This window comes from Actinomyces marseillensis (assembly GCF_900155605.1).
GTDB lineage: Bacteria > Actinomycetota > Actinomycetes > Actinomycetales > Actinomycetaceae > Pauljensenia > Pauljensenia marseillensis.
This window is the reverse complement of record NZ_LT707420.1, coordinates 205,540-263,210: the sequence shown is the minus strand read 5'-3', so window position 1 is coordinate 263,210 and position 57,671 is coordinate 205,540. Positions and strand designations below refer to the sequence as shown.

Here is a 57,671-nt window from a genome sequence, read left to right as displayed (position 1 = left end):
GGCCACTTCCGCGTCCTTCTGCGATATTTTGCTCGCTGGACTTGCGCCTGACGGCGGCCTGTACCTGCCCGAAAGCTACCCATCGCTCAGCAGTAATCAGTTGAGCGAGTGGCAGACACTGCTCAAAGAACGCGGTTACGCCGCCCTTGCAGCTCGAGTTCTTGAGCTGTTTATCGACGATATTCCCCGCTCAGATATTGAAGCCATCTGCGCTCGTGCCTACCGCACCCCGGTCTTTTCCGACCCCGAAATTGTCCCCGTAACCTGCCTGAACCAGGAAGAAAACCTCTGGCTTGCGCACCTGTCCAACGGCCCCACAGCCGCATTCAAGGACATGGCCATGCAGCTGCTCGGCGAGCTTTTCGAGTATGAACTTGAACGCCGCGGAGATTGGCTCACCATCGTCGGTGCGACCTCGGGTGATACGGGAAGCGCCGCCGAGTATGCCCTCCGCGGGCGCAAGGGACTGAGCGTTGTCATGTTGACGCCCGCCGGTCGCATGACGCCTTTCCAACGCGCACAAATGTTCTCTCTCCTCGATGAGAACATCGTTAACGTGGCTGTTGATGGAGTTTTCGACGACTGCCAAGACCTGGTCAAAGCCGTCAACATCGATGCCGACTTCAAACAGCAGTGGCACATCGGTGCCGTCAACTCCATCAACTGGGCACGCCTGTTAGCCCAGGTTGTCTACTACATTGCGACATGGTTGCGCCTGAGTGAGCGCCTTGGTGAAGACGCGCGCGTGAACGTGTGCGTTCCCTCCGGCAACTTCGGCAATATCTGCGCTGCGCACATTGCCCGCCAAATGGGACTTCCCCTGGAATCTCTGGTCGTTGCGACAAACGAAAATAACGTTCTTGAGGAGTTCTTCCGAACGGGCGTCTACCGGGTTCGAAGCAGTGAAGATACTCTTGCGACTTCCTCGCCTTCGATGGATATCTCGAAGGCTTCGAACTTTGAACGATTCATCTTCGATCTTGTGGGCCGAGATGCCGCGCGCACGCGCGATCTTTTCAACCAAGTTGCCGCGCAGGGTTATTTCGACCTTTCTGGAACCGAAGAATTCGCAAAACTTCAGCAGAACTTCGGCTTCTGCGCGGCCTCGTCCACGCACGCAGATCGTCTCGCCCAAATCCGCCGCACCTGGGAGGAATCGCACTACCTCCTCGATCCCCACACTGCCGATGGCGTGCAGGTTGCCCGTCAGGTCGCTGGGCAGCTGGAGGGCCCAGTCGTGGTGATGGAGACTGCGCTTCCCGTGAAGTTTGAGGAAACGATTGCCGAGGCCGTGGGCTTTGTTCCTCCGGTTCCGTTGCGTTTTGCGGATATTGAGGGGCATGAACAGAAGGTCGCTGCGTTGCCTCGCGATGTTGATGCTCTTAAGGAACTGATTCGCACGCGCGTGCAGCCGGGAAGGTAATTTCTCTGCGTTTACACGGTCCCGGGAACTGAACTGGTCTCCAGATGCAGGTAGCACCGTTTACCATGAGAGCATGAGCCTTCATCTGTACGATTCGAAAACTGCACGTCTGAAGCCGCTGGAACCGGTGATTCCTGGACACGTGGGAATCTACCTGTGTGGTGCGACTGTTCAGGGGTCCCCTCACGTCGGTCATTTGCGCTCGGCGGTTGCTTTCGATTCACTGATCCGCTGGCTCAAGCGCGCAGGTCTGGAAGTGACCTACATTCGCAATGTCACTGATATCGACGACAAGATCCTGAATAAGTCTGCCCAGGCTGGGGTTCCGTGGTGGGCGTGGGCGCAGCGCTATGAGCGCGAATTTACTGAGGCTTATCACAAGCTCGGTGTGCTTGACCCCACCTATGAACCGCGTGCGACCGGGCACGTCCCAGAACAGATTGCTCTGATCCAACGCTTGGTCGATCGTGGTCACGCATACAGCGATGGCGCGGGAAACGTGTACTTCAGTGTGAGTTCTCAGAAAGACTACGGTTCCCTCACTCACCAGCGCCTGGAAGATATGCGAACGACGGAAGATGAATCGCAGATCGATTCGGCAACCGAGGCTGGGAAGAAGGACCCACGCGACTTCGCGCTTTGGAAGGCTGCAAAGCCCGAAGAACCAGCCACGGCCTCGTGGGATTCCCCTTGGGGGAAGGGACGTCCGGGCTGGCACCTCGAATGCTCGGCTATGTCGTACCGCTACTTGGGTGAGGCTTTCGATATTCACGGCGGCGGAATCGACCTGCGCTTCCCTCACCACGAAAACGAGCAGGCACAGTCTCACGGAGCCGGCTGGGACTTCGCGCGCCTGTGGGTCCACAACGCATGGGTGACCACCAAGGGCGAAAAAATGTCGAAATCCTTGGGAAATGTGCTCTCGATCGACACCCTCACGGAGGATTTCCCAGCAGCTGCGGTGCGTTGGGCTCTCTCGACCGTGCACTACCGCAGCGCTATCGAGTGGGGGCCGGATACCCTCCCGGATGCGAACGCAGCATGGGAAAAGTTCTCGACTTTTGTCACTCGCTCGATCGAGGCCGTCGGTGAAGCAAGCCCGGAGGAGCTGTTCTTGAGCCCCGAAGAACTCCCCGAAGCCTTCACTCAGGCAATGAATGACGACCTCAATGTTGCAGGCGCCCTTGCCGCAGTCCACGAACAGCTCAAGCTGGGCAATATTGCCCTGGCAGATGGTGATTCCCAGGCCATTAAACGCCAGCAAATCCTGGTTCGCTCCATGCTTGATGTGCTCGGTTTAGACCCGGCCTCGCCGCAGTGGGCACACGCAGGCGCGGGTGCGTCGGCCTCGGGAAACACCGGGGATGACCCGCAAAAGCATGCGCTTGACGTGCTGGTTGGTGCTCTCCTCGAGCAGCGTGCCCAGGCGCGCGCCGACAAAGACTGGGCAACAGCTGACCAGATTCGTGATCGCCTCGCAGAAGCGGGAGTCCAGGTCGCCGACGGGAAAGAGGGAGCAACCTGGAGCATCGGATAGACCAGGTAGTGTGCAGACGGGTAGGAATGATGGAGTATGTAGCGTTACTGCGCGGCATCAACGTCGGTGGTAAGAACAAGGTCGTCATGAGCGAACTGCGTGAGCAAATCGCGTGTGAAGGCTTTGTGGAAGTACGCTCATACATCAACAGCGGGAACCTTGTTTTTATAGCCGATGCTACGCATGAAGAAGTGGCTCGTAGCGTCGAGTCTGTCCTAGATCGATACTATTCCTTCCCGATTCGCTTGGCTCTCCTGTCTGGGCAGGAATACCTTATGGAATTGTCTGATCTACCCCACTGGTGGCATGGGGACGCCGCTCGACGCGACGTTCTTTTCTACACACGCGGGTTAGAGCAGGACCACGTACGCGAGCGCATCGAAGCAATGGTGCTGGGAGATGAATCCGTCCACTTTGGCAAGCATGCCGTGTTCTGGGCAAAATTCGACGAGGCCTCGTTCCTCAAGACCGCCTACCACAAGTACCTGATGCGCGAGGACTTTTATCGCCAGGTGACAATCCGCAGCGGTGCGACGGTTGAACGGATCGCTGCAATGCTCTCGCGGGACTGATCCCTCTAGTGTGATATTTGCCCACACGCGCCCTTGAGGCCCCTACGCGACTTGAACGCCGTATGCTTGTGTCAGTTCACGACAAAACAAGGAGACACGATGGCTGGAAATGATGGACGTCGCGGTGCCGTAAGAAAACCGGGCTCGAAGAAAGGCCCGAAGGTCGGCACTGGCGGTCACTCGCGCCGTCGCCTCGAAGGTAAAGGCCCGACGCCCAAGGCCGAGGACCGCACCTACCATCCCGCATTTAAGCGCAAGAAAGCCCGCGAAGCCCGGGAGGCTCAGGAAGCCGCCATCGCGCGTGCCCGCGCCAAGTCCTCGATCAAGATCGCTGAGGGCCACGAGCTGATTGCCGGCCGCAATCCCGTTGCCGAGGCCGCACGCGCGGGAGTGCCCATCGAACGTGTCTTTGTCCTTGACAACGTGAAGGACGACCGCGTTGAAGAAGTTGTCCGCCTGGCCTCGGGAATGGGAGCGCCGGTCTACGAGGTCACGCGCCGCGACCTAGACGTCGCAACTGACGGTGCGGTCCACCAGGGCGTTGCCATTGAAGTGCGCGGATACGAATACCGCGACGTTGAGGATCTTATTGCGGAGTCTTTGCAGCAGCTGGATATCCCGCTTTTAGTCGCCCTTGATCAGGTCACTGACCCGCATAACCTTGGCGCTGTCTTGCGTAGTTCTGGTGCTTTTGGCGCGGACGGGGTGATTATCCCCGAGCGCCGCAGTGCAGGCGTGAACACCACTGCATGGAAGGTTTCAGCTGGAGCGGCGGCACGCGTGCCTGTTGCGCGTGCGACAAACCTTGTGCGAGCGCTCGAAGACTGCAAGAAGGCCGGTTTCTTCGTTGTCGGCCTCGATGGGGGCGGCGACACCGAATTGCGCGATCTCAAGCTTGCCGACGGCCCGCTGGTCGTCGTCACTGGAGCTGAAGGAAGTGGCCTGTCTCGTTTGGTTCGTCAGACCTGCGATCAGATCGTGTCGATCCCGATCGCCTCGGCGGTGGAATCGCTCAACGCGGCAGTTGCCACGGGAATTGCCCTCTACGAGGTTGACTCGCTTCGTCGCGCTCGCGCAGAAAAGTAGCGAAAGTAGCGCTCAGCGACAACAATGCCCCCTGCCTGCGCAGGGGGCATTTCCTTAAATCTTGCCTTTGCGGCGGCGCTTGACGTCTCTGCGGATGCAGTAGATGTTTTGCGTCTCTAAGAAGTGGTCTTTCGGCAGGTCGGCGGCGTAGAAATACGTTGCACCCCCGCGCAAGAGACCAGTGTTTCGGTATTCCTCTTCGAACTGGTGCAGTGTCTCGTATAAAACATCGTTCAGAATCGAGTCGTTATTCGCGATGATGTCGCTTGGAGTGCAGTAAAGCTCAGTAAAGAACTCTCCTCCTGCGGACGCGCGGCGCGCGGCAACCAGCACCCGGTTCCTCCCGAGCATCGAACGCTTGAGCTTTTGCGGGAATAAACGCGGCGCAAAGTTCACCCAATCATCAGAAATTCCCGACCATAGCAACTCTTTGAGGTCTGAGCCGATAATGATCTCGGTGCCCGTCCACCCGTGAAGGGCAAGCTCCTCCCTGTATCCGGGAGTTTCGCCGCGTGCGCCGAAACGATTCCAAAAATCAAGGCAGCGTCCCACAGCGTGCTCGGGCGATTCATTGACCGGGTACATCGCTGAATAGCGAGCGACCGACGTTGTAAGGATACCGGGATGTTTATTGGGATCTCGGTGTTTAATGAAACCCATCGTTCACTCCTTCGCTCGGGGACGTGCTTCGGCACCTTATTGTGTCTTCTATTGTGGGTGCAAATCAAAGCCGAATAAGGCCGAAATCATGACTGAGTAGCGTCATAATTACTCACTGAAAAATTTCAGATTCAAGAATGCTATGATCCGCTCATGAGTTCAATTGGTCTAATCATCATCGGCTTGGTCATTCTTGTCGGCGTCATCGGTGCAGTCGTTCAAGTTTGGCCATCTTCGCCTTTCATTGGCGGAGCAATCTTTGTCTGGGCGTGGATGACGGGAACGGGAATCGCCTGGACTGTTTTCGCGATCGCTGCGGTCCTTCTGGGAATCGCTGCGATTCTCAAATATGTGATCCCCGCGCGGCAGATCGCCAAAGCAGGAATCCCCAAATCGACACTGGTGTGGGGTGGTTTCGGTGGCCTCGTGGGATGGTTCCTCTCTGCTCTCACGGGACTTGTGGCGGCTTTCCCCTTCGGATTGCTCATCGGAATGGTCGCGGCTACCTACATTGCTGAGTACCTTCGTGCCACGGACAAGCAGACAGCAACGGCCTCGACACTCCAAGTTCTGAAAGCTTTCGGGTGGTCTGTTGCCATCGAACTCTTCGCAGCGCTCTCTTCTGCAACGGCGTGGCTTGCCATTGTCATCGTCGGAGCCAAGTGAAATATCGCGACTGATCTTATGCCTGCGCGTGGGTGTTCTTCCTGCGCGCAGGCCTTTTTATTGTGGAATCAGCGGACATGCGGAATGCTGCCTCCCGACCGCTAACGATCCACAACGCGGCGACGCAAAGGTCAGTAGCACCTGCTTTGCGACAAGAAAGCCCGCTCAACCCGGCCTCGGCAATCCTCGGCTAAACTATGCCTGTTGCGCCTTCGCTGACGCGATCACTTCATATACCCGCTCAACGCATTGAATAACGGAGAAAACATGCCCGCCGTCATCGTTCTCGGCGCCCAATGGGGCGACGAAGGCAAGGGAAAAGCTACCGACCAGCTGGGACAACACACTGACTACGTCGTTAAATTCAACGGCGGCAACAACGCGGGACACACGGTCGTCATCGATGGCGAGAAGTACGCCCTCCACCTCCTGCCCGCGGGAATCCTCTCCGAAGGCGTCACTCCGATCATCGGTAACGGCGTCGTCGTTGACCTCGATGTTCTTTTCGATGAAATCGAGGCCATCACAGCACGAGGCGTGGACTGCTCGCGCCTGCTGATCTCGGCAAACGCGCACATTATCCCCGTCTACAACCGCCTCATGGACCAAGCCAACGAGCGCGCGCGCGGCAATAACCAGATCGGCACGACCGGACGCGGCATTGGCCCGACCTACGCGGACAAGATGAACCGCATCGGTATCCGCATCCAGGACCTCTTCCACCCCGAGACACTGCGCGCCAAGGTCGAGGCCGCGCTCGCCCCCAAGAACACGATTTTCGAGGCCGTGGGTCTGCCTACCCTGAACCCCGCTGAAGTCACCGACCACCTCCTGTCCTTCGCCGATCGCATTGAGCCGATGATGTGCGATGTGTCCTTGGTCGTCAATGATGCTCTTGACCGCGGCGATACCGTTCTTTTTGAGGGTGGTCAGGCAACCATGCTTGATATCGATCACGGAACCTATCCCTTCGTGACCTCATCGAATCCGACGGCCGGTGGCGCACTCGCGGGCGCGGGCGTTGGCCCGACTCGAATCAATTGCGTTGTCGGTGTTGCAAAGGCCTACACGACTCGCGTGGGGGAGGGCCCCTTCCCGACCGAACTTACCGACGAGGTCGGTGACGACCTGCGCACGCGCGGCGGAGAATTTGGCGTCACCACTGGGCGCCCGCGTCGTACCGGCTGGTTCGATGCCGTTGTTGTTCGCTATGCGACGCGTGTCAACGGATTGACCGACTTGTGCCTGACCAAGCTCGACGTTCTCACCGGTTACAAGGAAATTCCCGTCTGCGTCGGCTACGAGCTTGATGGCGTTGTCGTTGATGAAATGCCCCCGGATCAGGTTGATTTCGCGCGCGCGACCCCCGTCTACGAGATGCTCGAGGGCTGGAGCGAGGACATCACCGGCTGCCGGAGCTTCGATGAGTTCCCCGAGGCCGCACAGAAGTACATCCTTCGCCTCGAAGAGCTTGTGAACTGCAGGATTTCTTCGATTGGTGTTGGTCCCGGTCGCGAGGCAACGGTGATTCGTTTCCCGCTGCTTGGGGAGTAATCCTCCGACACGACGTGATTTTTAAGGCCGGCGCCGCGTTTCCTTGTTGAGGGGGAGCGCGGCGTCGGTGCGTGTGGGCGTCATTTGCGCATAAAAAAGCGCGCACCGAGCCGAAAGCGCCTGTCGGCGCGAAGGCCGCTCGTAGCGGCAGAAGTTGGAGCCCGGGGCTTAACAACTCGGTGCGCATGCATGAGCATAGAACACGAGCGTGCCATGCGCATGATGGGGCTCCGCGCTGGGATTAAGACCCCGGAGGCATCCATGTGGGACTATAGAGGAATGGAGAACCTCGAGTCATCCCCTCCGAAACTACCCTCGCGCCGCGAACGCCAGCGTGAACTCGCTGCTCAACGCGCGGTGGAAGAACCCGTGCAAGAAAGCCCAACCCAGCTTTCGCGTAGTGTTCTCGAGTATGACGACACGATTGAACCCGTGACACTGAGCACAGGCATTATTCGTGTTCGCCACGGTATTCGAGCGAGAGAACTCGCGCTTGCAGCCGAAGGCCGCCACTCGAGCACGCACTCTCACGAGCATCGGTCGATTAAACCCGAGCTTCGTCGCGGCCTCCATACATCTGCTCTTACGGTGCTGCTTCTCTCCGTCGCGACCTGTGCCCTCTGGTTCTCACCATGGGAATCCTGGGCGTGCGCGGTTGTCGTCGCCTTGGCCTCGTGCCTGCTGGCGGCGGGCTGGCCATCGCTGACGAACACGAAGGTCACGGTCCCAGCCCAGGTCGCGGTCGGCCTCGCAGGTTGTGTTTCCGCGGGCGTCGTAACTTTCACCGCGGACCTTATGGCGGCCACTGCCGTCATGGGGTTGGGGACGGTTGGCCTTGTGATTGTCGAGGTTTTTACGGCCTCAACGCCGCGTGATTATTCGAAGAGCGGGCGGGTCGTGTGGGCGGCGCGCTCGACGACTTCTTCGCTCATGAGTTCGATGACCGCGCTGCTCCTGGTTGTTTCCGCGTCTTCATGGGTGACCCTTGCCTCCTCACAGGGGTGGAGGATCGCGGTTCCGATCGCTTGCGTGATTGTCTCGTGCACGGTGTGGGGCGATCAGATTGGTGCGAGTTTCCGTTCACAGTCTTTTGGCGCGCTTGGTGCGGCGCTCCTGTCGGGCGTTCTTGCCTCCGTCGCCGTGTGGAAGCTCGGCCAAAGTGCGGACCTGAGTCCAATTGTTCTGCCCGGCCTGGCGGCCTATTCGGGGCTGACGACGGCTGTCGTGATTTTGGGCGTGTTTACGGGAATCGCGGTTGCTCTGGTTGTCATCGTTTTGGATGGTTTCATGGGGGACACCGAGTGGGCGCGGCCGACAATGGGCGCGATTGCGCGTGGGAGCGCGAAGTTCCTGCTCGCCGCCTTGCCCGTGTATATCATGTTCCGGATCGGCGGGATTTAGCCGATTTCCGAGGCCGTGGCTGGGTGGTAGTGTCCGGGGGACTTGCGTGGAGTGTTTGGTCGCGTAATCCCTGTGTGAGACTCGGTTGACGTGCGGCGTTCGCTTAGGGAGCCATTGCCTCGAAACCCCAGTCCATGTGGGCGTTCGCGCAGGGATGGGCGGTGGCAGTCAATTTCGGTTCGCAGATGAAGGTGGGGCCGCTTAGGCTGGATGCATGATGGTCATTCCAGAAAATCTGCCCACTGAAATCGCTCCCTTGGCTTGGATGCTCGGCCAATGGAAAGGCTGGGGGATGCTCAGCGTTGATGAAGGCGAAGATCAGCCGATCTATGAAGAGGTTGAGGGCCTGATTAGTGGCGTTCAGATGAAGCTCGTGACAAGGATTTACTCTGCGAGCGCGCGTGAGTCGATCGATCCCGTCTGGGATGCCGCCACGGGCGTAGCGGCCCTCGAAATTGGCGATCTGATGCGCGAAGAGACGCTCTATGTTTCTCTGCTTCCCGGGTCCGGAGTGCTGCCCGAACCCGGCCAGTTTGAGACTCGTGAAATGGTCGCACAGGGTGCGCAAAGTGACGGTTATAGCGCTCGCTGGGTGGGGCGCTCCATGGGGCCACGTGTTCAGATGGAAACAGATGCCCTGATTTGTGATCCTGCGGCAACTGTCTACCAACGTCTTTCGCGAATGTACGGCCTCGTTGCCGGCGAAATGCTGTGGGCGAACGAAAAGCAGCTTGACGGCGAAGAAGACCAGGTTGAATTGTCGGGACGTCTCATGCGCGTTAATGAAGAGGCTGGTGAAGAGTAAGTGACGCTGGTCGGAGAAGGTTTCTCTTCGGAGAATGGGGGAACCGGCCTCGGTGATGGCGGAAGGGGTGGTGACGCGCAGTGGGTGTCTCCGCTGGCGGAACTTCCCGGCGCGGTTGTGCTCGATGATCTTGACGCTGATCAGACAGGGGAAGGGAACTTCGAAGAAGCGCCTGGTGGCGCGGAAAACACCGCGCCGGAGCCTGCGGCGGTAGGCTATGGCGCTATCGCGCACTACGGGGATCCTTCCGGAGAACAGTGGGCTTTAGAAGCTGGCCGCGCGCTGGTTGATCGTCCCGATCTTGCCATCGTCGAAGTTCGTGGACCAGATCGCTTGACGTGGCTCACCTCGATTTCCAGTCAAGTCCTCACCGGAATCGAAGCGGGGGAATCGCGGGAGCTCTTGATCCTCGATCCGCAGGGCCACATTGAATACGCGGCCGGCGCGATCGACGACGGCGAAGCCCTCTACTTGATGACGGAACGTAGCAGCGCACAGGGCCTTGCGGATTGGCTGAACTCCATGCGTTTCGCGCTCCGCGTTGAAGTCACTCTCTCCCAAGGCTGGTGGATCCTTGGAAGCGTTGGAAATAGTGGTGTTTCCAACTATGAACAGGTCGCGATGACCTGGAATGACCCGTGGCCAGGCGTGGTCGATGGGGGAGCGGAGTACTTCCGTGGCTCGCACCCGGGAAAGAACGTCTCCTTCCATATTCACCTGATTCCCAAGGAAAGAGCGCGCGAGTTCTGGCAGGCCTGGAGCAATGACCAGCTCAAGCGCCGCGCAGCGGGAATAAACGCGTGGGAAGCGGTGCGCATCGCGGCGTGGCGGCCTCGTCTGGGATACGAAACCGACGGACGTTCCATGCCCGCGGAACTGGACTGGCTGCGAACCGCAGTGCACACGAACAAGGGCTGCTACCGAGGGCAAGAAGCCGTCGCGCGAATCTTGAATCTGGGGAGGCCCGCACGCCGATTGGTTTTCCTCCAACTGGACGGATCCAGGGGCGACATCCCCCAGCGGGGACAATTCATTGAACTCAGCGGTCGTCGCGTGGGAATGGTGACCTCGGTTGCGCGTCATGCAGATATGGGGCCGATCGCGCTGGCACTGGTTTCGCGCGCCCTTCCGCCCCAGGTCGTGCTGGATTTGGACGGAATTGCAGCTGCGCAAGAGTTGATCGTGCCGGTCGACGGGAAATCTTCGGTATCGCCGAAGGAACGTCCGGGGGCTGGGCTGCATAATCCCGAATTGCGCCGTCCGGATATTCCCGCGCTTGGTGGGAAGTCAATAGGCAGCCGGTAAAGCCTCAGTCTTGCCCGGATGCTTGTCTCGCTGGTAACTATGGGATGCACAGCTACAAGCGGATGATGAACTTAGGAGCCAAGGAGCACTCCCATGCGTGGAATTTTGCAGCGCGTTACTCGCGCATCAGTGTCGGTCGATGGCCAGGTTGTTGGAGCCTTTGACGGTCCGGGAGCCGTTGTCCTTGTTGGAGTGACTCATGACGACACGGTCGAGAATGCGAAGACCTTGGCCCGCAAGATCGCTGAGCTGCGCATTTTCGAGGATGAGACCTCGATTCAGGACAGCGGGGCATCCGTACTGATCGTTTCTCAATTCACTCTCTATGGCGATGTGCGCAAGGGTCGGCGCCCATCGTGGTCGAAGGCTGCGCCTGGGCCTGTGGCAGAGCCGCTGGTTGATTCCGTTGTCGATGAGCTGCGTGCGCGCGGAATCCATGTTGAAACGGGACGTTTCGGTGCAATGATGTCGGTCGATCTGGTCAATGACGGGCCCTACACCTTGGTCATTGAGGTCTAGACACAAGTCGTAGGAGGGGGCCGGAGCTGGTGACAGCTCCGGCCTTTGTCAGTTTTCGGTGGTTTTGCTGCGCCGGGGCTGTCTCCTCTTCCCGGACACAATACATCCCCACCTCCAGCCCTGTTCTCTATTCCCTCTGCCCACTTCCAGCCCCCTTCCCCGCCAGCACTCAGGCCCTTGCCTCGTTCCTCCCAGCCCGCACTCAGGCCCTTGCCCCCTTCCTCGCCGCCCCCGGACAAAGTGCGTCATAACGGAGGCGTTTAGTTCAGCTCGTGTTCTTTCCTCGCGCACTCTGACGCACTTTGTCCGAAGGTGGACACGGGATCGGGCTCTAAATACTCTCCGAGCCTCCGTAAAACCCATCTGCCCTCGGTGAACAAACGCGCGCGCGGCCTGAGTTCCCCGTAGTGTGGGAGTCAGTGAAAACCAGGTCGCCCGCGCCTCGCTGCGATCTGAACAAAAGGGAGAAACGATGTTTGAACGCTTTACGGACCGGGCCCGACGGGTTGTGGTCCTCGCGCAGGACGAAGCGCGCAGCCTCAATCACAATTACATCGGGACAGAGCACCTGCTGCTCGGTCTAATCACCGAAGGTGAAGGCGTGGCAGCCAAGGCGCTCGAAAGCCTCGATATCAACAAAGATGCCGTTCGCACAGCTGTCATCGACATCATTGGCGAAGGCGAAAAGCCCGTCGAAGGCCACATCCCCTTCACCCCCCGCGCCAAGCGCGTCTTCGAGCTGAGCTTGCGTGAGGCGCTGCAGCTTGGCCACAACTACATTGGCACCGAGCATCTCCTCCTCGGCCTGCTCAAGGAAGGCGAAGGCGTTGCCTCGCAGGTCCTCATTAAGCTCGGCGCAGACCTTGGCAAGGTCCGCCAGACCGTGATCGAGCTCCTCTCCGGCTACCAGCGCAACGGCGACGACGGCCGCGAAAGCGTCGGCGTCGGCGCCTCCTCAAGCGGAAGCGGCCAGACAAACTCGGCGATTCTCGAGCAATTCGGCCGCAACCTCACCCAGGCTGCCCGCGAAAACAAGCTCGACCCGGTGATTGGCCGCCGCACTGAAATGCAGCGCGTCATGCAGATCCTCTCGCGCCGCACGAAGAACAACCCCGTTCTGGTCGGCGAGCCGGGCGTCGGAAAGACCGCAGTTGTCGAAGGCCTCGCCCAGGCAATCGTTGCCGGTGACGTGCCCGAAACCATCAAGGACAAGCAGATCTACAGCCTCGATATGGGCGCGCTGGTCGCCGGTTCACGCTACCGCGGTGATTTCGAAGAACGCCTCAAGAAGATCCTCAAGGAGATCCGCACTCGCGGCGACATCATCCTCTTCATCGACGAGATCCACACCCTGGTTGGAGCGGGCGCAGCGGAAGGCTCCATCGACGCCTCGCAGATGCTCAAGCCCATGCTTGCACGCGGCGAACTTCAGACGATCGGCGCAACCACCAACGACGAATACCGCAAGTACATCGAAAAGGACGCGGCTCTTGAGCGCCGTTTCCAGCCGGTGAAGGTTGATGAGCCCACCGTCGAAGAGACAGTGGGCATCCTCAAGGGCCTGCGTGATCGCTACGAGGCCCACCACCGCGTCATCATTACCGACGCTGCGATCCAGGCCGCCGCCGAGCTGGCCGACCGCTACGTCTCGGATCGTTTCCTGCCCGATAAGGCCATTGACCTGATGGACGAGGCCGGTGCCCGCCTGCGTATTTCCCGCATGACCGCACCGCCGGAGTTGCGTGAGCTGGACGAGAAGATCGCCGAAGTGAAGCGCAACAAGGAGTCCGCTATCGACGATCAGGACTTCGAGAAGGCCGCTGCTCTTCGCGATGAAGAGCAGAAGCTGACCGAAGAACGCAAGCAGAAGGAATCCAGCTGGCGCGATGGCTCGCGCGACTCAATCGCCGAGGTCGGTGAGGACGATATCGCCGAGGTTCTGGCTATGTCGACGGGTATTCCGGTCTTCAAGCTCACTCAGACTGAGTCCGCGAAGCTGCTCAAGATGGAAGACGAGCTGCACAAGCGCGTCATCGGTCAGGATGCCGCGGTTAAGGCTCTGGCTCAGTCGATTCGTCGAACTCGAAGTGGCCTGAAGGACCCGAAGCGTCCCGGTGGCTCGTTCATCTTCGCCGGCCCGACCGGTGTGGGTAAGACGGAGCTTGCGAAGGCCCTGGCCGAATTCCTCTTCGGTGATGAGGATGCGCTGATCCAGCTCGATATGTCCGAGTTCTCTGAGAAGCACACCTCCTCGCGTCTCTTCGGTGCTCCTCCCGGCTACGTTGGCTACGACGAGGGTGGCGAGCTCACCGAAAAGGTCCGTCGTCGTCCCTTCTCTGTCGTCCTCTTCGATGAGGTCGAGAAGGCTCACCCGGATATCTTCAACTCGCTGTTGCAGATTCTGGAAGAAGGTCGCCTGACCGATTCGCAGGGCCGCAAGGTTGACTTCAAGAACACGGTGATCATCATGACCACCAACCTTGGAACGCGAGACATCAACAAGGGCGTGCTCACGGGCTTCCAGTCCACTGAGAACATCACTCACGATTACTCGCGCATGAAGGCAAAGGTGAACGAAGAGCTCAAGCAGCACTTCCGTCCCGAGTTCCTCAACCGCGTGGACGAGGTCGTGGTCTTCCCGCCGCTCGACAAGGAACAGATCAAGCAGATCGTGGATCTGATGATCGCCAACCTTGCCAAGCGTATGGAGGCTCAGGATATGAAGCTCCAGATCACCGACGAGGCGCGCGAGCTGCTTGCGGACCGCGGTTTCGATCCGGTTCTGGGTGCTCGTCCGCTGCGTCGCGCGATTCAGCGCGATATCGAGGACGCGCTTTCCGAGCGCATTCTCTTCGGAGATATCCTTCCGGGGCAGGTTGTCACTGTCGGCGTGAAGGGAGAAGGAGAAGACCGAGAGTTCACCTTCAACGGTCAGTGAGGCCGTAAGCGGTGGACGTCCTTGGGTGGTCCCCCTTGAGTTCGCCGTGACTTGTTGTACGAGGCGGGGCGGGGGTCTGCGAGAATTGTTGCGCAGGCCCCCGCCCGGCTTGTGCGTCACTTGTCCACAGCGCTCAATACGTACATGAATGTAATTTCTTCGAAATTTTCCGCGAGATTCCGGGAAAAAGCTCGAAGGAGCCTGTGTGAAGTTGGACTTCAGTTCCTCAAATGAGGGCAGTGCGTGGGACACTAAAAGAGGTCAACTTTAAGAATCGACACCTCTATCCTGTCCAAGAGTGGTGAGAAGTAAATGAAGCAGAAGAAAAGTGTTCAGCGCAAGCGCATGAACCGACGCCGGATTCCGGCTGCGTTGGTTGCGGCTTTCACTGTCACTGTTTCGACTCTTGCCATTCTTCACCAGGGCGTGACGACCGCTGAAGTCGACGTCGATGACGGCGGCATTTGGGTGACGAATTCTTCGAAGAAACTCGTTGGCCACCTGAACTATGATTCCCGAATTCTCGATGGCGCTTTCCGAGCAAATACCACGGAATTTGATATCGGGCAGTCCGGAAACGATGTGACTTTTACCGATAAGACCGCTCACTCGGTTGCCCCGGTTGATGTTGCCCAGGTGTCACTGGGTGCTGCAACGTCTCTGCCCGAAAACGCGCGCGTTGTTCAGGGCGGCTCACGCTTGGCAGTCATGGATGCTTCAGGGGGACAGGTCTGGCTCTCCCAGGTATCGAGCCCTTCATCAACCGCCTACACAGATGAGGGCGCAGTTGCTACCGACATGGATCAAGGCGTTGCGACTGTTTCCCAAAAAGGCACTCTTTTTGCAATCTCCCCGCGCGCTGGACGACGAATCAGTGTGACTCGCGAGGGACAGCTTGACCGTCTCAAGTCCACCGACATTAAGGGACTATCGGCTAACGCCGAATTGGTGATGACCGCTGTTGGCGAGCAGCCGGTCGCCTTGGATACTCGCAACAGGGTTCTGGTTCTTCCCGATGGTTCCCTGCGCAATCTTGCAGATGATGGGATTAGCGCTTCCGTTACCCTCCAAGACGTCGGCCCTGATTCTTCTTCGGTCCTTCTTGCAACCGATCGTGAACTGATCTCGGTTCCCCTCAAGGGCGGTGCGGTCACGAAGATCCCGGCATCAAGTGACGGTTCTTCAGGAACTCCCGCACGTCCCGTTTTTCATAAGGGATGCGCGTATGGGGCGTGGGCAAAATCAGGCGCATATGTCCGTAACTGCACGGATCCCAGCCTGAATAGTCAGATGATCGTTGACTCCTTGAAGAAGGCAACGACGATCGTCTTTAGAACAAATCGCACTCGAATCGTCCTGAATGACACCACCTCGGGATCCGTATGGCTACCCGAACACAACATGGTCCTGATGGATGATTGGGATAAGCAGGATCCCAATCTCGATAAGAAGGAGAAGGAAGAAGATTCTCCTCAGATCACCGACCAGATTGCTGATCCCCAAAGACAAGATCACAACACTCCTCCCGACGCGGTCGATGATGAGTTTGGTATTCGCCCGGGACGCACAACTACTCTTCCCGTTCTGAACAACGACTCAGACGCAGATGGCGATGTTCTGACTGCTCGTCCAGTGACCGATCCCCAATTTGGTAAGGTCACGCGCACTCGTGGCGGCCGGGCGCTGCAGATTACGGATATTAGTGATACTCAAACAGGAAGTACCTCCTTCACCTACGAGGCCTCCGACGGTCAGGCAGTCGCTACCGCGAAGGTGACGGTGACCGTCCACCCGTGGGATATGAATTCTGGTCCCAAGCAGCTGCGCGATCCCGGTATCGCCCTGGGACACCGCGCGCAGATTGAATACAACGTTTTGACGGATTGGCAGGATCCGGACGGCGACCCGATCTTCTTGTCCAATGCGCGTGCCCCTGAAGGAATCGAACTGCAGTTCCGTGAAGAAGGAACCCTGCAGATCCGTGACCTGGGCGCCAGCGTTGGAGTCCACACGATCGCTTTGGAAGTTTCTGACGGTCGCGCAACCACTTCGGGGACCTTGACCGTCAATGTCCAAAATCCCGGTAACCTTCCCCCGGTCGCCAACGCGGACTTCTATGTCGCGCGTGCCGGCGAAATCACAACGATTTCTCCTTTGGCGAATGACACCGATCCCAACGGTGACAACCTCTCATTGGTTGCACTTTCTGTTGCTCCTGCAGGTAGCCAGATCACTCCGGATCTTGAACTGGGAACCGTCAACTTTGTCGCACAGGCCCCTGGCTCTTACCAGTTCACCTACACGGTGAGTGATGGCCCCGCGACCGCTTTGGGCGTGGTCCGAGTCGATGTTGTCCAAGTCGATGAACAGGCAGTTCCCGTCGCCGAAGACGACTTGGCAGTTCTACCAGCGGGCGGTTCTGCCCTTGTTGCCCCGCTGAACAATGACTCCGATCCTGCCGGTGGCGTGCTGGTCGTTCAGCAGGTTGAGGTTCCTGATGGCCTCGGACTGGAAGTCACCCTGGTAGATCGACACCTCTTGCGCATCACTGCGCCCGCAGGTCTGGATTCGTCAGTTTCTTTTGACTACGTGGTTTCCAACGGAACGAATACGGCTCGTGCACGTGTGACCGTTGTTCCCACGACTGCGGAAGATACGAAACTCCCGCCCGATCTCCAGCCTGACCGCACTCGCGTGCGCGTGGGAGATATCGCCTCGGTACCGGTGCTTGCCAATGACCGTTCTCCTTCAGGATTGAGCCTGAAGGTTGACCCGAGTCTTCAGTACACCCCGAACGAGGCCGTGGGCACGCCTTTCGTAACCGGTAACTTGGTCCGCCTCGAAGCCGGTAACACCCCCGGTGTCATGCACGTGGCCTACACGGTTCGCGATAGCGCCGGAAACATGGCAACGTCAACGGTTACTTTCGAGGTTCTGGAGAAGAATGGAACGAATGCTCAGCCTCAGCCGAAGGCATTGACTGCGTGGGCAGTCAGCGGTGAAACAACGCGAATTTCCGTGCCTTTGAACGGTATCGATCCCGACGGTGACTCGGTGACTCTTGTTGGAATCGAGCAATCCCCGACCAAGGGTACCGTCGAGCTCGGCGTCGATTGGCTGGAGTACACTCCTGCCCCGAATACCATTGGAACCGATATCTTCACCTACATCGTTGAAGACCGTCAGGGCAAGCAGGCCTCGGCGCGAGTCCGCGTTGGTATCGCGCCTCCGGCTACCTTGAATCAGCCGCCAACGGCAGTACCGGACACGGTTCTTACCCGTCCTAATAGGCAGCTCGGCGTCGCTGTCCTTACCAATGACATCGATCCCGATGGCGATACGATTTCGCTCGTTCCGGGTTCTTTGCAGACCTCGACGGAAGAGCTCAAGCCCGAAATTCACGGTAACTCCATCTTCCTGACGACTCCTGCCGCGGACGGCTCCTACTTGGTGTCCTACCAGGTTACGGATAATCGCGGCGGTGTTTCACGTGGCACATTGACCATTAACGTCGCCAGTGATGCTCAACTTCAACCGCCCATCGCGCGCGATGACGTCGTCTCGACCTCGCAGCTTCCCGCCAAGGGCGGAACTGTAAAGGTTTCGGTTTTGGCCAACGACGAGGATCCCGATGGGGATGTCAATAACCTCCGCGTCACGACGAAGGCTGAAGGTGTCGAGGTTTCTGGCTCTGACCTGGTGATTACTCCGAAGGAAGAGCGCATGCTGATCGTCTACACGATCACTGACGCTGATGGTTTAAGTTCCTCGGCGGTTGTGTCCGTCCCTGGACTGGAACGCAATCACCCGGCTATTGACACCACTAAGGTTCCCGTCAAGGTACGAGCCGGCGAAGATGTCTCCTTGGATATCGCCGACTACGTCATTGTTCGTGATGGTCGCAGCCCACGCATTACCAATGCCGCAACACTGCGTCCCTCCGCCGGCATCGATGAGGGAATGACGCTCAGCGATGACCGCCACGTTCACTTCCACGTGAATTCCGAGTGGTCTGGTAAGTCCTCCTTCTCCTTCGAAGTCTCCGATGGAGCGGCAGGGGACGACTCGGCGTTGACCTCGACACTGACTCTTCCCCTGAAGGTCGAGGCGACCCAAAACCAGCCTGTCACTTTCGTTCCGACCGGGGTCAGGGTCGCTGCAGGTGAAGAAGCTACCGCAGTCGATCTGGCACAGATGGTGCGTGACCCGGAAGGCGCGGATCCTGCGGGCTTCAAGTACGAGATTTCGAACCTCCCCGAGGGCGTGGCAATTAGCCTTGACGGACACACCTTGCTGGTGCGCGCCGATGTCGACCGTGCCAAGGGTCCGGTTGGCATGGTGACTGTCAGCGTTGATGATGGCGCCGGTGCGGTCAGCGGTCAGCTGCCCATCACGGTTGTCGCATCGACCCGCCCCCTCATCCAGGTTTCCGACGCGCTCTTGGAGACAGCGCGATCGGGCGGCCTCGAAGTCGTTGATCTGACTCGTTACACGATCAACCCCTTCCCGGGAACGCCCATTCGCGTTGTCGGTGCCTCAATCCAAATTGGTGAAGGGACCGTCGATCCTCAGGGCACCAACCTGAATATCACCCCCGCTGTTGGATTCCGTGGGCAGATGACGGTTAGGTACCGTTTGATGGATGCGACCGGTGACCCGGACCGTATCGTCGAAGGCAAGGTACGCCTCGTTGTCCGTGACCGTCCCGATGCTCCGACGAACGTCTCGGTCACGGCGACCGGCCCCGGTTCTGCTCTGGTCACCTTCCAGGCGGGAGCAGATAACGGTGCGACCATTACGGGATTCACGGCGACGGACCGTGCAACCGGCCGCAGCTATTCCTGCGAGTCTGGCTCATGTCAGTTGAATGGCCTTGAGAACGGTGTTCGCCACTCCTTCACGGTTGTCGCACACAACGCGGTCGGTACCTCCGATCCTTCGGCTGCTTCGGCTGAAGTTCTCATTGATATGCGTCCTGAAGCGCCACTTCCTCCGACCGTCGAGCCTGAAAACGGTGCAATTATCGTGCGTTGGAGGCCCCCGACGAACCAGGGATCGGCAATCAAGAGCTACACGCTTTACGTCTACGAGAACGGTGGTGCGCGCCAGATTGAGGTCCCCGGAAATGTGACCGAATACCGAGTCGATGGTCTGCGCAACGGTCAGACCTACTCGGTTGCGATCTCGGCGCGTAACGGTGCAGAAGAGCCTTCGCCGACGTCACAGAACTCGCAGAAGGTCATTCCCTTCGGACCGCCTGAGCGTACCGACGGTATTCGCGTCGAGAACCTCGGTGGTTCAGGTGACCGCGGACGTGTCCGCTTCACGTGGCCGACCCCCAACGCGAATGGTGCGGAAATCACCCGCTACACCATCGAGGTGAACGGTCGCTCCGTTGGTGAAGTTGGTGGAGATAAGAACGAGTACACTGCGGAACTCGCCACCGGTGAGAACTACCATGTGAAGATCCGGGCCTACAACTGGCGCGATCAAAGCTCGGATTCATCTGAGGTTGCCTTCCAGGTCTACACCTCGCCTCTGAACCCGAATGTGTCGTCCTTCTCTTCAACCGCAACGGGCGAGCACGGAATGACCAAGGTGAACGGCCTCGCTGTCGTACCCGGTCAGGGCTTCAATAACCGCAACCTGCACTTGGAGTGGTCGCGAAGCTCTGGCGGAAATGGGCAGTGGAATTCTGTGACCAGCGGCGAAACCATCAACGTCGGAGCTGATGGCGACATTCAGATTTTCATCCGCCAGGTTGGAAATGTGAACGGCCAAGATGTGCCCGGTAACGCTGTGCCCGTCACGGTAAAGGCAAACTCGAAGCCGGCACCTCCCACGTACAGCATGGTTCTGAACGGTACCTCAGTCGTCGTTAGCTGGGATGCAACCCCGCCTGCTGGCTACCTTGCCCCAGATGAAGTCATCCTCTGGTACAAGGACTCGTCAGGCCCTGCCAGCCCCACGCAGGGCAAGGTCCTGCAGGGAAGCGCAACTTTGAACCCAAGTGGTGGGCAGGTCCTCGAGGTTTCTGTCGGTTCTCAAAACTCTTTGGGAACGACTTGGGGTCGTCTCTCGGGAACCAACATTGAGACCGCAAAGATTAACATTCCCGGTACATTCAGCGGTTCAACATCTCAATGCACCGCCGCGAATGCTCGTGGGGCAGAGCTAGCGGAATGCCAGATGGTCAGCATTACATTGCCCTCGACATGGGCAAGTGACGCGGTGCCACTGCGATGCTCGATGTGGGATGACTTCTCGCAGAGCTACGCGACCTTCACTCCTCGAGGAGGACCAAATTCCACCTTCGAAACGGGCGTTCGACTCAGTAAGGCAAATTCGGGTAATCTTCCGATTTTGCTCAGCCGAGTCACATGCGCAGTTGCGAGGTAGCCGTGACGCCACCTCTCTCCGCCCCGCGCGGGGCACCGAGTCCCGCCACCCACAATCAATATGCACATCACTCGAAACTGAAAGATGAATGGAGTCCCTCCCATGGCGCTTAGCACGCAAGATGCCCAGCGTTTCGCAGAAACCTTCGCTGGCCTCGTCGGCGGTATTTCTCAGGCGCTTCTGGATAAAGAACCAGTGATCCGCCTGGCACTGACAACCATGTTCGCCGGGGGACACCTCCTTCTGGAAGATGCGCCGGGTACAGGAAAGACCGCTCTTGCTCGCGCGATTGCTGCGACCATTGCGGGTACTCATTCGCGTATTCAGTTCACGCCCGACATGCTCCCCAGTGACATCACCGGCGTGAATGTCTACGACCAGAAGAACAACGAGTGGCATTTCCGCTCGGGCCCGATCTTCGCTTCCATCGTCTTGGCTGACGAAATCAACCGTGCCTCGCCCAAGACTCAGTCCGCTCTCCTGGAAGTCATGGAAGAAGCGCAGGTCACCGTCGATGGCGTGACTCACGCTGCGCCTCGCCCCTTCATGGTGATTGCAACGCAGAACCCTGTGGAGCAGGCGGGAACGTATCCGCTCCCCGAAGCTCAGCTTGACCGTTTCTTGATGAAGGCCTCGGTTGGCTATCCCTCGCGTGCAGCCATGGCGGAAATCCTCGACGGTTCGGCAGCCCCGGACCGCTCCAAGCGCCTTAAGCCCCTGTTGGATAGTGGTCAGGTTGTGCGCTTGGCGGATTTGGCCGCGCAGACCTACACCGAGCGCGCCGTGCTCGAGTACGTTGCTGCCCTTGCCGAGGCCACGCGCGAAGATGACAGCGCAACCTTGGGTGTGTCGACCCGTGGCGCCATCGGCATGGTCCGGTGCGCGCGCGTGTGGGCAGCCGCTCAGGGCCGCCACTTCGTCCTCCCCGATGACATCAAGGCGCTCGCTGCACCTGTGTGGGCACACCGTATCGTTGTTGACCCGGATGCGGCCTTCTCGGGAGCGACCGCGCAGGGCGTGATTGCTCGCGCACTGTCTTCGGTTCCCGCCCCGGCGGTGAGCGCCTGACAATGCGCGTATCGCTGCAGTATCGAGTAAAGGTGGGTGATCGTGGGTAAGCACTCTTCTGGTAAGCGTGCTGAGAAGCGCTCATCCTTGGCCTCGGCGCGCGCAAATCTGCGTGAATCTCTGAGCGGGCTCCGCCAGGGCATTGCTCGTTTTGCGCACTCCGTTGCCTCGGCTCCAGGCATGAAGTACTTGCGCCATGGCGCGCGCTCGGTGACTTCTGTCGGTTGGGCTGTTGGTGCCTCGGTACTCCTTGCTGCACTCGTCTCATACCTGTGGGGTTGGGTCGAAGCATTCTTCATCGGCTGCGCAGGTGCGGGTGCTCTCCTTATTGCCATCATCTGGGTGATTGTTCCTTCCCCTCACAAGGTCTCGATTCGTCTTCCGCGTCAGCGCATTGTTGCCGGGCAGACGGCCGTCGGCGAAATTACCGCAGAAAACACCTCGGATCGCCGTGCGCGCAGCGGTCTGATCGAGCTTCCTATTGCGTCCTCGGCTTTGCAGTTCTTGGTCCCGCCTTTGGGTGGTCGTGAGGTATGGAGTGAGGTTTTCTCGGTCGTTACTCACCGCCGTGGCGTTGTCACCGTCGGTCCCGCTCGCGCGCTTCGAGCCGATCCCTTGGGTTTGATTCGTCGTATCGGCACCTGGTCTAAGCCTGTGATTTTGTACGTTCACCCCAAGACGATCCGTATTCCTTTCGATGCCACGGGTATTCACGCGGACGTCGAAGGCGTGACGACCGCGAAACTATCCTCGTCGGATGTGTCTTTCCATGCCTTGCGCGATTACGTTCCCGGTGATGACCGGCGTAATGTGCACTGGCCGATGAGTGCACACACGGGCCGCTTGGTTGTTCGCCAATTCGAGGAAACGCGTCGTTCTCACCACCTGATCATTTTGGATACCCGTCTTGGACAGTGGAGTGACCGAGATTCCTTCGAAAATGCGGTGTCGGTTGCGGCTTCGCTTGCTGTTGCAGATATGGCTGCCTCTCGAAATGTGTCACTATCGACCGTCACCGATTGGGTGACAACGACTGCCGCGACGCGCATGTTGGATGCCCTGTGTGCGATTCAGGATTCTGGGGAGGAAGACCTGATAGCTCGCCTGCGCGAGGCCATCGCGAAGCGCCCGGGACTTTCCGTCGTCACCGTCGTTGTCGCCCCGACTGTCGATGACAATCAGGCGTCGCAGTTACTCAATGCGATTCCGATCGATGTGCGCAGTGCGGTTGTCCGAGTTCGCCCGGGACACCCGAAGATGCGTCGTTTGAGTCATGGAACTTTGGCGGATTGTCCTACGCTTGAGGATCTGCCTCGACTGGTAGCAGCGGGGGGTCTGTCCTGATGACAACATCGACACAAGGCCTTCATCTTGATGCGCGCGCGGGTTTCCAAGTATCGCGCGCCGGTTTGCCCGCCTGGTTCCTCATCGGCCTGGTTGCGCTTTTCCTTCCAACAATCTGGATTCACGAGGCCGTCTTCGGATCGTGGGCTGGCTTGCGTGCCGCCGGCGCTGGCGTTGCTGCGGGACTTTTCGTTGCGTGGGTCTCGTCCTTCTGGCGTTGGGATACGATCTCTTCGATTGCGGGGCTCATTGCGACCCACTTCCTTGTTGGTGGAGTGGCTGCTTATCCCTCGACGACTTTCTATGGCCTTCCGACCGCCCGGACCCTGCAGCTCTTGGTTTTACAGGTCGTGTATTCGTGGAAAGACCTGTTAACTGTTACCCCTCCGGCCTCGGCGTACATCGGTCCCACGATGGTTCCGTGGCTGACGGGACTCCTGTGTTCTTTCATCGCAGCTCTCCTCGTTCTGCGGTCAGGACGCGCGATCGCGGCGGTTCTTCCTGTTGCGATCATGGGCATTGTTGGCATCGCGTGGGGTAAAGGTGGAACTTTCCCGAATATCTACCTGGTCGCTGTGTGGTGGGCGCTTGCCTTGGGCTGGTGCGCGTGGGCAGGACAGTATCGTCGCCTCGAGGCCGGTCTAGACGTTCGCGTCGGAGGAGCGATCGATGCCGATGCGGCAACGACCCTGGGTGAAACAACTCGGGGAAGGTCGCAGGGCACGATCCACGTGGGACGCCAAATTGCGGGCGGGCTCTTGGTAATTGCCCTGGTTGCGGGCGCAGCTGTCCCACTGACGAACCTTTATGGCCCGTGGTATTCGCGCATCGTTCTGCGTGATGTCGTTCAACCCCCGTTGGATGCTCGCCAGTATCCTTCGCCTCTGTCTGCTTTCCGTCACTACAATGTGGACCTCAAAGAAGACACATTGATTCACGTGGATGGTTTGCCCGAGGGTGCGCGCGTGCGTATCGGTGTCATGGATAGCTACGACGGCACCACGATGACCATGTTGTCTCCGGGTAGGGGACCGTCAAACGGCTATATTCACGTGGGATCGACCTTGCCCCAGCACAAGCCTGTTGAGGGTAGCTCAAGTGCCCAGATGTCCTTGAAGACCTCGCAGCTTTTGGGGCCGTGGGTTCCCATCGTGGGAACCCCCTCGACTATCGTCTTCAACCAGGACACATCGGCCTCAGGTACTCAAGCAACCGCGCAAGCGACGACTCTTCAGGACGGTCTTTACTACGATGCGTGGGCTAATGCCGCGCTGTCGACCACGAAGAATGTCCAGGGCGGGAACATGGAGTACTCCACGGAGTCGATGATCGTTCCGATCTGGTCTGATGGTCAGCTTTCCGGAACTCACGCCGTGCCCTATACCGGTGGAGACACCAGTGTCCCAGACGAAATTCGTGAGTTTGCGACGCAGAAGTCTGCTGCCGAGCAGGGTGACCTCGCTAAAGCTCGAGCGATCGAACGTCACCTGAAGGAAAAGGGCTTCTACGAGAACGCCGATGATCCCAAGTCCCGCCCGGGTAGCCGTGCGGACCGTTTGACTCGCATGCTCGAGAGCGAGCAGATGGTCGGTGACGATGAGCAGTACTCCGTGCTCATGGCCCTCATGCTGCACAGCTTGGGCATGAACGCTCGCGTTGTCATGGGCGCCTACCCGAATGACTCGAAGGGTGGAGACATTGACCTGCGCGGTTCGGATGTGCACGCGTGGGTTGAGGTTGAATTCCAGGGTGTTGGCTGGGCGATTTTTGACCCGACTCCGCCCAGGGATCAGAAGCCGATTACAGAGGAAACTCGTCCTCGCTCGGTCCCGCGTCCCCAGGTGCTCCAACCCCCGGAGCCTCCCGAAGAACCGGCAGATCTTCCGCCTTCGACGTCGGACCGCGGTTCGGATTCGAATGATGATTCTCGTTTGAAGATCCCGTGGGGAGCTATTGCAACCGGTGGCGGTGTTCTTGCCTTGCTGACGGTTCCGTTGCTTGCCATTCTTGTGGCGAAGAGTCGTCGCCGTAAGAAGCGTCGCGGGGCTGTGCCTTCGCGTGCGCTTACGGGTTCGTGGGATGAGGTTGTTGATCTTGCGCGCGATGCGGGCGTTGTCGTTCCAACCGATATGACTCGCCAGGAGGCCGCGTGGATGCTCACCTCTTCGCCTTTGTGGCCGGCGAGTGCCGCGAAGCCAGGATCGATGTCGAACGCGCAGTGGTACCAGTTTGGTGAGGAATTGCCCAGACCAGTACGCGTTGCGCGTGCGGCCGATACCGCGGACTTCTCCGGTGACGAGGCCCTTGCGCAGCAGGCCGATGAATCGTGGCAGATCGTTGATGAACTCAGCAGTGAGCTGAAATCGAATGCGTCGCGTTGGACCAGGATTCGTCGCGCCCTATCTGTGACCTCCTTGAGCGCACGCTACCGCCAAAAGCATGGAGCATCTCCGCTTGGGGTGCTTCGTCGACGCCTCCGCCATCCTTTTAGAGGACACCAGTCATGACGCCTTCGGTTCCAGCACGTCGTCTTCCGCCCCCGGAACTGCCCGGTCACACCTGGCTGCGTTCGCTTGGTTCGGGTGGTTTCGCGGACGTGCACCTGTATCGTCAAGAACAGCCTGCGCGCGAAGTTGCCGTGAAGGTTGCGCGCTCGGTGGGCGATCAGGTGGAGTATGCGCAGATTCGCCACGAGGCCGATGTGATGACCTCCATCGCCGGCCATCCCGCCGTGGTGGAGTTGTATTCCATTGGAACCTCTCCAGATGGTCGCCCCTACCTGGAGATGGAGTTTTGCCCAGTAGCGAATGTGGCCGAGCAGGTACGGCGAATGCCCTTGGCCGTGGATCGCGCGCTTGACGTCGTGATCAGGCTGTGCGGCGGCGTCGAAATGCTGCACCGCAATGGCTATGTTCATCGCGATATTAAGCCCGCGAACGTCATGTTCGATTCCTACTCCTACCCGGTGTTGGGTGACTTTGGTGTTGCTGCTCGCATCGGCGCTCTGGAGAAGGGGAGCTTGGATGGTTTTTCTGTTCTTTGGGCGCCTCCGGAACAGCACAATCGTTCGACTCATGCGCATCCGACCCAGGACGTCTGGGCGCTCGCAACGACGCTGTGGACCTTCCTGAGTGGTCGTAGTCCTTTCGAGGACCCGGTTGGTGACAATAGCGCAGCTTCTGTTGCTGCCCGTGTGTACGAGGGGCGAATTCGTGGTCTTTCGCGCCCCGACGCCCCCAAGGAACTCGAGCGGGTCCTGCGCCACGCGATGCAATTGGATCCTCGAAAGCGAACCTCTTCTGCCGCCGAGTTAGGCCGTCAGCTCCAGGAAATCCAGACGCTCATGGGACGTCCTGTGACGAAGATGGAGTTGCGCGATGGAAATGCGCTCTCCAGTTTTGGTGGGCAGGCTGCATCGGGGTCTTCGTCGGACTCTTCTGCGTCATGGAATGCGGACCAGTCGGATCAATTTTCTGGGGGAGCCGTTCAAGACGAGGCAACGCGTCTTCGTGCGATGCCATCGATTGACGCGGAGCGTACGCGCCTGCGTCCATCTTCTGTGGATCTTCGCCCCTCCTCGGCTCCCGATTATTCCTTTACTTCGCCCGCACCTACCGGGGGCGGGGCTGGCGGCGATGTTCCTGCCAGCCCGGCCTCGGCCTCGGGGATCAATGCAGCTCAGGAGGGTGCTTCAGGTGCAGCGCCAACGCAAGCCGGCGCTACCGAACTTGGGGATCCCTCCGCAGCTAATCCGCAGATGGGCCAGGCGCCTGCAGCTGAGGGAGGGGCGAGTGAGGCGTTTGGGGCGGGCTATGCGCCTGCGCCGGACTCGTGGCGAGCTCCAGGGCATACGACCGAGAACACTTTCGATACCTCGCATCCCTTGGGATATCTGCCAGATGGTCGATCTTCGGGCCCGAAGAGAATTATCGCGATCGTTGCGCTTGTCATCTTGGGAATGGTTGTTTTAGGCGCTGTTATTGTCGCAATGCTGACGGGCGGCGGGAAGATCGTCGGTGTCGGCGATACGACCCCGACTCCCTCCACAAGCGTCACGACAAGCGCGCAAGGAGAAGACCCCGTTTCCGTTCCTCCGCCGGCGGTCGAGCAGCTCGTTGCCCGCGTAAACGGGGACAACATTCAGTGGAGTTGGACGGATCCCGCGGCTGCTTCCTCTTCGGCTGGCCGCAGGCGCTACGTTTACACGGTGAGTAAGCCCGGCCAAGATGATGTTGTTGCGGATACTCGTCAGAATGCGGTTTCCGTGAAGACCGTTCCCGGTGACGTGTGCATCGAGGTTGTTTCGGTGGCTGAAAATGGCCGTTCTTCGCAGCCGACGAAGGCTTGCGTGAAGATTGGAGACGATGGGCAGCTGATCGAGCAGCCCACTCCGAGCCAAAGTGCACAGAAGAGCGCTCAACCGAGCACTCCGTCAACGACTCAATCCAGCGCTCACTAGGCGGCGGGAAGAACGACCGAGAGTGCGAAGAACGGCCGGGACTCCGCAGAAGAGAACCCCGGGTGCTTCACTCGTTGCGCGCTCCGACCGCTCGCGGCGCTCCCGACCCGCTCGCCCTACTCGTCTTTCGCGCGGAGCCGGCGGATCAGCAGGACTGCGATGACAATGGTTAGTCCCGCACCGGAAATTCCGAGTGCCCACAGTCTGCGCGGAGTCGTCGTATCAACGGGGAGATCCGGTTTAACTATGACCGGGTTCGCGGTTTTTTGGATCGGCGGGTAGATCGGGTTTTGGGGCCCGGGCATGGTCCCGTCGTTGACAAAATTGAGCGCATTGAAGGGGGCGACGATTCCCCACCCTTCCTCGGCGGTGCGCTGCGAAGGCGAGCTGCGCAAGGCGGTTGCGAGGAGCCGGTACTTCCACTGGTCTGGTGTTTCATCGGGATAGCGCGCTGCGATCAGTGCAGTGATTGCGCCCATGTATCCCGTTGCGTACGAGGTCGATGCACCTTGAGCGGCGAACATACAGTCACCGTTGGCGAAGAAGGTGGTTGCGATCTGTGCACCGGGAGCCGCGATTTCAACGTGCGTTCCGTGGACGACAGACTGACTGGGGTTACCTTGCGCATCAACGGCGGTCACGGACAGGGCCTCGGGGTATCCCGCGGGGAAGCGGACCGCTGTGTCTTGCGAACCCGAGTTCGCATTCTGTTCGACGTTTCCAGCCGAGGCGACCACCAGCGCTCCCTTGGAGTGCGCGTATTGGGTTGCTGTGCGCAGGGCGACATCATCAGAGGTCAAGGATTGCGGGACAACGATCACGCGAATTCCCTGATCTGCAGCCCAACGAATACCGTCGGCTGTTCGCGCAGCTGTCGGCCCCTTGCCCGCGCGCTTGGCGTCGTCGCTCGAGTCGACGTAGACGCGCACGGGGACGATCGTGGATTGCGGGGCAAAACCAACGACGCCTGAACCTGAGACTTCTCGCGCGGCAATTTGTCCGGCGATCGCGGTGCCGTGCCCGAAGGAGTCCTTTCGCCCGTCGCCGGATTCGACGAGGTCAACGCCGGGTTCTACCACATCCTTAAAGTGTGCGTTGCCCGCGGCGACTCCGGAATCAACCAGTGCAACGCGAACGTTTCCACGCGAGAGTTCCAGTGCCTCTTTCATTCCGAGGAAGGAATACGCGGAGGGAGCTTGGGCGAGCCACTTGTCGACGCCGATTTGGCAGGGTTCTTCCGGCGCCTTCGAGGGCCCGTTTCCTGCCTTGGGCTGTGAGTGCTCGTTTTCGGAGGCACTCTGAGTGCTTTCCGGTGTCGGCGTGTCAGCGTTGGCAGCGGGGATTGCTGCGCCTGCAAAGAGGGCAAGCACAGCACAGGATCCGAAGAGAGCCTTTTTGACGCGTGTCACTGAGCACCCACCGTTTCCCATGCGGCACTCGAGGTGAGTTCTTGCCCTTCGGGGATCAGTGCGAGCCACGCTGCGGGTAGGGGAGAGACCGCGTTTTCGGGCAGGCCGAGTCGCGCTAGCGAATCTGCCGGGTTTGATCCCAGCCCGTGTGCCTTGCCGAGGTCGGAGACGAAGATGACCGGTCCTGCCGCGCCGCCAGATGAGGCTCGAACCAGGGCGCCGGAACCACCGCGAACGTTGATATCGCGCGGCTTAAGTTGGGCCATTTGGGTGGTCGAGAGGGACATGAGCTTCGTCGAGGCCTGGGAATGGTTGATGGTCAACTGCGCGCAGGGCAGCTCATCGCCGCCGAGGACCTCGCCAACTTGAGTGGGCCAGTCGGCGGGAATGATTCCCTGGGTGGAGACGTTCAGCGATGCGAGCTCTGAGAGGTCAATCATGAGGTTTTGCGGGCTTCCGCGATCTGCCCACGAGGCCTGGTAGAGCTTGTAGGAGAAGTCCGTGAGCGGGGTGATCGTTCCGTCGCCGGTGATGACGTAGCGCCTGGGCGTGCCTGATTCATCAACTTCGATCAGTGTTCCGACCTGTGCGGCCGTGATTCGTGATGACATTCCCGACACGGGGCGGCCCAAGTTGGGGATGTTGAGCGGGGCCAATGTTGACCCTTCGGTGAACAAACTCAGCCAGCTTGCACTGACCGGGGTGACGTTACGTCCCGATAGATCCAGGACGTTAATAATGGCTTGAGACCGCGCAGGATCGATGGGGTAGCGGACGCCGCCTGAGACCAGGTAGAGACGGCCTTCGTTTGATACCAGTGCGGTGTTGGCGTTTTGGAGCCCATCGGGGTTACCAGCGACCCAAGTTTTCATACCTGAGGACGAGGCGCAGGACGTCCACTCGTAGGAATGAAGCTGGGAGGCTGCAGGGATATCGTCGGGGACATCGCTCAGTCCGATCGCACTTCCTCGCGGAATACCTTCAAGTGAGGAGGTCGCGACCGACGAGGTCACCATCTTGCCGTTCTCACTGAGAAGCTTCGCGGAAGTGACATTGGAAATCGGGCGCAGGGTTCCTTCGATGGAGTAGTAGCGTGCGCCTTCGCCCTTGGTGATGATCAGGTGTGAGTTTTCCCAGCCTGATGGCAATGTCGGCAAGAAGCGTCCAATTGCCACTGCGATCAAGACGACAACAGCGGCTATGGATGCTCCAACGATGAGCGGGCGAGTGGTCGATTTTGATTCGAGTTCCTTGCCTCCCGGAGTGCCCGAAGTGAAGGCGGTGACCAGTCTGCGGCGGTTGAATCGCTGGGCTTCGAGGATGTCCTTATTAGATGGCATTAGAGCACTCCCCACACCAAAGTTGCGATCGGCACTAGTGCAAGCATGCTGACAAGAGAAAGTGCGTCAGCGATTCGAGTGACCCATGGGCGCATCTTGGGATCAATAACGGTCAGTGCCAGGACCAAGCCGGTTGCGACGAAGAGAAGCAAAACGACGGGAATGAGTGCCTGAGGCATCAAGACTGCGCTTCCGATTGCGCCGCTGAGAATCAGGATGATTCCCAGAAGTGCACCGATAAGAACTTCGGTGCGTGAGCGCAGTGAGCGCGTTGAGAGCAAGAGCGCAACACCGGCACAGATCAGGAGGAGCAGTGAGTAGCGCGTATCGAGGAGGAGTGGGATACAGATCAGGCTTCCCAGTGAAGCACCAGTTTTGAGGGAAACGGTCAGAATATAACCCTCGTGAACCTTGTGGACGACCTCGTAGGGATCGATGGTTTCTTGGATTCCTGTCACGCGCACAGGAATTCTGGCCATGGCAAACCAGGGTGCGATCAAAATAAGCACTATTAATAAGGTATAGACCGCACTTGCTGCGCGTTGCGTGGAAAGGTGTGCGAAGCCAGTCAATAGGCCAATTGCTGTGGCCGAGAAACCGTAGGTGAGCGGTGCCGTGACGGATCCGCGCAGGGCTTTCGGGAGGACGACAAGGAGTACCGAGGCGCTCAGCATCGCTGCAATTCCAAAGCCTGCAAGGGGAAGACCTGACCAAGAGCCGGGAATTGCGCTCATGACAGCTGCGCCCGCGAGGATCGGAATTGAGTGGGCAAGAGATAGGGGTGCGAGGCGTGAGGAGTTGCGTGCGATGACTGCGCAGGCGAGGGAAGCGAGGACTGCGCCGGATAATCCGACGATGAGTCCCATGGTGCTTCCGCGGCCGCCTGTGAAGATGAGGACGGCTGCTGTGAGGACTAAAAGCGCAGAAGCATGTGTGCTAAGATCGACCGAATTGTCAGAATTCCACGGAGCCTGATCATTTTCGACCGCGGTTCCCACCGCTTCCACCAGGTCGTCATAGCGCAAATCCTGTGTGCTGTCGCCAATTTTCGACAGAATCAGAACGGATCCTGCTTGGATTCCCTGATTGATCAGAGTCTGGCTTTGGTCGAGGACCTTGCCCTGAGAATTCGTAATTCGGTAGCCCTGAGAGGCAGAACTCGCAGATAATTGTGTGATTTGCGACACAATATTTGGGGCAAATTCTGCCAGTGCAACGTTGGTCGGCACCGACATGTCGACGGTGTTCTCACCCATGCGAATGCTAACGGGCATAAGGGCTGGAGGCCTGGATGCGGTAGTGCTTGCCATGAGGTTCCTTTGCTCAATAGTGCTGTCTTAAGCCTAGCTGGTTTCATGAAACCTGTATTTGCATTCCCAGATCGCTTCGATAATGTAATACCTGACATCGAGATTGTGCCCTCCGTTACAGGGTCTCAATCGCATAGAGAACTTCGGGGAAACCCGAACAACAATTAGGAGGGTGAACTGTGAGCGGTGCAAATATTTCTGCTGAACAAGCGAACTATAATGCAATCCGTAAGGCGGTGAGCAGTCTGCAGGCGGATATCAATGCTCTGAACGGTCAGGTCCGCAATGAAGTAGAGACCGTGGCTGCAAGCTGGCAAGGTGGAACATCGCAGGCATTCCGTTCGATTATGAATGACTGGAACGAAGGTTCGAATAGGGCAACGACGGCACTCACTGAGTTTGACCAATCGCTTGCCTCTGTCAGCGCCCAAACTATTCAGAACGAACAAGATGCCCAGCAGGCTGTTGCCAAGACCGGCGTAACCATGCTGAACATGTGAGTAGATCGGAAAAGAAATGAACGGTGGGGATTTCAAGGTAACCCCTGGTCAGCTTATGTCAACTTCTGCGGCTCTGAAACTTCAGGCTGACACTCTGAAAGCTCATCTCGAGCAGTTCAACAATGATGTCGCGGCTCGTAGCGCCACATGGGAAGGTGCTGCTAAGGAGTCCTACACTCAGAAGCAGGGTGAGTGGAGCGCTGGTATGGAGCAGATGCACGCTGCACTTCTTGCTTTTGCGGAATTGGTGGATCGAATCGCTGGCAACTATGTTGCGACAGACAGGCAGGGTGAAGCGACCTTCAATGGTATGGGAATTGGTCGCTGAGTCTTCTTCGACGCATTGCGCATAAGAAGCATGCATATGACTGTGGGTGAGCATTTCACATGCTCACCCACAGTCATACACTCAACAACTTGATCAGTCGAAGTGGACTGATCGTTCTATTCGCTTCCTTCTTCGAAGGGTTCACGATGACCGTCATCAACGTTGTCGCCGGGGAATACGGATCAACAGCGGTCACTCTGTCGCAGGTCTCGGCTGAGCTACAGGGTGCAAAGATCGACGACCTATCCGAGACTGTCCAAGAATCGATGAATGGCGCTCAGTCGATTTCGACAGCGGGCACCGTGGAAGCTCGCTACACGTCTCTCCTCCAGACTCATTCCACGGCCCTAAGCGAACTAGCCAGCGCTGCGCGCAGCGCTGGAGTGAATCTCGATCTGACCGAAGCGCAGAATACGGCGGCTGTCAATAGTCAGGGGCAGGCGGTGCCTGGCGGTGCGAATGTGGGCTCTGCGGCCTCGTCAGTGGCGGCGCAAAAGGCAACCGCGCTCAATGGCCCAGCCCGCGGTCCTCTGCGCTCGGGATACGCCATGCCGACGCTGCCGACGACTACCGGAGGGGCGCAGGTGGATACGCCCGTCTACCGGCCAGGCCAGGGGATGCCTCCCTATGCGCCGAGTCCAACCGACTATCCGGAGGGGGACGGCTTCGTTTCGCTCCCCACACCACCCAAGACTCCCGTCATGGCGTAATTCAGGCGTAGTGAAGGACTAACAATGTCGTTAACGTGGGGCCAGATTCAGACCTGGAGTTCAGCCGGTTTGTCCACCTATGCGGGGACGGTTGGCGCAAGGCGAGATACTGTCGTGAAGCAGGCTGATGCTCTTCAGGCACGTATGACTTCCTTTAAGGGCGAGGGAGCGACTGCAGATGCGCTGCGTGCGAAGATGGGCGTTGCTCACAAGGAACTGACGACGCTTGCCGATGACCTTCTAGAAATCCAAGAGGCCGTCAAAGTTGCAATGGGTGATGTTTCCCAGGTCGAGAACGCGGTGAAGGTGGCGCTGCAACAGGCGTCCTCGACGCACTGCACGATTTCCGCGGCGGGAATAGCGACATGTACTTCTCCTGGGAACTCGATGAGCCAGTACACGCGGCAGAGCATCGAATTTTCGGTTAATCGATTGGTGGGTCAGGCGGTCGACTTGGCCAATACTGCCGACACGACGTTGAACGCTCGTCTTCAAACCGTCGGGACGCCGGGGAGTACCGCGAAATCGACTTCGACGCAGACGCATGATCTCTCGGATGCTGAACAGAAGAAGTTCAAGAAGATGACGCCGGAGGAGCGCGCGAAGTATTGGTCGCAGCAATCTGAGGCGCAGAAGCAGCATCTGTGTGACAAGTACCCGGATCTGATCGGTAACGCTGACGGCGTTGAGGGCTGGGCACGGGACCGAGCGAACAGAAATCGTCTCCCGAAACTGAAGCAGGAAGCAAAGGACAATGTCTCCACGTACACGGAGCTCCTGAAAAGCCCGTGGATTGATAGCAATACCCGTGCGTACTATCTGAGTGAGCTGGATAAGGCAGAGAAGGCAGTGAAAGCCTATGACGCCGTGCAAGAACAGCTCGACAAGGGCATAAGCCTTGAGGACTACCAGCACGGGAAGAAGGGGGATCCTGTATCGCTCCTGACTCTTCAAAACGATGGTGCGCGAGTCAAGGCCGCGATGGGTCAAGGCGACGTTGATCATGCGAAGAACGTGGCGACTTTTGTCCCCGGTATCGGCACGACAGTCGAAGGCAGCATGGGTGACTACATGCGACAAACCAAAAACCTCCGTAGCGCTGCGATGGCTCAGGGGAACCTGTCTGCGCGTGATGTCGCGACTGTTGCCTGGCTGGGCTATGACGCCCCGGGTAAGGCTGATTGGAAGCAGCCTCAGAATATTCCGGGGATTGTTTCCCCCTTCCTCGCTCAAGCGGGTTCAGACCGTTTGGCTGGTTTCATGAACGGTATGCAGGCGTCGCGTGACTATGGCGCGGGCGATGCGCACATGACCCTCGTCGGCCATTCCTATGGCTCGAGTACCTCTGGCATGGCAGCAACAAAGGTCAAGTACGGCGTGATCGATGACCTGGTGCTGTGTGGTTCTCCCGGTATGGGGACCTACGATGCGAAAAACTACCACGTTGACCAAAATCATCTGTGGGTCTCGGGCGTCCCGAAGGGCGATAGTGTCCAGGGTATGGGGGCAATCAGAGGCGGAATCGTCGGTAGCTTGGGCAAGAATCCCATGGACTCTGATTCAGGGTTTACTCACCTCTCGGACGATGCGACAGGCTCGCCGAAATACAACAAGGACGCCCCCGCAAGTAAGCCGTTTAATTTCAACTTTGATAACCACAGCATCTATTTGGAAGATGGCACCGAAACGCTACAGGATATCGGTCGCGTCGCTGCGGGGGTGAAGCGCTGATGCGCGCTGTGTGGCCGCCTGTGCTGGGGGCAATGTGTGCGCTGGCCCTAGTCGCATGTTCGCCCTTCCTTAAGGGCCCCCAGAGTACGACTACGCAATCGGCGTCACCATCTAAGAGCGGAAAGGCAACAAGCATGGTCTATTGGGATGGAAGCCTCCCCCTGGAGCAGCGTCAGTCCATTCAGGCGTTCCAGCGTGATGAGGAACCGAAGATTCTTGAGTTCCGTCGTCGCCTTACCGAGGCCGGTGGCGGAGGCGCGTGGGAAGCGCGTAGTTTTGGGTCGGCGATCAACAAAGAAACTGACCAATCGTCAGGCCACGAGCAGCCAGCGTGGGAGCTTGTGGGGCAAGATGTTGCTGGTCCTTATGTTCCCGTCCCCGAGGTTGAGAGGATCGGGCGCGAGGTCTTGTCTGAAACCTACTCTGATTATGAGTTGGGGTCAGACAAGGGCGGTGTGCGCCAGTTGTCGTGGAGTGACCCGGTCAATGGGGGCTTCTTGTATGTGACCGTTCACGAGGGGAAAGCGGCCTTGATGCGCTATCAGACGGGTTTGCGTCCCTCGGATGGGACGACGGAGAACCCGCGCGATTTCATTGTGGGGCGCGTCGATATCGACATCCCGGAAGAGTGATCAAAATCCTTGGCAATGTTGAACCATCTGTTCAGCAATGCTAGTGTGATCGGTGCAACAAATGTGTTGTGCTGGTAAAGAGAATCCAGTCGATACATAAATGAATTCAATATTTTCAGTCAAGGCTGACTGGTTTTTTACTAGTGCTGTTTGTTATGGGAGGTTGCGCGATGGCTGTTATCAATTGCGTCTCGGCGGAGTATGACTCCGCGTCACAGGATCTCAGTAATGTGGCGTCTGAGCTTCAGGGCGCACAGATTAATGATTTTTCGGAGGTTGTTCAATCTGCGATGCCGGGTGCTTCCCGATCGGTCGCGGCAGCTTCATCCGCTGAATCGCGTTTTCAATCTCTGCTTGTTACCCATTCGAAAGCTCTCTACGAACTTGCCAGCGCAGCGAAGGCTGCAGGAGTGAACTTGCAACTCACCGAGCAGCAGAACACCCAGGCAGTGGGGAATAGCCGAAGCATGGTTGTTAGTGGTAGCTCAAGTCGTCGAACCGCCCAAGTTCTTGCGGTCGCCTGAGGTTTGGGGAGAAGAGACGAAATGCCTACGTGGTCAGAAATTCAACTCTGGAAAGCTGCGACACTCTCGAGTTATGTCGACACTGTGAGTTCGAAGAAGCAGACAATTGATCAGCAGATCGCGACACTCCAGGCGCGTCGCACCAGTTTTCAGGGCGAGGGGCAAACCGCAGATGCACTGCGTAATGCGATGAGTACAGCACATAAAGAGTTGAGTAACCTTGCAGAAGAGTTGCGTCATGTACACATTGCGATTACGCAGGCAACTGGTCGGGTGCAGCAAGTTGAGTCATTAGTTGCGAATACGCTGTCAAGTGCTTCTGCGAGGCACTGTACTATCAGTGACAGTGGAACAGTCACGTGCACCTTCGGCCATGACTTCTCGGTGAGGCACAAGCTCGAGTCTGAGGTCCAATCTATGGTCCGTAATGCAATTCGGGCGGCAGAGCAGGTTGATAATGACTTCCGTGCGCTTTTGACGAATGTCGGGACTGCGCGGACGGCTCCGGCATATCGAGCGCGGGGGACTCATGCTTTATCAAAAGCCGAGGAAGCTGCTTTTGCGAAGATGACGCCACAACAACGTGCGGATTACTGGTCTCAGCAGTCTGACGAACAAAAGAAATTTCTTTGTGATAACTACCCTGACCTTATCGGTAATGCGGACGGTGTTGAGGCATGGGCGCGAGACCGCGCGAATCGCCGTAGGCTACCAAAACTCAAGCAAGCAGCACAGAATGAAGTCAATCAAATCACTTCTGAATTGAAAAAGTGTGTTGGACACCCCTCTGTCCGTTATGTGGAGCTCCAAGAACGTCTAACGAAAGCTCAGGCTCGATTGGACGCCTACAAAAGTATTGAAACAGCACTTAACCTTCAAGATGGCGCAACGCAGTGTCAGGAGTATCGCTCGCTCCTTACCCTCGATGTAGAGAATGGACGCGTGCTGGCCGCCGTGGCCCAAGGCGACGTCGACCATGCAAAGAACGTTGCTACCGTCGTACCGGGCATCGGAACGACGGTAGAGAATAGTCTTCAAAACGAAATTAAGCGGGGTGCGAACCTGCGCAGTGCGGCAGTCGCAGAGGGCAATATTGATCCAAAAGATGTGGCAGTAGTCTCATGGCTGGGATACGAGGCACCTCCGGGACCTTCCTTTGACATGGAAGGAAATGCAGAGATTGCGACAATTGATTTAGCTGATAAGGGATCAAATAAACTGGCCGGTTTCTTAACGGGAGTGAATGCGTCTCGCATGTACGGCGCAGGGGACGCAAATATGACCTTGTTGGGCCACTCCTATGGCTCAGTCGTTTCTGGAAGAGCAACGACAAAGATTGCAGACGGCGTCGTTGACAATGAAATATTGTTCGGCTCTCCTGGAATGGGAACCTATGACCCCTCAGAGATACACGTTCCTGAAGAGCGTCGTTTCGTTTCTGGCGTACCAGGGGGCGACTTTGTCCAGGGAGCTGGTGGCAAGAGATACTATGCGTATAGTTTATTAGCTGGCCTTATTCCGGGGGGCGGTCTCGCTTTAGCGCTCGGGTTAGAAGCGAATGGAGTCGGACAGCTTGGGATGAATCCTATGGCTCCGGGATCTGGTTTTACGCATATTTCAGACGATGCGACCGGCAGCGCAGAATATAATCCTTGGGGTGTTCCCAGCTTGTCGGAAATTCCGGATACGAGTAATCACAGCGTCTACATGGATCCAGGTACTGAAACGCTCCGCGACATGGGTCGCATTGTTGCGGGTGGAAACCCGAAGCCGTAAGGCCGTTATCGACTAACCGACAGCCTGCGCTCACCCAGCAAGAGCACGGTCCCAACCGGGACCTTGACGCGCTGCCCACGGGGCAGCGGCTGGGTTGAGCCGTCGGGCGCCTGCAGTCGCGTGCCATTCGCCGAGAATGTGTCCTCGATCCACAAGGCCTCACCGTCGGCGGGCGCAACGCGCAGGTGCGTGCGCGAAAGCGAACGCGTCGAGTCCGCAATCGCAATGGCCTGCGCGTCCGCAGGAGTCTGCTCGGGTGCGCGCCCCAGAACAATCTGAGCATTCACCTCAATGCGCTGCCCGTCATCAACAATGATTGCCAGCGTCGGAGCCGACGCGAAAGAAGGCCTCGGCGCGGCCTGCCGCGGTGCGCTTGCCTGCGGGGTTGGCGCTTGGGGAACCTTCGGCATTGCCGAGGCCCCGCCATGACGTGCGGGAACAGCGGGCCCCGCCGGTGGAACCGGCTGCTGAACGGGCGCCGAAACAGCAGGAGCAGCCATCGAAACAGGAGCACCCGTAGGCGCGGGAGCGACAATCGGTGCTTCCACCGGCGCCCCGGTAGGAGCCGGAGCAGACATAACCACCGGATCGGGCGCAGCCACAGGCGCTACGGGTGGAGCAACCTGGACCGGAGCAGTCGTAGGCGGAGCCATCGAAGCGGGCGAAGGCGCAGCAACTGAGCTAGGCACGGCCTCGGGAGAAGCAGNTTGGGGAGAAGAGACGAAATGCCTACGTGGTCAGAAATTCAACTCTGGAAAGCTGCGACACTCTCGAGTTATGTCGACACTGTGAGTTCGAAGAAGCAGACAATTGATCAGCAGATCGCGACACTCCAGGCGCGTCGCACCAGTTTTCAGGGCGAGGGGCAAACCGCAGATGCACTGCGTAATGCGATGAGTACAGCACATAAAGAGTTGAGTAACCTTGCAGAAGAGTTGCGTCATGTACACATTGCGATTACGCAGGCAACTGGTCGGGTGCAGCAAGTTGAGTCATTAGTTGCGAATACGCTGTCAAGTGCTTCTGCGAGGCACTGTACTATCAGTGACAGTGGAACAGTCACGTGCACCTTCGGCCATGACTTCTCGGTGAGGCACAAGCTCGAGTCTGAGGTCCAATCTATGGTCCGTAATGCAATTCGGGCGGCAGAGCAGGTTGATAATGACTTCCGTGCGCTTTTGACGAATGTCGGGACTGCGCGGACGGCTCCGGCATATCGAGCGCGGGGGACTCATGCTTTATCAAAAGCCGAGGAAGCTGCTTTTGCGAAGATGACGCCACAACAACGTGCGGATTACTGGTCTCAGCAGTCTGACGAACAAAAGAAATTTCTTTGTGATAACTACCCTGACCTTATCGGTAATGCGGACGGTGTTGAGGCATGGGCGCGAGACCGCGCGAATCGCCGTAGGCTACCAAAACTCAAGCAAGCAGCACAGAATGAAGTCAATCAAATCACTTCTGAATTGAAAAAGTGTGTTGGACACCCCTCTGTCCGTTATGTGGAGCTCCAAGAACGTCTAACGAAAGCTCAGGCTCGATTGGACGCCTACAAAAGTATTGAAACAGCACTTAACCTTCAAGATGGCGCAACGCAGTGTCAGGAGTATCGCTCGCTCCTTACCCTCGATGTAGAGAATGGACGCGTGCTGGCCGCCGTGGCCCAAGGCGACGTCGACCATGCAAAGAACGTTGCTACCGTCGTACCGGGCATCGGAACGACGGTAGAGAATAGTCTTCAAAACGAAATTAAGCGGGGTGCGAACCTGCGCAGTGCGGCAGTCGCAGAGGGCAATATTGATCCAAAAGATGTGGCAGTAGTCTCATGGCTGGGATACGAGGCACCTCCGGGACCTTCCTTTGACATGGAAGGAAATGCAGAGATTGCGACAATTGATTTAGCTGATAAGGGATCAAATAAACTGGCCGGTTTCTTAACGGGAGTGAATGCGTCTCGCATGTACGGCGCAGGGGACGCAAATATGACCTTGTTGGGCCACTCCTATGGCTCAGTCGTTTCTGGAAGAGCAACGACAAAGATTGCAGACGGCGTCGTTGACAATGAAATATTGTTCGGCTCTCCTGGAATGGGAACCTATGACCCCTCAGAGATACACGTTCCTGAAGAGCGTCGTTTCGTTTCTGGCGTACCAGGGGGCGACTTTGTCCAGGGAGCTGGTGGCAAGAGATACTATGCGTATAGTTTATTAGCTGGCCTTATTCCGGGGGGCGGTCTCGCTTTAGCGCTCGGGTTAGAAGCGAATGGAGTCGGACAGCTTGGGATGAATCCTATGGCTCCGGGATCTGGTTTTACGCATATTTCAGACGATGCGACCGGCAGCGCAGAATATAATCCTTGGGGTGTTCCCAGCTTGTCGGAAATTCCGGATACGAGTAATCACAGCGTCTACATGGATCCAGGTACTGAAACGCTCCGCGACATGGGTCGCATTGTTGCGGGTGGAAACCCGAAGCCGTAAGGCCGTTATCGACTAACCGACAGCCTGCGCTCACCCAGCAAGAGCACGGTCCCAACCGGGACCTTGACGCGCTGCCCACGGGGCAGCGGCTGGGTTGAGCCGTCGGGCGCCTGCAGTCGCGTGCCATTCGCCGAGAATGTGTCCTCGATCCACAAGGCCTCACCGTCGGCGGGCGCAACGCGCAGGTGCGTGCGCGAAAGCGAACGCGTCGAGTCCGCAATCGCAATGGCCTGCGCGTCCGCAGGAGTCTGCTCGGGTGCGCGCCCCAGAACAATCTGAGCATTCACCTCAATGCGCTGCCCGTCATCAACAATGATTGCCAGCGTCGGAGCCGACGCGAAAGAAGGCCTCGGCGCGGCCTGCCGCGGTGCGCTTGCCTGCGGGGTTGGCGCTTGGGGAACCTTCGGCATTGCCGAGGCCCCGCCATGACGTGCGGGAACAGCGGGCCCCGCCGGTGGAACCGGCTGCTGAACGGGCGCCGAAACAGCAGGAGCAGCCATCGAAACAGGAGCACCCGTAGGCGCGGGAGCGACAATCGGTGCTTCCACCGGCGCCCCGGTAGGAGCCGGAGCAGACATAACCACCGGATCGGGCGCAGCCACAGGCGCTACGGGTGGAGCAACCTGGACCGGAGCAGTCGTAGGCGGAGCCATCGAAGCGGGCGAAGGCGCAGCAACTGAGCTAGGCACGGCCTCGGGAGAAGCAGAAGGACCAGCCCACTGATGAGCAGGGGAGGGCGCAGCAACTGAGCCAGGCGCGGCCTCGCTTGCGGGAGTTTGACGCGAGGCAAAAACAGCCTCAGACGCACCCGAGCGGCTCGCGCGAATATCGAGGTTCCCCATGCCGCACACGCGATCAACCCAGGTCTGGCCATCTCGAGCAATAGCCCACGTGATTACCGGTCCAACGACTGTTACGTGCAAGAGCAACATGATGAAGCTATGTGCACTCTGCCTGCCCAAACCCGGTGCACGGTCAAACTCCATCCCACGCTCGGTGGGAGTTGGCTGCGTAGAAATAGCAGCGATCTGCATAGCAAAAGCGCCGGGAGTACGCCCCGAACGCGCGCGGATGAACGTCGCAATAATCCACAGCTCACAGGCCACAATCACAACAACTGGCAACGAGGGATACACCCACCAGGCCAGGGCCGCGAGCGCCGCAAAACACACCATGTCGATCAGGTAAGCAGCCGCCAGCGCGCCACCGCTCGCAGGTGCCGAGTAGCTGCGCGGTGCCGCAGCGGGCGCGGCAAAAGCCCCCGGCTGTCCCGGGAATCCCATGGAAGCAGCAAAATCAGGCTGGCCAGGGTAGCTCGGCTGTCCGGCAAAACCCATCTCGTCCACGCCCCGTGCCTGGGAAACAGGAACCTGAACCGGAGTAATACGAAGCTCGCTCATGATGCCACCTGTCGAATGAGGTCAAAGAGGTCCGCAGCGAAAAAAGAAGCCGGGAAAATAACGGTCAATGAAAGCGCCTGGAAAATATCAGCAAAACGCCCGATCAAAGGCGCGTGGTCCTGCTCGGCGCGCATGCGAGTCCACATGAGCGACACGCAGCCCAGCACGACCAAAGCGGCCGCGGCATAGGCATTGCCAACCAGGCCTCGGGACGCGGGAGAAATCAACAGCGTCGCAAGCAAAATCAGCGCGCCCACGCGAGGAACGACGCGCGAGGACGCCCAGCGGCGCTCGCGGGGAACCACAACCAAGGCGATCACCGAAGCGCAGACCAACACGAGGCACGCGATCTGCCGCGTCGAATGAATTCCAACCATCGAGTAAATGACCGGCGCACCAACAAAGATCAAGCCCAAGCCCACGTATTGCACCAGGCGCGTGCGCGAGGTTGCGTCGGTGACCGTGCGGTTCACGCGTCGACCCGTGATGCGCGAGGGGGAGGGGACCTCGGGGGAGCGGACAGTCGGCGCCGAAGTCGTCACCAGCGGCATGTCGAGCAACTGCGTGGCGGGAATCCTCACCGACAGGCTCGGCGAAGCAGTAATCGCACAAACGGCGAAAGCAATAGCAAAGGGAGCAACGCGATGAAGAGGGGCATCAAGGAAGGTCAAAACCGTCGCGCAACCCGTGAGAAGCCCCCAGCTCACTGCGTGTGCGCTGCTCAGGGGAGTACTGCGCCACAGCCACAGGCCAAGCGCCACGCCGGTCGCTCCCCACAGGGGGAAGAGAAGCGCGGCAACCTGCGACATCGTCATGATCTGCGAGGCCTCGGCGTAGATTCGCGCGTTGCCCAGTGCTGGCAGCAGCCCAAGGAAAGAAATCCCCGCGCTGAGCGTCCACGCACACAGCAGTCCCGCGTTGGTGTGGACTCGGCGCTGGTAGAGCATGACCAAGCACAGTACCAAGGACAGAGCCCCGACCGTGAGCGTTGCCCACCAGGGAAGGGACAACTTCGTTGCAAAACGGGGAGCAATGAGCGCACAGAAGATCAGGAGCGCGTCCATTGCGCACGCAAGAAGACCGCAGATGGTTAAGACCAGGGAGGGGCGGAACCAAGGGTCGGAGGTCCTCTCGATCGCGCGCTGTTCTTGAATCTGGCGCTCGCGGCCAGAAGTGATGGAAATAAGGACGCCTTGGGGGAGATCGGTTCCCAGCACGGCTCCCAAATTTAAAGCGCGGCCATCGGCCCCGGTGATCTGAAGACTCGGATCAGTTGAATCGATATCGAGCATCGACAGAAGACCAGTAACTGTTGTCCCCAAAGGAACAATGAGATCTTGAGTACCCGAAGCATCGGTGACAGTGACTGCCGCCTGTTTGAGAGCCACGCCCCCTCCTTCACTTCGGTATCACCCGGATTTGGTCGTCAATTCTGTTCAAAAGTCACCATTCAGACTACCCGACGAAACAAGCACCATGCCACGGGCAGCCCAGCTACAAGCTAGGATACATACAGATATGAACAAAAACGGGAGATTGAACTCCAGGAGACTGTATGGCCGTCAATGAAACGGAAGCCCCCGAGCTCCCCAGCGGTGAAATCGCTGTCGAAAAACCGCCCAGCCAAGTTGAGGCCGGGGGAATGGGCTCGATCTTCGCGACCGTCATCCCCATGATGGGCTCGATGGGTGTCATGGTGATCATGGCGCTCACACAAGGGCAGAACACGCGCATGCTCCTAATGGCCGGCGGCATGGTCTTCATGATGCTCTCCATGGTCGGTTTCANGCGGGCCCCGCCGGTGGAACCGGCTGCTGAACGGGCGCCGAAACAGCAGGAGCAGCCATCGAAACAGGAGCACCCGTAGGCGCGGGAGCGACAATCGGTGCTTCCACCGGCGCCCCGGTAGGAGCCGGAGCAGACATAACCACCGGATCGGGCGCAGCCACAGGCGCTACGGGTGGAGCAACCTGGACCGGAGCAGTCGTAGGCGGAGCCATCGAAGCGGGCGAAGGCGCAGCAACTGAGCTAGGCACGGCCTCGGGAGAAGCAGAAGGACCAGCCCACTGATGAGCAGGGGAGGGCGCAGCAACTGAGCCAGGCGCGGCCTCGCTTGCGGGAGTTTGACGCGAGGCAAAAACAGCCTCAGACGCACCCGAGCGGCTCGCGCGAATATCGAGGTTCCCCATGCCGCACACGCGATCAACCCAGGTCTGGCCATCTCGAGCAATAGCCCACGTGATTACCGGTCCAACGACTGTTACGTGCAAGAGCAACATGATGAAGCTATGTGCACTCTGCCTGCCCAAACCCGGTGCACGGTCAAACTCCATCCCACGCTCGGTGGGAGTTGGCTGCGTAGAAATAGCAGCGATCTGCATAGCAAAAGCGCCGGGAGTACGCCCCGAACGCGCGCGGATGAACGTCGCAATAATCCACAGCTCACAGGCCACAATCACAACAACTGGCAACGAGGGATACACCCACCAGGCCAGGGCCGCGAGCGCCGCAAAACACACCATGTCGATCAGGTAAGCAGCCGCCAGCGCGCCACCGCTCGCAGGTGCCGAGTAGCTGCGCGGTGCCGCAGCGGGCGCGGCAAAAGCCCCCGGCTGTCCCGGGAATCCCATGGAAGCAGCAAAATCAGGCTGGCCAGGGTAGCTCGGCTGTCCGGCAAAACCCATCTCGTCCACGCCCCGTGCCTGGGAAACAGGAACCTGAACCGGAGTAATACGAAGCTCGCTCATGATGCCACCTGTCGAATGAGGTCAAAGAGGTCCGCAGCGAAAAAAGAAGCCGGGAAAATAACGGTCAATGAAAGCGCCTGGAAAATATCAGCAAAACGCCCGATCAAAGGCGCGTGGTCCTGCTCGGCGCGCATGCGAGTCCACATGAGCGACACGCAGCCCAGCACGACCAAAGCGGCCGCGGCATAGGCATTGCCAACCAGGCCTCGGGACGCGGGAGAAATCAACAGCGTCGCAAGCAAAATCAGCGCGCCCACGCGAGGAACGACGCGCGAGGACGCCCAGCGGCGCTCGCGGGGAACCACAACCAAGGCGATCACCGAAGCGCAGACCAACACGAGGCACGCGATCTGCCGCGTCGAATGAATTCCAACCATCGAGTAAATGACCGGCGCACCAACAAAGATCAAGCCCAAGCCCACGTATTGCACCAGGCGCGTGCGCGAGGTTGCGTCGGTGACCGTGCGGTTCACGCGTCGACCCGTGATGCGCGAGGGGGAGGGGACCTCGGGGGAGCGGACAGTCGGCGCCGAAGTCGTCACCAGCGGCATGTCGAGCAACTGCGTGGCGGGAATCCTCACCGACAGGCTCGGCGAAGCAGTAATCGCACAAACGGCGAAAGCAATAGCAAAGGGAGCAACGCGATGAAGAGGGGCATCAAGGAAGGTCAAAACCGTCGCGCAACCCGTGAGAAGCCCCCAGCTCACTGCGTGTGCGCTGCTCAGGGGAGTACTGCGCCACAGCCACAGGCCAAGCGCCACGCCGGTCGCTCCCCACAGGGGGAAGAGAAGCGCGGCAACCTGCGACATCGTCATGATCTGCGAGGCCTCGGCGTAGATTCGCGCGTTGCCCAGTGCTGGCAGCAGCCCAAGGAAAGAAATCCCCGCGCTGAGCGTCCACGCACACAGCAGTCCCGCGTTGGTGTGGACTCGGCGCTGGTAGAGCATGACCAAGCACAGTACCAAGGACAGAGCCCCGACCGTGAGCGTTGCCCACCAGGGAAGGGACAACTTCGTTGCAAAACGGGGAGCAATGAGCGCACAGAAGATCAGGAGCGCGTCCATTGCGCACGCAAGAAGACCGCAGATGGTTAAGACCAGGGAGGGGCGGAACCAAGGGTCGGAGGTCCTCTCGATCGCGCGCTGTTCTTGAATCTGGCGCTCGCGGCCAGAAGTGATGGAAATAAGGACGCCTTGGGGGAGATCGGTTCCCAGCACGGCTCCCAAATTTAAAGCGCGGCCATCGGCCCCGGTGATCTGAAGACTCGGATCAGTTGAATCGATATCGAGCATCGACAGAAGACCAGTAACTGTTGTCCCCAAAGGAACAATGAGATCTTGAGTACCCGAAGCATCGGTGACAGTGACTGCCGCCTGTTTGAGAGCCACGCCCCCTCCTTCACTTCGGTATCACCCGGATTTGGTCGTCAATTCTGTTCAAAAGTCACCATTCAGACTACCCGACGAAACAAGCACCATGCCACGGGCAGCCCAGCTACAAGCTAGGATACATACAGATATGAACAAAAACGGGAGATTGAACTCCAGGAGACTGTATGGCCGTCAATGAAACGGAAGCCCCCGAGCTCCCCAGCGGTGAAATCGCTGTCGAAAAACCGCCCAGCCAAGTTGAGGCCGGGGGAATGGGCTCGATCTTCGCGACCGTCATCCCCATGATGGGCTCGATGGGTGTCATGGTGATCATGGCGCTCACACAAGGGCAGAACACGCGCATGCTCCTAATGGCCGGCGGCATGGTCTTCATGATGCTCTCCATGGTCGGTTTCAACATTTACCGCCAAGTCTCCCAGTACCGGAACAAGCTCAACTCCCAGCGCCGCGAATACCTCTCTTACCTCTCCGAAACTCGCACCAGCGTGCGCAACATCGCCGCGAAGCAGCGGATCTTCATGCAGTGGTACCTTCCTGAGCCTGATGCCCTGGTGCTCCTCGCCGAAGAGGGATCGCGCCTGTGGGAACGTGAAGTCGGAGACGAGACGGCAGTTTCGACTCGCGTGGGCACATCCGATCAGGAGCTCGCAATGCGCCTGGTCGAGCCAGACATCCCGCAGATGGCTAACCCCGATGTCGTGTGTCACTCGGCTATGCGCCGCTTCCTCGACGTTCACCACACGGTTGAAAACCTTCCCTTCAGCTTGGATCTTGGCCAGTTCTCTCACGTTGAGGTTGCCGGTGACGCGGAGCTTGCTCGCGGGGAAATCCGCGCGCTCTTGTGTCACTTGGCGGTCATGACGCCGGACGCAGCCTTGAAGATCGCGGTGCTCACCAGCCCAGAGAATCTCTCCCAGTGGGAGTGGATGAAGTGGCTTCCTCACATCCGCTCCGCCGAAGTGACCGACGCCCTGGGTGGCGCGCGCATGGTGTGCACGAGCTACGCCGAACTCGAGCAGCTCCTGGGCGAGGAAATGACGACCCGAGGCCACTTCCAGCCTCGAAACGACGCCAGCCCCTGGCCGCACCTCATCGTCGTCACCGACGGCCTAGAACTTCCCCCGGACTCCCACCTGGGCTCTATCGAGGGCTGCGCGGGCGTGACGATCATCAAGGTCCTCACCTCGTGGGGGATGTTCGCTTCCCCCACGGGCGTGCGCCTCCTCCTTCACCCGAGCTCGGACGAGCGCACCCCCATGGAGATCCTGCTCCTGGAGGCCAAGCCTGTGCTTGCCAACGCGGACTTCATGGGAATTCCGCAGGCCGAGGCCGTGGCCCGCCGCCTGACTCGCTTCCTGACCGCTGGCGGCAGGGATGCGGCAACCCCCGTCGGTAAGCCCGATCCCAAGCGTTCCCAAGACCTCATGGAATTGCTCAATATCGGAGATATTCGCGATTTCGATGCCGATCACCAGTGGAAGCGCAGGGTTGGTCGTGACCGCTTGCGCGTGCCTTTCGCGGTGACCCCCGAGGGCATCCCGGTTGTCTTGGACATCAAGGAAGCCGCCCAACAGGGTATGGGCCCCCACGGCCTGCTGATCGGTGCGACCGGTTCAGGTAAGTCCGAAGTGTTGCGTACCTTGGTCTTGGCCCTGGCGCTCACTCACTCTCCCGAACAGCTCAACTTCGTTCTGGTCGACTTCAAGGGTGGCGCGACCTTCGCGGGCATGTCTGATCTGCCCCATGTCTCGGCCATGATTTCGAACCTGGAATCGGAACTGTCCTTGGTTGATCGTATGGAGGACGCTCTCCACGGTGAAATGGTTCGCCGCCAGGAGATCCTGCGCGATGCGGGTAACTACGCCAACGTCACCGATTACGAAGAGGACCGTTTGGCTGGGAAACACAACTATCCCGTGCTTCCTGCGCTCTTCATCATCCTCGACGAGTTCTCTGAACTCTTGACCGCGAAGCCTGACTTCGGCGAACTCTTCGTCGCCATTGGTCGTCTGGGCCGATCCTTGTCGATCCACATTCTGCTGTCCTCGCAGCGCCTGGAATCCGGCAAGCTCAAGGGCTTGGATTCGCACCTGTCCTACCGCATTGGTCTGAAGACCTTTTCGGCCTCTGAATCGCGAGAAGTCCTGGGCGTAACGGACGCCTACGATCTTCCTCCCTACCCGGGTTCGGGCTTCCTCCAGCCGGGCACGGATCAGCTGATCCGTTTCCGCGCCTCCTACGTCGCAGCCCCGCCGCCGCCTCGTAGCGTACTGCCCAGCGCGCAGGCCGAAACCGCGCGTATCCGCCTGCTGCCTTTCTCGCTGGGAGAGGTCCTAGATGAGACTCCCGAGGATGACGTTCCCGAGGGCGGCCTCGTTGCCCCCGGCGACGAGCGCTGGGAGGGCATGACGGAAATCGACATTGCGGTGGCGCGCATGAAGGGTAAGGGAATGCCCGCCCACCAGGTGTGGCTCCCGCCCTTGGATGTCCCCGAGACCATGGATTCGCTCATGCCAGACCTGGCCGTGGATCCCGAGCTCGGCCTCATTTCGCACGAATGGCGCGCGAAGGGACCGCTGCACATTCCGCTCGGTATTGTCGACCTTCCTCACGAGCAGCGCCGCGAGACCCTGGAATACGACTTCTCCGGGGCCGGCGGTCACATGTCGATCCTCGGTGGTCCGCTTTCAGGTAAGTCGACCGCCCTGCGTTCTGTGGTCATGGCACTGTCCTTGACGCACACGCCGAAGGAAGTTCAATTCTTCGTCATCGATTTCTCGGGCACTTTCGCGGCTTTCGAGGGAGCAGCCCACATCGCGGGCGTTGCCTCCCGAGACGACGAGGACATCTTGAACCGTATGGTCTCTGAAATTGAGGGCATCATCGAGGACCGCGCCGCCTACTTCCGCGCGAACCGCATCGACTCTATGGCGACCTATCGCCGAGGCCGTGCACAGGGACGCTTCGACGATGGCTATGGCGATATCTTCCTAGTCGTCGACGGTTGGGGAACCCTGCGAAGCGACTTCCCCGATGCGGAAGACCGCATTCGCCTCATGGCTGAGCGCGCGCTCTCCTTCGGTGTCCACTTCATTGCAACCGCGTTGCGCAAGATGGACTTCCGTCTTCAGATGCAGGATATTTTCGGTTCGCGTCTTGAGCTGCGCATGGGTGATCCTTCGGATTCGGAGTTCCGCCGTGAAAAGGGAAGCAAGGTCCCCGAGGGGCGCCCGGGTCGCGGTCTGTCGATGACGGGTCACCACATGCTTGTTGCCTTGCCGCGCGCCGATGGGATCCATGATCCTCAAACGATCGGTGAAGGTGTCGAGGCGACCCTTGTTCGCATTGCTTCCGCGACCGAGCTTGGTCCGCGCCTGCGCCTGCTGCCTGAGAAGATCACAGTCTCGCAGATCGAGGCCATTCACGGTCCGCAGAAGAGGATCGTTCTGGGTCTGGAAGAACGCCGCTTGAAGCCGTGGACTTTCGACCTCGACAACGAGTCGCACATGTACGTTTTTGGCGATGCGAAGTGCGGAAAGAGTTCCTTCTTGCGCAACCTGGGCAATCAGGTCTTGGCCAAGCCGGGAAGCCGGCGCGCCATGCTGGTCGTTGTCGATGTTCGCCGCTCCCTTCTGGGCGAGTGGAGCGAACAAGACATGCCGATGTACATCTCGAACCGTGATGAGATCTTGGGCAGCATGGAGGCGGTTGCCGAGCAGCTGCGCATGCGGCTTCCCGGACCGGACGTTACTCCCGAGCAGTTGCGTCAGCGCAACTGGTGGAAGGGGTCAGAGGCGTGGGTCCTGGTCGATGACTACGACTTGATCTCTACGGGTGGTTTGAGTGGTTCGCCGCTTGCGCCGCTGATTCCCTTGCTGTCTCAGGCGCAAGACATTGGTTTCCACCTGGTGATTACTCGCCGCATGGGTGGTGCTTCGCGCGCAGCCTACGAGTCTGTTTTGCAGGCCCTGTCTGAACTGTCAGCAACGGGCATCATGATGTCGGGTAACCCCTCAGAGGGCATGGTCATTGGCCGCGAACGTCCGCGTATGCTCCCCAAGGGCCGAGGCCTGGTCGTCTCGCGCGATCAAGGAACCTTCTTGGCGCAGATGGCGTGGGACGAGTCGCGAGCCTAATAGCCAGAATTCTCTGATGATGGCGATGTCTTCGGAACAATGATTGCGATGGTGCTAAACGCGTATCAGACGGTGTGTGCTTGAGTTTTCCCTGTTTTGAAGAAGAGGTCGTTGAACTGGTAATTTAATGATCGATCTATTCGCGCGCCAAATGGGAATACGAAGGTATTGCTCAGGCAAGTGGTATTACCACGTCGGAAAGAGAAGAGTACTTCCAATGACCGGAGCTGAAAAATCGACCGCCGGCCAGATTAATTTCGACAGTGCTGGAGTCGGCGTTGTTGCGAATGACCAGTGGACTGACGCTGACACTCTTGCGGGGATCGGTGCCTCGGCTAAACGTATTTCAACTAGCTCTGTTGCTTTTTCTCTTCCCGGTCCGGGGGGTGAAGGCCCGAGTGACTTGCTCCAGGCGGCGAAAAATTTTACTGACGCAATGTCGATGGTCGTCTTAGAGTATTCGGATGCTTTTGCGACCTTGGGTTCCGGAGTTGATAGCGCTCGCAAGAACTTTGACAGCACTGAGCAGTACAACCGTGAGCGTGCGGCTCGCTTGGGAGTTGAGTGGAACAAATGAGTGGCGTTGATTTTCGTTCTGGTAGTTCGGCTCTAGAGGCTCCGAAGGCTGTTTCTTCAGCTTCTGAAGTCGCTTCGCATTGGAGGGCAACGGGTTCGGCGTTGGCCAACAATGTTCAAGCTGTTCAGAATGCCTCGATTCCCACTGAACAGTGGTCGGGCCAAACAGCTCAGGCCGTTGTTACCGAGATCCAGACAATGGGCACGAAAGTCTCATCCCTGTCAGGGAAATTCCCTGAGCCAGCGGGTGTGCTGGAAACGTGGAGGGGCGAGGTTGATACTGCTATTTCTGAGGTCAAGACACTTCAGGAAGAGTGGGATTCTGAGCTGAGCAACTATTACGACAGGGTCGCGCAAATTGAAGCTGATGCTGCAAGCGACCCAGATTATGATCGTGAAGCTGCTTTGGAAAGAGCTCGTCAGGAGATGATCAGCAAGCAGAGTGATCTTAAAAGTTCGTATGACAAGAAGATTACGGCGCTCAGCACAGCTGCAAGTGAAGCGGCAAAGACAATCAATGGAATCGCGGATAGCGTAGTCCCTCGCGACGCCGTAAAGGCTGGACGCAGCGCCGTTGGAGCGGCGATCTTCGGATCGGATACTCCCATTGTTGATAGCGCTGCAGAGTGGCAATACGCCCAAGAGCTTGCTCCGAAGATTGCAGATGCTTTGAAAAAGGAACCCATGACAGCTTCGGATGTCCGCTTGTTTAACGAAAAGTACGGCGAGCATCTTTCGAATCCCTATGTTGCTGCTGCTGTAGCGGAGCGTGTGAGTATTGACGAGATCAATAAGGCGTCGATTGCTGCTTATGCGACTGGATTTGATGACTTCGGACAGAGAACAAACAGCTCCTTTGAAGATTTTAATAAGAATCTTGGAGCCTTGATGGTGATGGCAACGGGAGGGAGTAATCTCTCTGGAAAGACGATTGACGCCCAAGCATCTTTCGATCTCATGTCCGAACACCTGATTGGTAAAGATGGTGCAACAATCTCCCAGATTTTTGATACGAAACTTGATGAATTAAAAGAGAGTGGCCGGACGACATACACTCATCCCGGCACTCATGTTCGCCCCGAAACAGCACTGTTTGGCTACGATATTTTCGCTCAGCTTGCGGGGCATGCTGCCAGCGAGAATCCCTCTCTTACACTGAGTGCAAACTTCTACGACAAGCCCTCAGCTGGTTCCTCTGTTTTTGCGGATATTGTTAAATTTGATCACGATTCGCAAGGCTACTCCACCAGGCTGGCAAAGGGAGTGAACCCGGGGCTCTACCAATTGTGTGGATGCGATCACAACCTTCCGGCTGACAAGGTGCTGCAACGTTTTGATCCAGTGCAAGCGGCACTTGAGCTGTCCGACACGCCGGATGGCTTGGACGAGAAGAGTGCACCGATCCTTCATCAGAGTGAAGAGAATCGCCTTGGTGCGTTGAGGCGCGTTCTAGATTCAAATATCGACTTTGATCCGGTTGAGAGTGCGGCGAACGTTGGCAAACCGTATGACAAGGATGCAGAGCCGATGTCTATGGTTCGCTACCTTGTTGCTTGGCGAGGAGGCGCACAATTTGGTGACAGGGCTTTCTATGATCAAGGTGAAGCCTTAGGTGATGTTCTTGCTGACGCGTCAAGGCCTGGCGCAGAAATTCTCCTCCCTGACCCTCTTGATTACGAAGGTGGAAAGGACTCTGACTCGTACAAAGAGGCTTTACAGCAGCACAAGATTTGGAAAGAGGACGCACTTCATCGTGCCTCGATTGCGGCGAATACAATGGCCGCATATCAGGAGGGGCTGGACCGGGATAATAACGTCTGGGGCATGGGCGATAAGATTAAGGGCGAAGATGTTTTTGGTCGCAATAGTGCCCATTTAAGATCTTGGATGGGTTCAATTATTTCGCCGTATGTCAGTGATCTTGCCGCAGCTATGAATAACAATAGTGAACCCGGCATGAGTGTAGGAACGGATGAAGGTGCGCATGGTGCCGTCAATGCAACCTTCACTCGCGATATGGTTGAGCGTTTCTCAGGTAAAGGTGGTTTGTTTGAGGACCTGGCTTTTGACCAGCCCAAGGTCATAGATAAAGGCGATCCAAATAACCCCTTGGATGATCAGTATGAGAGTGGTCGACTACCTGCTTTGAAAGCTGTTCAGATTTCGGCGTTTACGAACTATATGGATGAAGCTGCGAATGTTCTTCATGACCCTAACTACGATTCGCGTTCGCATATGGTCAATCGCGTAACTGACAAGTGGACCGAACTTATTCAAGAGACTTTTGATGCGGATGCTGACAGGGATTCCGCAGTTGCAAGGGATCTGGATAAAACAAATAAGGATACGCGAAAGATCGTAGACTTCATCGTTGATATGGGAGCGAAGTATGCAGGAAAACAGTTTCCCGGTGCTGAAGATTTGACAAAGGCGATTGTCAAATCTGCTGCCGGAAAAGCTGAAGACGTCTTGTGGCCGACTGATCACGAAACGAAGGTATGGGCCTCTGAACGTGATGACGCGAATAAGTCGGCTCATGAGCTTATGCAACATGGGCTCACCCGTGTCTTGTATGAGTCTCCATATTGGACTGAACGCGTAGGTACTGTTGATGTGTCGCCGGGGAGCGAGGCATTGGCACGAAAAGGATTGCCGTTCGTCAACGACGATGGCACTTTAGAACCCTATGATTCGTTAACTAAGAAACAGCGCGCCTCGGTTAACCGCTATTTCATGGGAACAGAAAGTGATTTCCATGATGTGCTGCAGCATCAGTTCGAAACTCAACAAGACGCAAACCAACACGGACAGGTCCCCCAGCCGTTACCGAAGAAAAGCTAGTGGATTTAACTCGTAGCTGTTTGCCTGTAGGCAGCAGCCTTCAATTTAGGTTTCCTTAAGGTTGAAATGTTATTCTTCAACGGTAACGTACGACCGATGGCGATCCGCGCTTCGCGTGTTCGAGCATTGAGAGGTTCAAATGACGGAAATTAGCTTCGATCGTGAGGCTGTCGGAATTGTCGAGAAGGCGCAATGGACCGACGCAGAGGACTTAGGGCAAGTTGCTGTCGCAGTTGGTAACCTTAGGCACAATGAGGTTGCCATTTTGCTTCCTTTAGATGACTGTCCAGGGGTGTCTGCTCTAAGGCAGGCGATGTCGAACTTTTCGAGCCTTATGGGGATAGCTGTTAGTGAGTTTTCTGACGCCTGTGCTGAATTGGGCTCGGGCGTCGCTGAATATACCGCGGATGCGGATGCTACTGAAACGTACAATGCAGAAAAGGCCCGTATTGCAGCGCAACGGCTTGGGGTTGGGGAGGTTCTCTAAATGCTGGATTTAACAAAAGGGGAAGAGGCTCTTCCGCAGGCCCCTGATGTAACTGAAGCTGCGAACGCGGCTGCTTCTGAAATCTTGAGGTTGGGTACGGCTATCGAGCACACCCAAGTTGCGACAAATAAGGACTCTTTCCCAGAAGAATGGACTGGTGCAGCTGCAGATGCTGCCTCGACTGAGATCAAAATATTGGGTCAGAAGACATTTGATCTGTCTCAAGCCTTCACCCTGTCCTCGCCTGCTTTAACAACGTGGGCAGAGCGAGTGGCGGACACACGGAGAACTATTACTTCGTATCAGACGCAGTGGGACGCCACTATTAGTACATACAATACTGCGATCGCTAACGCTAAGAATCAGTATCCAGTAGGAGATCCTAATCGCCAGATTCAGTTTGGTATTGCTAAAACAGCTGCCGAGGACGCGCAGGCTGCTATCCGTAAGGACTACAAGAATTGCTTGGAAGTGCTGGATGGAGACGCACAGACTGCGGCAGACCAAATCAATTCCGAACGCCAGAAGATTGTTCCGGATGAAGCGATAAAGAAGGATCGCAACGCAGTTGCTGCGATGATCTTTCCTGCGGACGAGATGCCGATTGCTAACGGCGCTGCTCAGTGGGCAGAGGCACAACGCAATGCTGAGAGACTTGCGAACGCTATTAAGAATCCCCCGAAGACCCGCGAGGAAATTGATGCATTTAATAAAGAATGGGGAGATGCTCTTGGAAACCCGTTCATGGCGGCAGCAGTTTCGCAGTATCTAACTCCGGATGACATTTATGCCGCGTCGTTTCTTGCTTCAAAAGCGGTTATTCCGGGGCAGAATGCTGAAGAGTCTGGGTATAACTCGCCTAGTTATCTTTTCAATCAAAATCTCGGTAAGCTGCTAGTTATGGCTACCGGTGGCTCCAATCTTTCTGAGGAAGCGGTGGGAACTCAGAGATGTTTTGATGTCGTTTCGGCTGCTCTCGTCGGAAAAAATGGAGCAACAATTTCTGACATCGTTCACACGAAACTTCAGGAGCTTCAGAGCACAGGACGAGAGTATTATACGGTTCCAGGGTATCCGAAGGGTGACCCGGGTTATAGCTTGCAAGGCTACGAAGTTGCAGGGCAGTTGATGGGTTACGCGGCGCGGGAGAATCCTTCGCTTGCTCTCGGCAAAGAATTCTATGGATACACGACGGCATCTGGAAACTCGCTGTTTACTGATATCGTGAATTGGGATCATGAAACTAATAATGGCGAGCGAATCGCTATGCCGTATGCTGGCCGGATGTCTCCCACTTGTTTGATACCCTACGATGTCACGAAGAAAGATAACCTCGGTTATTTGGACCCGTTGCAAAGCATTCTTATGCTGTCAGATACGCCGGATGCCTTGAAGTCTGATGACGTAGTTCTTAATCAAGTGGAAGAAGAGAGGCTTGCCTCGCTTCGAGGGGCGCTAGGCGCATCTACTGATTTTGGGGTACTTCCTGTCGAAGATGACAAAGGTAACGTGACCGGACATACACCGACCAGCTTAGTTAGGTATTTATCAGGATGGCGTGGAATGGGGGTGAACAGTGGTGCTCTGTTTGCTGACGGCGGCGAGGCGTTGGGCGACGTCATCAACGATGTTTCAAAGCGCAGTAGTCGTCCGCTTGACCCATCGGTAGACGGGCAGGATGCCTATGATGCTTGGTCGATAGACGATGCAAATCGAGCGAAAATTGCTCAAGACTTCCTACTAGGTTATCAAGATGGTCTTGACCATAGCAGTGAAGTCATGTTTGATGGTGAAGACGTCTTTGGGAATAATAATGCCAGACTGAGGTCGTGGATAGGCTCGGTCGTTGCGCCACGTGTAGGAGATCTTGCGCTGCTGCTCGAAGAAACTGCTGGATATGGTGGCTCAGCAAACACTAATGATCCAACAGGGTATTCGACGATGAGTATCAGCAATAAAGACCTTCAGCACATGTTTTCCAAAACCGGGTTGTTTACTGACCTAGCTCACGATAAACCAGCTCTGATTCCTGGTACTGACACTTATGAAGGTGGACGTCCGCCAGCCCTTGCGCAGATAGACTCTGAAGCATGGAAAGCGTATGAGATTGAACTGCGAAAAGCGGTCAATGCGCCTTATGATCCCAACGGTTGGGCAGATAACGTCGCAGCGCAAACGGCTGGTTGGCAAGGCTTGATAACCGGATTGGATCAGGTGCCGGTTAATGCGGGGCTTGCGAGCGATGACGCGCTTGTGGTTCGGAACAAAACCGATCGAGCGCTTATTAGCTACGCTGTTGGTCAAATACCGGTTAGTAAACTACCTATGGGGCCTCTCGCTCGTTTCGGTGTTGACTCAGTTAAAGATTCCTATCTAGAGAAGTACTATCCTACAGACTTGACGGATGATGCGGTTTCGCGCAGGATCGATCAAGAACGTACGACAACTACTAGCATGATGGATGCCGTAAACCGCGCATTTTTGGAACGCGAGGATGGGTTTGTCGGAGACTCTGGTCTTACGAAGGAAGAACTTGATCGCGACTTCCTCTCGCACGAGGGGGCAAAGAATGGCCTTGATTCTAGGGGTGAAAGTGTACCCGACTTTGATCAATTGAGGGAAGACGAGGACCCAAATGGTGTCCACCAGCGAAGCGCATATATAGAATACCTAGGTGGCCACCATCAAGCTGGCGATACGAAATTTTCGGGGGATCGGACAGCGCTCGGGAAATTGCATACTGCAGTGGAGGATTCACAGCTGAAGGTGGATAAGTTTTTTGGGATTACCAATGACGGCTCTTGAAATAGCGAAGAGTTTTTCGTAGACGGTTCCGTGGCGGGTGAGCTGAAAGCTCCAGCCGCGGAACCGTCCACGTTGAAAACGGGATAGATCTTACCGTGGGAAGAATAAGCCTCTGAGTATTCTGCAGGTTCGGTTGAAATGAAGATGCTCTTATCAGTACTTTCGGTGTAGGGCAGCTGTTCGGTGTTGGCATTCACCCCTCCGCCGAAATGCTCCCGATCACGGGGTTCCATTCGCGGGGGATGCGCTCGGCAATGAAACCAGCCTGATTAAACGGGTCGGCTTCTAGGAGCTCTAGAGCACCGGCAGCATCTTCCGCGCGCACAATGATCAACGCGTCATGAGTGCCGGTGTAGGGTCCTGCCGCAATCAGACGGCCCTTGGCTGCAAGCTCGCCGTTAAACGCGCGGTGCGTGGGGCGGACCTCGGCCATCTCCTCGTCACGGTCAGTGACATAGTGGTATTCGACAGTGAAAACCTTCATTTTTCCTCCTCCATAGGGAAACACACTTCACGATATACCGACGAAGTTCCCGACGGGAAATGAAAAGGGGCACGAGACCGAAGTCTCGTGCCCCTCACGTTCATTCTCTTACCACTGGTCGCCCTGATCGCGTGCGGCAACCGGCTTCAATGCAGCAGCACTACCAGCCGAAAGCCCAGCGGCCACAGGAACCTGCTCCTCAACGCCATCCACGCGAACGGCCTTGAATCCGGCCAGCGCCTGGCGCTTTGCGCGCTCCTTCTCTTCCTTCGAAGCAGTAGCAGCAGGAATGCCACCCAAAGCGCCGCGTCCCATAGTCGAAGAAGCC

General features: G+C 57.9%; 39 protein-coding genes (2 of these 39 only partly in view). 29 read left to right on the top strand and 10 right to left on the bottom strand.

The annotated features are described in order from the left end of the window. The 4 genes from thrC to rlmB all read left to right on the top strand — a co-directional run. Positions 1-1,423, top strand: the 3' portion of a protein-coding gene (gene thrC, locus BQ8011_RS01070; RefSeq protein WP_072456799.1) for a threonine synthase. It extends 29 nt beyond the left edge of the window; the window shows 1,423 of its 1,452 coding nt (coding positions 30-1,452); its start codon lies off the left edge, out of view; its stop codon occupies positions 1,421-1,423. A 73-nt stretch (positions 1,424-1,496) separates the two neighbouring features. Further along, complete coding sequence (cysS, locus tag BQ8011_RS01065) at positions 1,497-2,960, top strand: cysteine--tRNA ligase (protein ID WP_072456796.1); 1,464 nt, start codon at positions 1,497-1,499, stop codon at positions 2,958-2,960. A gap of 29 nt (positions 2,961-2,989) precedes the next feature. Beyond that, positions 2,990-3,532, top strand: coding sequence for a DUF1697 domain-containing protein (locus tag BQ8011_RS01060; RefSeq protein WP_072456793.1), 543 nt, complete (start codon positions 2,990-2,992; stop codon positions 3,530-3,532). 99 nt (positions 3,533-3,631) lie between these two features. Continuing rightward, positions 3,632-4,618, top strand: coding sequence for a 23S rRNA (guanosine(2251)-2'-O)-methyltransferase RlmB (rlmB, locus tag BQ8011_RS01055; protein WP_072456791.1), 987 nt, complete (start codon positions 3,632-3,634; stop codon positions 4,616-4,618). A 54-nt stretch (positions 4,619-4,672) separates the two neighbouring features. On the opposite strand, the gene BQ8011_RS01050 is transcribed toward rlmB, so the two are convergent. Then, the gene (locus BQ8011_RS01050) at positions 4,673-5,278 is read right to left on the bottom strand and encodes a hypothetical protein (RefSeq protein WP_231945331.1); all 606 of its coding nucleotides are present in this window, start codon (positions 5,276-5,278) and stop codon (positions 4,673-4,675) included. Positions 5,279-5,431: 153 nt separating this feature from the next. Between BQ8011_RS01050 and BQ8011_RS01045 the strand changes: the two genes are divergently transcribed. The 12 genes from BQ8011_RS01045 (at position 5,432) to BQ8011_RS00990 (ending at position 27,736) form a co-directional block, all read left to right on the top strand. Next, positions 5,432-5,944 (top strand): DUF456 domain-containing protein, encoded by a 513-nt coding sequence (locus BQ8011_RS01045; RefSeq protein ID WP_072456788.1) that lies wholly within the window; start codon positions 5,432-5,434, stop codon positions 5,942-5,944. Positions 5,945-6,211: 267 nt separating this feature from the next. Next, on the top strand, positions 6,212-7,498 hold the full coding sequence (locus BQ8011_RS01040) for an adenylosuccinate synthase (protein ID WP_072456785.1): 1,287 nt from the start codon (positions 6,212-6,214) through the stop codon (positions 7,496-7,498). Between the two features lie 189 nt (positions 7,499-7,687). Beyond that, entirely contained in the window at positions 7,688-8,899 is a 1,212-nt protein-coding gene (locus tag BQ8011_RS09100; RefSeq protein WP_231945330.1) for a hypothetical protein, read from the top strand. A gap of 214 nt (positions 8,900-9,113) precedes the next feature. After that, complete coding sequence (locus BQ8011_RS01030; RefSeq protein ID WP_072456782.1) at positions 9,114-9,704, top strand: heme-binding beta-barrel domain-containing protein; 591 nt, start codon at positions 9,114-9,116, stop codon at positions 9,702-9,704. A gap of 117 nt (positions 9,705-9,821) precedes the next feature. Further along, complete coding sequence (gene ygfZ, locus BQ8011_RS01025) at positions 9,822-11,009, top strand: CAF17-like 4Fe-4S cluster assembly/insertion protein YgfZ (protein WP_173656074.1); 1,188 nt, start codon at positions 9,822-9,824, stop codon at positions 11,007-11,009. 93 nt (positions 11,010-11,102) lie between these two features. Next, positions 11,103-11,528: a D-aminoacyl-tRNA deacylase gene (gene dtd, locus BQ8011_RS01020; protein ID WP_072456779.1), complete on the top strand. Its 426-nt coding sequence runs from the start codon at positions 11,103-11,105 to the stop codon at positions 11,526-11,528. Positions 11,529-12,000: 472 nt separating this feature from the next. Beyond that, positions 12,001-14,466 (top strand): ATP-dependent Clp protease ATP-binding subunit, encoded by a 2,466-nt coding sequence (locus tag BQ8011_RS01015; RefSeq protein ID WP_072457813.1) that lies wholly within the window; start codon positions 12,001-12,003, stop codon positions 14,464-14,466. A 312-nt stretch (positions 14,467-14,778) separates the two neighbouring features. After that, entirely contained in the window at positions 14,779-20,865 is a 6,087-nt protein-coding gene (locus tag BQ8011_RS01010) for an Ig-like domain-containing protein (protein WP_072456777.1), read from the top strand. Between the two features lie 102 nt (positions 20,866-20,967). After that, positions 20,968-21,933 (top strand): AAA family ATPase, encoded by a 966-nt coding sequence (locus BQ8011_RS01005; RefSeq protein ID WP_034500429.1) that lies wholly within the window; start codon positions 20,968-20,970, stop codon positions 21,931-21,933. Positions 21,934-21,975: 42 nt separating this feature from the next. Beyond that, the gene (locus BQ8011_RS01000) at positions 21,976-23,277 is read left to right on the top strand and encodes a DUF58 domain-containing protein (RefSeq protein ID WP_231945329.1); all 1,302 of its coding nucleotides are present in this window, start codon (positions 21,976-21,978) and stop codon (positions 23,275-23,277) included. After that, positions 23,277-25,784 (top strand): transglutaminase-like domain-containing protein, encoded by a 2,508-nt coding sequence (locus BQ8011_RS00995; RefSeq protein ID WP_072456774.1) that lies wholly within the window; start codon positions 23,277-23,279, stop codon positions 25,782-25,784. Before BQ8011_RS01000 ends, BQ8011_RS00995 begins: the two co-directional genes overlap by 1 nt. Continuing rightward, positions 25,781-27,736, top strand: a complete 1,956-nt coding sequence (locus tag BQ8011_RS00990) for a serine/threonine-protein kinase (RefSeq protein ID WP_083429960.1) — start codon at positions 25,781-25,783, stop codon at positions 27,734-27,736. Before BQ8011_RS00995 ends, BQ8011_RS00990 begins: the two co-directional genes overlap by 4 nt. Before the next feature lie 116 nt (positions 27,737-27,852). Here BQ8011_RS00990 and BQ8011_RS00985 read toward each other — a convergent pair whose 3' ends face one another. From BQ8011_RS00985 to BQ8011_RS00975, 3 genes are read right to left on the bottom strand one after another with little or no spacing between them, the layout of a single operon-like run. Then, positions 27,853-29,145: a S8 family serine peptidase gene (locus BQ8011_RS00985; protein WP_072456771.1), complete on the bottom strand. Its 1,293-nt coding sequence runs from the start codon at positions 29,143-29,145 to the stop codon at positions 27,853-27,855. Further along, on the bottom strand, positions 29,142-30,485 hold the full coding sequence (gene eccB, locus BQ8011_RS00980; RefSeq protein ID WP_072456769.1) for a type VII secretion protein EccB: 1,344 nt from the start codon (positions 30,483-30,485) through the stop codon (positions 29,142-29,144). Before eccB ends, BQ8011_RS00985 begins: the two co-directional genes overlap by 4 nt. Beyond that, positions 30,485-31,759, bottom strand: coding sequence for an EsaB/YukD family protein (locus BQ8011_RS00975; protein ID WP_268753924.1), 1,275 nt, complete (start codon positions 31,757-31,759; stop codon positions 30,485-30,487). The genes eccB and BQ8011_RS00975 overlap by 1 nt, the downstream gene beginning before the upstream one ends. A gap of 215 nt (positions 31,760-31,974) precedes the next feature. Here BQ8011_RS00975 and BQ8011_RS00970 point away from each other — a divergent pair, with 215 nt between their 5' ends. The 7 genes from BQ8011_RS00970 to BQ8011_RS00940 all read left to right on the top strand — a co-directional run bounded on the left by BQ8011_RS00970 (position 31,975) and on the right by BQ8011_RS00940 (position 37,996). Continuing rightward, positions 31,975-32,295, top strand: coding sequence for a WXG100 family type VII secretion target (locus BQ8011_RS00970; RefSeq protein WP_072456763.1), 321 nt, complete (start codon positions 31,975-31,977; stop codon positions 32,293-32,295). Between the two features lie 16 nt (positions 32,296-32,311). Continuing rightward, positions 32,312-32,623 carry a WXG100 family type VII secretion target gene (locus BQ8011_RS00965; protein ID WP_072456761.1) on the top strand — a complete coding sequence of 104 codons (312 nt, stop codon included), beginning with the start codon at positions 32,312-32,314 and terminating at the stop codon, positions 32,621-32,623. An 89-nt stretch (positions 32,624-32,712) separates the two neighbouring features. After that, on the top strand, positions 32,713-33,333 hold the full coding sequence (locus BQ8011_RS00960; RefSeq protein ID WP_197678554.1) for a hypothetical protein: 621 nt from the start codon (positions 32,713-32,715) through the stop codon (positions 33,331-33,333). A 24-nt stretch (positions 33,334-33,357) separates the two neighbouring features. Next, positions 33,358-35,064, top strand: a complete 1,707-nt coding sequence (locus BQ8011_RS00955) for an alpha/beta hydrolase (protein ID WP_072456758.1) — start codon at positions 33,358-33,360, stop codon at positions 35,062-35,064. Between the two features lie 134 nt (positions 35,065-35,198). Further along, positions 35,199-35,696 (top strand): DUF4853 domain-containing protein, encoded by a 498-nt coding sequence (locus BQ8011_RS00950; protein ID WP_231945326.1) that lies wholly within the window; start codon positions 35,199-35,201, stop codon positions 35,694-35,696. Between the two features lie 170 nt (positions 35,697-35,866). Next, positions 35,867-36,220 carry a hypothetical protein gene (locus tag BQ8011_RS00945; RefSeq protein WP_072456752.1) on the top strand — a complete coding sequence of 118 codons (354 nt, stop codon included), beginning with the start codon at positions 35,867-35,869 and terminating at the stop codon, positions 36,218-36,220. Between the two features lie 21 nt (positions 36,221-36,241). After that, entirely contained in the window at positions 36,242-37,996 is a 1,755-nt protein-coding gene (locus BQ8011_RS00940) for an alpha/beta hydrolase (RefSeq protein WP_072456749.1), read from the top strand. Between the two features lie 5 nt (positions 37,997-38,001). Here the strand turns inward: BQ8011_RS00940 and BQ8011_RS09220 are convergent, their stop codons facing one another. Further along, positions 38,002-38,685 (bottom strand): FHA domain-containing protein, encoded by a 684-nt coding sequence (locus tag BQ8011_RS09220; RefSeq protein WP_077209656.1) that lies wholly within the window; start codon positions 38,683-38,685, stop codon positions 38,002-38,004. Positions 38,686-38,721: 36 nt separating this feature from the next. On the opposite strand from BQ8011_RS09220, the gene BQ8011_RS00930 reads away from it, so the two are divergent. After that, the gene (locus tag BQ8011_RS00930) at positions 38,722-40,476 is read left to right on the top strand and encodes an alpha/beta hydrolase (protein WP_072456749.1); all 1,755 of its coding nucleotides are present in this window, start codon (positions 38,722-38,724) and stop codon (positions 40,474-40,476) included. Between the two features lie 5 nt (positions 40,477-40,481). On the opposite strand, the gene BQ8011_RS00925 is transcribed toward BQ8011_RS00930, so the two are convergent. From BQ8011_RS00925 to BQ8011_RS00905, 3 genes are all read right to left on the bottom strand, one after another. Further along, positions 40,482-41,876, bottom strand: a complete 1,395-nt coding sequence (locus BQ8011_RS00925; protein WP_072456747.1) for an FHA domain-containing protein — start codon at positions 41,874-41,876, stop codon at positions 40,482-40,484. After that, positions 41,873-43,264: a hypothetical protein gene (locus BQ8011_RS00920; protein WP_072456744.1), complete on the bottom strand. Its 1,392-nt coding sequence runs from the start codon at positions 43,262-43,264 to the stop codon at positions 41,873-41,875. Before BQ8011_RS00920 ends, BQ8011_RS00925 begins: the two co-directional genes overlap by 4 nt. A 1,355-nt stretch (positions 43,265-44,619) precedes the next feature. Continuing rightward, a complete protein-coding gene (locus BQ8011_RS00905; RefSeq protein ID WP_072456744.1) occupies positions 44,620-46,011 on the bottom strand; it encodes a hypothetical protein in 1,392 nt (463 codons plus the stop codon). 167 nt (positions 46,012-46,178) lie between these two features. Between BQ8011_RS00905 and eccCa the strand changes: the two genes are divergently transcribed. The 5 genes from eccCa (at position 46,179) to BQ8011_RS00880 (ending at position 56,859) form a co-directional block, all read left to right on the top strand. Then, the gene (gene eccCa, locus BQ8011_RS00900; RefSeq protein WP_072456742.1) at positions 46,179-50,150 is read left to right on the top strand and encodes a type VII secretion protein EccCa; all 3,972 of its coding nucleotides are present in this window, start codon (positions 46,179-46,181) and stop codon (positions 50,148-50,150) included. A 217-nt stretch (positions 50,151-50,367) separates the two neighbouring features. After that, complete coding sequence (locus BQ8011_RS00895) at positions 50,368-50,727, top strand: hypothetical protein (protein WP_072456739.1); 360 nt, start codon at positions 50,368-50,370, stop codon at positions 50,725-50,727. Then, entirely contained in the window at positions 50,724-53,567 is a 2,844-nt protein-coding gene (locus BQ8011_RS09090; RefSeq protein ID WP_231945324.1) for a hypothetical protein, read from the top strand. Before BQ8011_RS00895 ends, BQ8011_RS09090 begins: the two co-directional genes overlap by 4 nt. Before the next feature lie 139 nt (positions 53,568-53,706). Further along, entirely contained in the window at positions 53,707-54,054 is a 348-nt protein-coding gene (locus BQ8011_RS00885; protein ID WP_072456737.1) for a hypothetical protein, read from the top strand. Beyond that, positions 54,055-56,859 (top strand): hypothetical protein, encoded by a 2,805-nt coding sequence (locus BQ8011_RS00880; RefSeq protein ID WP_072456734.1) that lies wholly within the window; start codon positions 54,055-54,057, stop codon positions 56,857-56,859. 193 nt (positions 56,860-57,052) lie between these two features. Here BQ8011_RS00880 and BQ8011_RS00875 read toward each other — a convergent pair whose 3' ends face one another. Further along, on the bottom strand, positions 57,053-57,343 hold the full coding sequence (locus tag BQ8011_RS00875) for a YciI family protein (RefSeq protein WP_072456732.1): 291 nt from the start codon (positions 57,341-57,343) through the stop codon (positions 57,053-57,055). A 108-nt stretch (positions 57,344-57,451) separates the two neighbouring features. After that, positions 57,452-57,671, bottom strand: the 3' portion of a protein-coding gene (locus BQ8011_RS00870) for a hypothetical protein (RefSeq protein ID WP_072456730.1). 1,688 nt of this gene lie beyond the right edge of the window; the window shows 220 of its 1,908 coding nt (coding positions 1,689-1,908); its start codon lies off the right edge, out of view; the stop codon is at positions 57,452-57,454.

What these genes read in the sequence shown, in the direction of transcription:
- BQ8011_RS01060 (WP_072456793.1), top strand. Translation starts at nt 2,990, where the DNA reads ATGGAGTATGTAGCGTTACTGCGCGGCATCAACGTCGGTGGTAAGAAC.
- BQ8011_RS01030 (WP_072456782.1), top strand. Translation starts at nt 9,114, where the DNA reads ATGATGGTCATTCCAGAAAATCTGCCCACTGAAATCGCTCCCTTGGCT.
- eccCa (WP_072456742.1), top strand. Translation starts at nt 46,179, where the DNA reads ATGGCCGTCAATGAAACGGAAGCCCCCGAGCTCCCCAGCGGTGAAATC.
- BQ8011_RS00945 (WP_072456752.1), top strand. Translation starts at nt 35,867, where the DNA reads ATGGCTGTTATCAATTGCGTCTCGGCGGAGTATGACTCCGCGTCACAG.
- BQ8011_RS00880 (WP_072456734.1), top strand. Translation starts at nt 54,055, where the DNA reads ATGCTGGATTTAACAAAAGGGGAAGAGGCTCTTCCGCAGGCCCCTGAT.
- dtd (WP_072456779.1), top strand. Translation starts at nt 11,103, where the DNA reads ATGCGTGGAATTTTGCAGCGCGTTACTCGCGCATCAGTGTCGGTCGAT.
- BQ8011_RS01015 (WP_072457813.1), top strand. Translation starts at nt 12,001, where the DNA reads ATGTTTGAACGCTTTACGGACCGGGCCCGACGGGTTGTGGTCCTCGCG.
- rlmB (WP_072456791.1), top strand. Translation starts at nt 3,632, where the DNA reads ATGGCTGGAAATGATGGACGTCGCGGTGCCGTAAGAAAACCGGGCTCG.
- BQ8011_RS01005 (WP_034500429.1), top strand. Translation starts at nt 20,968, where the DNA reads ATGGCGCTTAGCACGCAAGATGCCCAGCGTTTCGCAGAAACCTTCGCT.
- BQ8011_RS00895 (WP_072456739.1), top strand. Translation starts at nt 50,368, where the DNA reads ATGACCGGAGCTGAAAAATCGACCGCCGGCCAGATTAATTTCGACAGT.
- BQ8011_RS00940 (WP_072456749.1), top strand. Translation starts at nt 36,242, where the DNA reads ATGCCTACGTGGTCAGAAATTCAACTCTGGAAAGCTGCGACACTCTCG.
- BQ8011_RS00950 (WP_231945326.1), top strand. Translation starts at nt 35,199, where the DNA reads ATGGTCTATTGGGATGGAAGCCTCCCCCTGGAGCAGCGTCAGTCCATT.
- BQ8011_RS09100 (WP_231945330.1), top strand. Translation starts at nt 7,688, where the DNA reads ATGAGCATAGAACACGAGCGTGCCATGCGCATGATGGGGCTCCGCGCT.
- BQ8011_RS00965 (WP_072456761.1), top strand. Translation starts at nt 32,312, where the DNA reads ATGAACGGTGGGGATTTCAAGGTAACCCCTGGTCAGCTTATGTCAACT.
- BQ8011_RS00955 (WP_072456758.1), top strand. Translation starts at nt 33,358, where the DNA reads ATGTCGTTAACGTGGGGCCAGATTCAGACCTGGAGTTCAGCCGGTTTG.
- cysS (WP_072456796.1), top strand. Translation starts at nt 1,497, where the DNA reads ATGAGCCTTCATCTGTACGATTCGAAAACTGCACGTCTGAAGCCGCTG.
- BQ8011_RS00990 (WP_083429960.1), top strand. Translation starts at nt 25,781, where the DNA reads ATGACGCCTTCGGTTCCAGCACGTCGTCTTCCGCCCCCGGAACTGCCC.
- BQ8011_RS01045 (WP_072456788.1), top strand. Translation starts at nt 5,432, where the DNA reads ATGAGTTCAATTGGTCTAATCATCATCGGCTTGGTCATTCTTGTCGGC.
- BQ8011_RS09090 (WP_231945324.1), top strand. Translation starts at nt 50,724, where the DNA reads ATGAGTGGCGTTGATTTTCGTTCTGGTAGTTCGGCTCTAGAGGCTCCG.
- BQ8011_RS00995 (WP_072456774.1), top strand. Translation starts at nt 23,277, where the DNA reads ATGACAACATCGACACAAGGCCTTCATCTTGATGCGCGCGCGGGTTTC.
- BQ8011_RS01050 (WP_231945331.1), bottom strand. Translation starts at nt 5,278, where the DNA reads ATGGGTTTCATTAAACACCGAGATCCCAATAAACATCCCGGTATCCTT.
- BQ8011_RS00925 (WP_072456747.1), bottom strand. Translation starts at nt 41,876, where the DNA reads ATGAGCGAGCTTCGTATTACTCCGGTTCAGGTTCCTGTTTCCCAGGCA.
- BQ8011_RS00875 (WP_072456732.1), bottom strand. Translation starts at nt 57,343, where the DNA reads ATGAAGGTTTTCACTGTCGAATACCACTATGTCACTGACCGTGACGAG.
- BQ8011_RS01040 (WP_072456785.1), top strand. Translation starts at nt 6,212, where the DNA reads ATGCCCGCCGTCATCGTTCTCGGCGCCCAATGGGGCGACGAAGGCAAG.
- BQ8011_RS01010 (WP_072456777.1), top strand. Translation starts at nt 14,779, where the DNA reads ATGAAGCAGAAGAAAAGTGTTCAGCGCAAGCGCATGAACCGACGCCGG.
- eccB (WP_072456769.1), bottom strand. Translation starts at nt 30,485, where the DNA reads ATGCCATCTAATAAGGACATCCTCGAAGCCCAGCGATTCAACCGCCGC.
- BQ8011_RS00930 (WP_072456749.1), top strand. Translation starts at nt 38,722, where the DNA reads ATGCCTACGTGGTCAGAAATTCAACTCTGGAAAGCTGCGACACTCTCG.
- BQ8011_RS00975 (WP_268753924.1), bottom strand. Translation starts at nt 31,759, where the DNA reads ATGCCCGTTAGCATTCGCATGGGTGAGAACACCGTCGACATGTCGGTG.
- BQ8011_RS00885 (WP_072456737.1), top strand. Translation starts at nt 53,707, where the DNA reads ATGACGGAAATTAGCTTCGATCGTGAGGCTGTCGGAATTGTCGAGAAG.